The sequence below is a fragment of the Undibacterium sp. KW1 genome (assembly GCF_009937955.1).
Lineage (GTDB): Bacteria > Pseudomonadota > Gammaproteobacteria > Burkholderiales > Burkholderiaceae_D > Undibacterium.
Map to the genome: position 1 here is coordinate 1267192 of NZ_AP018439.1, position 57671 is coordinate 1324862.

47 protein-coding genes (2 of these 47 only partly in view) are annotated in these 57671 nt (G+C 51.4%); 33 read left to right on the forward strand and 14 right to left on the reverse strand.

Annotation, left to right across the window (positions count from 1 at the left end):
- Nucleotides 1-1077, reverse strand: partial view of a TonB-dependent siderophore receptor gene (locus UNDKW_RS05680; protein ID WP_162057920.1) — the start only. The gene continues 1524 nt to the left of window position 1, outside the view; 1077 of the gene's 2601 nt are visible here — the first part of the coding sequence; the start codon lies at nucleotides 1075-1077; the stop codon falls past the left edge of the window.
- Nucleotides 1078-1659: 582 nt separating this feature from the next.
- Here UNDKW_RS05680 and ybaK point away from each other — a divergent pair.
- From ybaK to UNDKW_RS05695, 3 genes are all read left to right on the forward strand, one after another.
- Nucleotides 1660-2151, forward strand: coding sequence for a Cys-tRNA(Pro) deacylase (gene ybaK, locus UNDKW_RS05685; protein ID WP_162057921.1), 492 nt, complete (start codon nucleotides 1660-1662; stop codon nucleotides 2149-2151).
- An 87-nt stretch (nucleotides 2152-2238) separates the two neighbouring features.
- On the forward strand, nucleotides 2239-2892 hold the full coding sequence (plsY, locus tag UNDKW_RS05690; protein WP_162057922.1) for a glycerol-3-phosphate 1-O-acyltransferase PlsY: 654 nt from the start codon (nucleotides 2239-2241) through the stop codon (nucleotides 2890-2892).
- 96 nt (nucleotides 2893-2988) lie between these two features.
- Complete coding sequence (locus tag UNDKW_RS05695) at nucleotides 2989-3450, forward strand: cache domain-containing protein (RefSeq protein ID WP_232063255.1); 462 nt, start codon at nucleotides 2989-2991, stop codon at nucleotides 3448-3450.
- A gap of 17 nt (nucleotides 3451-3467) precedes the next feature.
- Here the strand turns inward: UNDKW_RS05695 and tsaD are convergent, their stop codons facing one another.
- Entirely contained in the window at nucleotides 3468-4496 is a 1029-nt protein-coding gene (gene tsaD / locus UNDKW_RS05700) for a tRNA (adenosine(37)-N6)-threonylcarbamoyltransferase complex transferase subunit TsaD (RefSeq protein WP_162057923.1), read from the reverse strand.
- 144 nt (nucleotides 4497-4640) lie between these two features.
- On the opposite strand from tsaD, the gene UNDKW_RS05705 reads away from it, so the two are divergent.
- The 9 genes from UNDKW_RS05705 (at nucleotide 4641) to UNDKW_RS05745 (ending at nucleotide 17221) form a co-directional block, all read left to right on the forward strand.
- Nucleotides 4641-5309: an ANTAR domain-containing response regulator gene (locus tag UNDKW_RS05705; protein ID WP_162061780.1), complete on the forward strand. Its 669-nt coding sequence runs from the start codon at nucleotides 4641-4643 to the stop codon at nucleotides 5307-5309.
- A gap of 501 nt (nucleotides 5310-5810) precedes the next feature.
- Nucleotides 5811-7094, forward strand: a complete 1284-nt coding sequence (locus UNDKW_RS05710) for a CmpA/NrtA family ABC transporter substrate-binding protein (protein ID WP_162057924.1) — start codon at nucleotides 5811-5813, stop codon at nucleotides 7092-7094.
- Nucleotides 7095-7103: 9 nt separating this feature from the next.
- On the forward strand, nucleotides 7104-8003 hold the full coding sequence (gene ntrB / locus UNDKW_RS05715; RefSeq protein ID WP_162057925.1) for a nitrate ABC transporter permease: 900 nt from the start codon (nucleotides 7104-7106) through the stop codon (nucleotides 8001-8003).
- 2 nt (nucleotides 8004-8005) lie between these two features.
- Nucleotides 8006-8818: an ABC transporter ATP-binding protein gene (locus UNDKW_RS05720; RefSeq protein ID WP_162057926.1), complete on the forward strand. Its 813-nt coding sequence runs from the start codon at nucleotides 8006-8008 to the stop codon at nucleotides 8816-8818.
- 466 nt (nucleotides 8819-9284) lie between these two features.
- On the forward strand, nucleotides 9285-11585 hold the full coding sequence (locus UNDKW_RS05725; RefSeq protein ID WP_162057927.1) for a bifunctional diguanylate cyclase/phosphodiesterase: 2301 nt from the start codon (nucleotides 9285-9287) through the stop codon (nucleotides 11583-11585).
- Between the two features lie 431 nt (nucleotides 11586-12016).
- Nucleotides 12017-13939 (forward strand): PrkA family serine protein kinase, encoded by a 1923-nt coding sequence (locus tag UNDKW_RS05730; protein WP_162040184.1) that lies wholly within the window; start codon nucleotides 12017-12019, stop codon nucleotides 13937-13939.
- A 53-nt stretch (nucleotides 13940-13992) separates the two neighbouring features.
- A complete protein-coding gene (locus UNDKW_RS05735) occupies nucleotides 13993-15267 on the forward strand; it encodes a YeaH/YhbH family protein (protein WP_197893162.1) in 1275 nt (424 codons plus the stop codon).
- Nucleotides 15268-15275: 8 nt separating this feature from the next.
- Nucleotides 15276-16817, forward strand: coding sequence for a SpoVR family protein (locus UNDKW_RS05740; RefSeq protein ID WP_162057929.1), 1542 nt, complete (start codon nucleotides 15276-15278; stop codon nucleotides 16815-16817).
- Between the two features lie 98 nt (nucleotides 16818-16915).
- Nucleotides 16916-17221 carry a hypothetical protein gene (locus UNDKW_RS05745; protein WP_162040187.1) on the forward strand — a complete coding sequence of 102 codons (306 nt, stop codon included), beginning with the start codon at nucleotides 16916-16918 and terminating at the stop codon, nucleotides 17219-17221.
- 77 nt (nucleotides 17222-17298) lie between these two features.
- Here UNDKW_RS05745 and UNDKW_RS05750 read toward each other — a convergent pair whose 3' ends face one another.
- Complete coding sequence (locus UNDKW_RS05750; protein WP_232063256.1) at nucleotides 17299-17979, reverse strand: MarC family protein; 681 nt, start codon at nucleotides 17977-17979, stop codon at nucleotides 17299-17301.
- 171 nt (nucleotides 17980-18150) lie between these two features.
- On the opposite strand from UNDKW_RS05750, the gene UNDKW_RS05755 reads away from it, so the two are divergent.
- From UNDKW_RS05755 to UNDKW_RS05765, 3 genes are all read left to right on the forward strand, one after another.
- Complete coding sequence (locus tag UNDKW_RS05755; RefSeq protein ID WP_162057930.1) at nucleotides 18151-18576, forward strand: hypothetical protein; 426 nt, start codon at nucleotides 18151-18153, stop codon at nucleotides 18574-18576.
- A gap of 96 nt (nucleotides 18577-18672) precedes the next feature.
- A complete protein-coding gene (locus tag UNDKW_RS05760; protein ID WP_162057931.1) occupies nucleotides 18673-19158 on the forward strand; it encodes an N-acetyltransferase in 486 nt (161 codons plus the stop codon).
- Nucleotides 19159-19196: 38 nt separating this feature from the next.
- Nucleotides 19197-19556: a 5-carboxymethyl-2-hydroxymuconate Delta-isomerase gene (locus UNDKW_RS05765; RefSeq protein ID WP_162057932.1), complete on the forward strand. Its 360-nt coding sequence runs from the start codon at nucleotides 19197-19199 to the stop codon at nucleotides 19554-19556.
- Between the two features lie 31 nt (nucleotides 19557-19587).
- Here the strand turns inward: UNDKW_RS05765 and UNDKW_RS05770 are convergent, their stop codons facing one another.
- Both UNDKW_RS05770 and UNDKW_RS05775 read right to left on the reverse strand, forming a co-directional pair.
- Nucleotides 19588-21900, reverse strand: coding sequence for a TonB-dependent receptor (locus UNDKW_RS05770; protein ID WP_162057933.1), 2313 nt, complete (start codon nucleotides 21898-21900; stop codon nucleotides 19588-19590).
- Between the two features lie 94 nt (nucleotides 21901-21994).
- Nucleotides 21995-22375 carry a DUF2946 family protein gene (locus UNDKW_RS05775; RefSeq protein WP_162057934.1) on the reverse strand — a complete coding sequence of 127 codons (381 nt, stop codon included), beginning with the start codon at nucleotides 22373-22375 and terminating at the stop codon, nucleotides 21995-21997.
- Nucleotides 22376-22608: 233 nt separating this feature from the next.
- On the opposite strand from UNDKW_RS05775, the gene UNDKW_RS05780 reads away from it, so the two are divergent.
- The 3 genes from UNDKW_RS05780 to UNDKW_RS05790 all read left to right on the forward strand — a co-directional run bounded on the left by UNDKW_RS05780 (nucleotide 22609) and on the right by UNDKW_RS05790 (nucleotide 25648).
- On the forward strand, nucleotides 22609-24078 hold the full coding sequence (locus tag UNDKW_RS05780; RefSeq protein WP_162057935.1) for an APC family permease: 1470 nt from the start codon (nucleotides 22609-22611) through the stop codon (nucleotides 24076-24078).
- Nucleotides 24079-24133: 55 nt separating this feature from the next.
- Nucleotides 24134-24622, forward strand: coding sequence for a CreA family protein (locus UNDKW_RS05785; RefSeq protein ID WP_162057936.1), 489 nt, complete (start codon nucleotides 24134-24136; stop codon nucleotides 24620-24622).
- Between the two features lie 159 nt (nucleotides 24623-24781).
- Entirely contained in the window at nucleotides 24782-25648 is an 867-nt protein-coding gene (locus tag UNDKW_RS05790; RefSeq protein WP_162057937.1) for an HDOD domain-containing protein, read from the forward strand.
- A gap of 40 nt (nucleotides 25649-25688) precedes the next feature.
- Here the strand turns inward: UNDKW_RS05790 and UNDKW_RS05795 are convergent, their stop codons facing one another.
- A complete protein-coding gene (locus UNDKW_RS05795; protein ID WP_162040196.1) occupies nucleotides 25689-25883 on the reverse strand; it encodes a hypothetical protein in 195 nt (64 codons plus the stop codon).
- A 386-nt stretch (nucleotides 25884-26269) separates the two neighbouring features.
- Here UNDKW_RS05795 and UNDKW_RS05800 point away from each other — a divergent pair, with 386 nt between their 5' ends.
- From UNDKW_RS05800 to UNDKW_RS05815, 4 genes are read left to right on the forward strand one after another with little or no spacing between them, the layout of a single operon-like run.
- Nucleotides 26270-26914, forward strand: coding sequence for a TetR/AcrR family transcriptional regulator (locus UNDKW_RS05800; RefSeq protein WP_162057938.1), 645 nt, complete (start codon nucleotides 26270-26272; stop codon nucleotides 26912-26914).
- Complete coding sequence (locus UNDKW_RS05805) at nucleotides 26907-27905, forward strand: HlyD family secretion protein (RefSeq protein ID WP_162057939.1); 999 nt, start codon at nucleotides 26907-26909, stop codon at nucleotides 27903-27905. The genes UNDKW_RS05800 and UNDKW_RS05805 overlap by 8 nt, the downstream gene beginning before the upstream one ends.
- Nucleotides 27902-28903 (forward strand): ABC transporter ATP-binding protein, encoded by a 1002-nt coding sequence (locus tag UNDKW_RS05810; protein WP_197893101.1) that lies wholly within the window; start codon nucleotides 27902-27904, stop codon nucleotides 28901-28903. The genes UNDKW_RS05805 and UNDKW_RS05810 overlap by 4 nt, the downstream gene beginning before the upstream one ends.
- The gene (locus tag UNDKW_RS05815; protein WP_162057940.1) at nucleotides 28900-30033 is read left to right on the forward strand and encodes an ABC transporter permease; all 1134 of its coding nucleotides are present in this window, start codon (nucleotides 28900-28902) and stop codon (nucleotides 30031-30033) included. Before UNDKW_RS05810 ends, UNDKW_RS05815 begins: the two co-directional genes overlap by 4 nt.
- On the opposite strand, the gene UNDKW_RS05820 is transcribed toward UNDKW_RS05815, so the two are convergent.
- The 3 genes from UNDKW_RS05820 to UNDKW_RS05830 are packed head-to-tail and all read right to left on the reverse strand — an operon-like array spanning nucleotide 30030 to nucleotide 32289.
- Nucleotides 30030-30536 carry a D-alanyl-D-alanine carboxypeptidase family protein gene (locus UNDKW_RS05820; protein ID WP_162057941.1) on the reverse strand — a complete coding sequence of 169 codons (507 nt, stop codon included), beginning with the start codon at nucleotides 30534-30536 and terminating at the stop codon, nucleotides 30030-30032. The genes UNDKW_RS05815 and UNDKW_RS05820 overlap by 4 nt on opposite strands.
- Before the next feature lie 2 nt (nucleotides 30537-30538).
- Entirely contained in the window at nucleotides 30539-31348 is an 810-nt protein-coding gene (locus tag UNDKW_RS05825; protein ID WP_162057942.1) for an N-acetylmuramoyl-L-alanine amidase, read from the reverse strand.
- Nucleotides 31345-32289: an N-acetylglucosamine kinase gene (locus UNDKW_RS05830; RefSeq protein WP_162061783.1), complete on the reverse strand. Its 945-nt coding sequence runs from the start codon at nucleotides 32287-32289 to the stop codon at nucleotides 31345-31347. Before UNDKW_RS05830 ends, UNDKW_RS05825 begins: the two co-directional genes overlap by 4 nt.
- Before the next feature lie 221 nt (nucleotides 32290-32510).
- Here UNDKW_RS05830 and UNDKW_RS05835 point away from each other — a divergent pair, with 221 nt between their 5' ends.
- The 5 genes from UNDKW_RS05835 (at nucleotide 32511) to UNDKW_RS05855 (ending at nucleotide 38713) form a co-directional block, all read left to right on the forward strand.
- Nucleotides 32511-33812 carry an AmpG family muropeptide MFS transporter gene (locus UNDKW_RS05835; RefSeq protein WP_162057943.1) on the forward strand — a complete coding sequence of 434 codons (1302 nt, stop codon included), beginning with the start codon at nucleotides 32511-32513 and terminating at the stop codon, nucleotides 33810-33812.
- A 14-nt stretch (nucleotides 33813-33826) separates the two neighbouring features.
- Nucleotides 33827-34834 (forward strand): succinylglutamate desuccinylase/aspartoacylase family protein, encoded by a 1008-nt coding sequence (locus UNDKW_RS05840; RefSeq protein ID WP_162057944.1) that lies wholly within the window; start codon nucleotides 33827-33829, stop codon nucleotides 34832-34834.
- The gene (locus UNDKW_RS05845) at nucleotides 34768-36627 is read left to right on the forward strand and encodes an ABC transporter substrate-binding protein (RefSeq protein ID WP_370529090.1); all 1860 of its coding nucleotides are present in this window, start codon (nucleotides 34768-34770) and stop codon (nucleotides 36625-36627) included. The genes UNDKW_RS05840 and UNDKW_RS05845 overlap by 67 nt, the downstream gene beginning before the upstream one ends.
- A gap of 137 nt (nucleotides 36628-36764) precedes the next feature.
- A complete protein-coding gene (locus UNDKW_RS05850) occupies nucleotides 36765-37364 on the forward strand; it encodes a M15 family metallopeptidase (protein WP_162040206.1) in 600 nt (199 codons plus the stop codon).
- 2 nt (nucleotides 37365-37366) lie between these two features.
- Nucleotides 37367-38713: a serine hydrolase gene (locus UNDKW_RS05855; RefSeq protein ID WP_197893103.1), complete on the forward strand. Its 1347-nt coding sequence runs from the start codon at nucleotides 37367-37369 to the stop codon at nucleotides 38711-38713.
- Here UNDKW_RS05855 and UNDKW_RS05860 read toward each other — a convergent pair.
- Together UNDKW_RS05860 and UNDKW_RS05865 are read right to left on the reverse strand one after the other, a co-directional pair.
- On the reverse strand, nucleotides 38710-39612 hold the full coding sequence (locus tag UNDKW_RS05860) for a LysR family transcriptional regulator (RefSeq protein ID WP_162057945.1): 903 nt from the start codon (nucleotides 39610-39612) through the stop codon (nucleotides 38710-38712). The genes UNDKW_RS05855 and UNDKW_RS05860 overlap by 4 nt on opposite strands.
- 89 nt (nucleotides 39613-39701) lie before the next feature.
- The gene (locus UNDKW_RS05865) at nucleotides 39702-40589 is read right to left on the reverse strand and encodes an N-acetylmuramic acid 6-phosphate etherase (RefSeq protein WP_162057946.1); all 888 of its coding nucleotides are present in this window, start codon (nucleotides 40587-40589) and stop codon (nucleotides 39702-39704) included.
- A 165-nt stretch (nucleotides 40590-40754) separates the two neighbouring features.
- Here UNDKW_RS05865 and UNDKW_RS05870 point away from each other — a divergent pair, with 165 nt between their 5' ends.
- Both UNDKW_RS05870 and UNDKW_RS05875 read left to right on the forward strand, forming a co-directional pair.
- Nucleotides 40755-41324, forward strand: coding sequence for a L,D-transpeptidase (locus UNDKW_RS05870; protein WP_232063257.1), 570 nt, complete (start codon nucleotides 40755-40757; stop codon nucleotides 41322-41324).
- 134 nt (nucleotides 41325-41458) lie between these two features.
- Nucleotides 41459-42775: a serpin family protein gene (locus UNDKW_RS05875; RefSeq protein ID WP_162057947.1), complete on the forward strand. Its 1317-nt coding sequence runs from the start codon at nucleotides 41459-41461 to the stop codon at nucleotides 42773-42775.
- 91 nt (nucleotides 42776-42866) lie between these two features.
- On the opposite strand, the gene UNDKW_RS05880 is transcribed toward UNDKW_RS05875, so the two are convergent.
- The 3 genes from UNDKW_RS05880 to UNDKW_RS05890 all read right to left on the reverse strand — a co-directional run bounded on the left by UNDKW_RS05880 (nucleotide 42867) and on the right by UNDKW_RS05890 (nucleotide 48788).
- On the reverse strand, nucleotides 42867-45707 hold the full coding sequence (locus UNDKW_RS05880) for a TonB-dependent receptor domain-containing protein (protein WP_162057948.1): 2841 nt from the start codon (nucleotides 45705-45707) through the stop codon (nucleotides 42867-42869).
- Nucleotides 45708-46036: 329 nt separating this feature from the next.
- Complete coding sequence (locus UNDKW_RS05885; protein ID WP_370529091.1) at nucleotides 46037-47638, reverse strand: glycoside hydrolase family 10 protein; 1602 nt, start codon at nucleotides 47636-47638, stop codon at nucleotides 46037-46039.
- A gap of 94 nt (nucleotides 47639-47732) precedes the next feature.
- Complete coding sequence (locus UNDKW_RS05890) at nucleotides 47733-48788, reverse strand: acyltransferase family protein (RefSeq protein ID WP_232063258.1); 1056 nt, start codon at nucleotides 48786-48788, stop codon at nucleotides 47733-47735.
- A 501-nt stretch (nucleotides 48789-49289) separates the two neighbouring features.
- On the opposite strand from UNDKW_RS05890, the gene UNDKW_RS05895 reads away from it, so the two are divergent.
- The 4 genes from UNDKW_RS05895 to UNDKW_RS05910 form a co-directional block, all read left to right on the forward strand.
- Nucleotides 49290-49685 carry a DUF6404 family protein gene (locus tag UNDKW_RS05895; protein WP_162057949.1) on the forward strand — a complete coding sequence of 132 codons (396 nt, stop codon included), beginning with the start codon at nucleotides 49290-49292 and terminating at the stop codon, nucleotides 49683-49685.
- 14 nt (nucleotides 49686-49699) lie between these two features.
- Nucleotides 49700-50281 (forward strand): hypothetical protein, encoded by a 582-nt coding sequence (locus UNDKW_RS05900; RefSeq protein WP_162057950.1) that lies wholly within the window; start codon nucleotides 49700-49702, stop codon nucleotides 50279-50281.
- A 375-nt stretch (nucleotides 50282-50656) separates the two neighbouring features.
- A complete protein-coding gene (locus UNDKW_RS05905) occupies nucleotides 50657-52270 on the forward strand; it encodes a ShlB/FhaC/HecB family hemolysin secretion/activation protein (protein ID WP_232063259.1) in 1614 nt (537 codons plus the stop codon).
- 18 nt (nucleotides 52271-52288) lie between these two features.
- Nucleotides 52289-57671, forward strand: the 5' portion of a protein-coding gene (locus UNDKW_RS05910; protein WP_232063260.1) for a filamentous hemagglutinin N-terminal domain-containing protein. Its footprint extends 785 nt past the window's final position; the window shows 5383 of its 6168 coding nt (coding positions 1-5383); its start codon is at nucleotides 52289-52291; its stop codon lies off the right edge, out of view.

A 57671-nucleotide genomic window follows, 5' to 3' on the forward strand; every position in this document is an offset into this window, starting at 1 on the left:
GGTACGCACCAGGTAACTCTTACCGCCAGCTATCGTGAAAGTGCCAGCGTCGTCATTCGCGTAAAACTGTGGATCAAAACGCAAATTGGTTTTGATTTGCGTGACCCCAGCTTCGATGAAGAAACTGTGATTCGCGCTGAACTGATATTCGCCACGGGCGAAGAAGGAATCGTTGGAACGTTTTGGAACCGCATCAGTCCAGTCAAAACGATCCAGCAGGCAGCGGCCGTTTGGTGCCAGGTTAGCTGTAGGGCATCCTGGCAGGGCAGTAATCACGTTATTGATCAGGACATTGCCAGGTACGGAGTAAGCTGTGCGGCGATCGCCTTTGGTAATGCCAAAACCACGGTAATCCTGGCTGTTATAGGCATTGATGTCGCGCATGGACAGTGCATCAGAGTCGTGATGCTCGAAAAAGCCCATCAGATTAAACTTGTCTGCTGCAATATCGCCCATGCCATAGGAGAGATTGAAGTCTTTGGATTTTGCCTTGCCGTGAGAGGTTGTGCCACCACTGACTTTGACTTCGCTGCCAGTGTAGTCTTTTCTCAGCCAGATATTGATTACGCCTGCGATCGCTTCCGAACCATAGATTGCGGATGCGCCATCGAGCAGGACGTCGATATGATCAACGGCACCGACAGGTATCGCGTCAAGATTGGCAAATTGTGACTGGAAGCCGGTAATGCCATATTGTGCAACACGGCGGCCATTGACCAGTACCAGAGTGGCGCCGCTACCCAGACCGCGCAGGGATGCAGTTGTTGCGCCAGGAGAGAAACCGTTGTATTCAACACCGGTCAGGGCGCCGGCATTGTTTGAAGAAAGATTTTGAATAACAGATGACAGACTGGTGGCACCTGTTTTTTCCAGCTCGGCCCTGGTAATGATCTGTACCGGTGAGGCACCTTCGGTCTGTACACGTTTGATGTTTGAACCGGTAATTTCAATTTTTTGCAGTTTTGCAGGTTCTTCTGTAACGGCTTGCGCGTAACCGTTCATGGTGAGCATAGAGCCGGCCATCAGGCACAGGGCAGTACGCACCAATTGAGAAGCTTTTTTTTCTTTCAGGTACATATATTTTCACTTCCACCTTAAGTTGTTATTAATTTTATCGGCGGCAATCAAACCGTTTTGCTGTTGTATGGTCGGTTTGGTCAGCATCGATAGGGCAAACTACATGGCCTGTTATATTTTTTTAGCCATGCAGGCAAAGCCAGAATGAAGATCTGGCTTGCGCGGTATTATGTAATGGGATGTAACAGAATTGTTAATAATTGTTGCTTGCAAACTACGGAAATAAATATTATGCATTTAATAAATATGAAATTTTGTAAATCATTATTTGAGGCTTGAGAATTCGAAAATTCTCATATTTTCCTGACATTATTTTGTGCTTTTTTTATTTGTGATCTTGCATCTTGATGAAATTGAATTTTTGTAGTTCAAATATGTTTCTGGCTTGTCTGAAGTTTGTTCAGCAGCGTTTTTAATGTTTGCACTTCATTCGACGTATTCGATACCTGGGTTTGCAAGTTCATTCTTGCCAATAGCCCAAATTAAATGATGTTGAACACACACTTGCGTCCCAGCCAGACATCCTGAGGCGATATAATCTGTGCCTGTTTTTTTGCAAATCCAGTTTTTTGAGAGTGTAATTTGGCTAAGAAAGAACATGTATCAGTCACTCAGGCAACTCAGTTGCTGCGCAAGCACAAGGCTGAGTTTACCGAGCACCCGTATGCGTATGAAGAACATGGCGGCACTTCAGTGTCTGCCCGTGAACTCGGTGTGGATGAGCACCACGTTGTGAAAACCCTGGTCATGCAGGATGAAGCTGCCAAGCCCATGATCGTGCTCATGCATGGGGACAAAAAGGTTTCTACCAAAAACCTGGCTCGGCAGATAGGCTGCAAGTCAGTCGAACCCTGCAAGCCTGAAAATGCGCAAAAGCATTCAGGTTACCTGGTTGGCGGCACGTCTCCCTTTGGCACTAAAAAGGCCATGCCTGTTTATGTGGAGCGCAGCATACTGGCGCTGCCAAAAATTTATATCAATGGTGGCCAGCGCGGCTATCTGATCGGCATTGCCCCCAGCTTGCTGGAAAGTCTGTTGCAGGCACGGCCAGTCGATTGTGCCATCGACGAATGAATCCAGTTTCAAGAATTTTGCGAGGCTGGCTGATTCTGCTACTGGCCTGGCTTATACTTGCGAAGCTTAAAGAAATGAAGGAATAAGATGAATACAATTCTGGCGGCAGTTGCCGCTTACCTGATCGGTTCACTGTCGTTTGCAGTGGTGGTCAGCAAGCTGTTTGGCCTGGCTGATCCGCGCACTTATGGCTCAAAAAACCCGGGCGCGACCAATGTACTGCGTAGTGGGAACAAGGCCGCAGCGGTGTTGACGCTGTTGGGTGATGCCTTCAAGGGCTGGTTGGCGGTATGGCTGGCAATCCGCTACCAGGATCAGTTTGATCTTGGTGACACGGGCGTTGCCATCGTTGCCCTGGCAGTGTTCATCGGTCATTTGTGGCCAGTATTTTTCAAGTTCGTTGGCGGCAAAGGCGTGGCAACGGCAGCCGGTATCTTAATCGGCATCGATATCTGGCTGGGTGTGGCGACACTGGTGAGCTGGCTGATGGTGGCGTTTGCCTTTCGCTATTCTTCGCTGGCAGCCCTGGTCGCGGCGATATTTGCACCGTTTTATTATGGCTTGCTGTTTGGCCCGGATGTCAAAATGCTGGCGATTGCCATCATGAGTGCCTTGCTGGTGTATCGCCATAGCCAGAATATCGCGAACCTGATTGCAGGCAAGGAAAGCCGTCTGGGTAGCAAGAAGACGGCAGTGAAAGACGACAAGAAAGAAGATAAAAAGCAGGACAAGAAAAAATAAGTCTTAAATTTTGTAAATAAATCTAGATTATTCGCTACCCCTCATTTATGCTTAAAAAGCGCCGTGCTTTTTTATTCATAAATGAGGGGGTTGCTTATGCTGACGCGATTTGTGAAACTTTGGATGGCAGGCTTGTTCACTTTGGGCTTGATGAGTTTTCCGGCCCAGGCAGCAGAGCATGGCAGTGCCAATGAGGCCAAGGCCATGGTGCAAAAAGCCATCGATGCAATGAAAAAGCATGGTGTCGAGGCGACTGTAGCCGAGATCAACAAGCGCGATGGTCAGTACCAGGACCGTGACTTATATGTCGTTGTCTATGACATGAATGGCAAAAATCTCGCTCACCTGAATCCCAAGATGGTAGGCAAGGAAATGTTTGACCTCACCGATATCGATGGCAAATTTTTTATACGCGAGCGTATAGAACTGGTCAAAGCCAAGGGTAAGGCCTGGCAGGATTATAAATTCATTAATCCCACGACCAAGCAGATCGAACCCAAGTCCATGTATGTGGAAAAATTCGAGAATGTGATCGTCGGCTGTGGTATCTATAAATAGCGCTGCCGTGGATAAAATCAGGCGGCAATCAATTCCTGCAAGGGCCAGCGCGGCTTCACATTAAAACCGTAATCCCTGGTCGCCAGGCCAGGATTGTTTTTGAGGCGCATGGCGCCGGCAAAGGCGATCATTGCGCCATTGTCGGTACAAAATTCCAGCTCAGGGTAATATACCTGGAAGCGCTTCTTTGCCGCTGCCGCATTCAGGGATGCGCGCAACTGCTGGTTGGCACCAACGCCACCAGCGATCACCAGACGCTTCAGTCCACTTTCTTTCATCGCGGTGACGCACTTGGCGGTCAGCACGGCGACGATAGCATCGACAAAGCCACGCGCAATATTTGCCTTGTCTTGCTCACAGATGTTTGCCGGGTGGTTTTTAACAACCGTCAGTACCGCTGTCTTCAAACCAGAGAAACTGAAGTTCAAGTCCTTGGAATGCAGCATGGGACGTGGGAACTGGTAAGCTGCCGGGTCACCAAACTCTGCCATGCGCGAGATAGCCGGTCCACCGGGATAAGACAGACCCAGCAATTTGGCTGACTTGTCAAAGGCTTCACCCGCAGCATCGTCCAGGGTTTCTCCCAATAGCTGGTAACGACCGATGCCATCCACCCGCATCAACTGGGTATGCCCACCGGAGACCAGCAGGGCGATAAATGGGAACTCCGGTGGCTGGCTGGCCAGCAGGGGAGACAGCAAATGGCCTTCCAGGTGATGGACACCGAGCACGGGCTTATCCAGTGCCATGCCCAGGCCACAGGCAACCGAGGCACCAACCAGCAAGGCACCCGCCAGGCCAGGTCCCTGGGTATAGGCAATCGCATTTATGGCCTGTTTTTCTGTGCCAGACTTAGTCAACACTTCGGTCAGCAGGGGCAGGGCACGGCGTATATGGTCGCGTGACGCCAGTTCGGGCACGACACCACCATATTCCTGGTGCATGGCGATTTGCGAATGCAGTGCATGGGCAAGCAGGCCGCGCTCTGTGTCATACAGGGCCAGGCCGGTTTCGTCACAGGAGGATTCAACGCCGAGAACTATCATATCTGTTTCTAAGTAAGTGAAAAGCAAACGAATGACATAGACATGGCAAGAATGCAAGCGATTGGCCGCTTGTATTCCAGCGCAGGGATTGGTGTGATTCTTGCTATGGCTGGTAAACGTAATTATATCTGGCATAGGCCATCAATGCGCGGCAAAGCAAATACTGACGAAGCGACAACACCGGTATCACCCAGTCTGCGGATTGTGGTGGTGAACACGGTCATCCAGCGCGAAGACGAATTGCAGGAGCACGCCCAGGCACAGTTGGCCCGCTCCCGTGCCTTGCGCATAGGCTTGCTGCAAGCGGGTTATAACATCATCGCGGTTATTCCTGGCGACATCTATATGAGCGAGCGCATCGCCCAGTTGCAGCCGGACATGATCATTATTGATGCCGAGTCTGATTCGCGTGATGTCCTGGAGCATATGGTCATGCTGACTCGCGATGCGCCGCGTCCCATCGTTTTGTTCACTGAAGATGGCAATCAATCCAATATGGCCGCGGCCATGGAAGCTGGCGTCTCGGCCTATGTGGTTGCCGGTTTGCAGTCTGAGCGCATCAAGCCTGTGCTGGATGTCGCCATGGCGCGCTTCAATGCAGATCAAAAGCTGCGTAGCGAATTATCTGATACCAAGGCCAAGCTGCAAGAGCGCAAAACCATAGAACGTGCCAAGGGTTTGCTGATGGAACGCCATCATCTCTCAGAAAACGAGGCCTATCAAAAAATGCGCAAGCAAGCCATGGAAAAGAACCTGAAGCTGGTCGATCTGGCGCAGCGCATGCTGGATGTGGCGGATTTGCTCGGTGGCTGAATCTGCTTTGCGCATGTAAATGGTGCATTGCGTCATTTAAGTGCGCGCCAGTTGGTGTTTTTCAGGGATATTTATTTCACTACGCCGGCCTGAGGATAAGAGTCTTTTAATTTGAGCTGGCACGGCAATTGCTATAGTTAAAGAAAGCGCCAAAGCTGGTGCTAAAGAGGTGAATGAAAAATTAAGATGGCTAGGCGTCGTCGCTGCAGACAGTACTTTAGTACGGCAAAGCGACGCAACAACGCCAGGTTAATTTTTCATTCACCTCGAAGAAAATGTGAGTCTGACTAACGGCGGTCACCTCACAAGACAAAGGTGTCTTTCCATACGGTTTATCCGTGGTGGAACGACACCTTTTTTATTATCGACGGGACTTACGCAAAATTGTCCTAGCAAGGCGTAGCGACGAAGACAGTACTTTAGTACGGCTAGGAGCTAACAACGCAGCTAGGGCGGTTTTGCGTAAGTCCTAATAGAAATTAATTTAGCTGGAGTGCAGACATGTCGAATCAGGAAACTTCTAATCATCTCATCAAGACGCAGGTAGAAAATGAACCTAATTTCAAACGTCGCAGTTTCTTGCAAACTGCCGCACTGGCAAGCGGGGCAGGCATCATGGGCTTGAGTACTGGTGGGGTATGGGCTGCGGGATCAGACAAGCCAGAAAAAGAAGAAGTGCACATAGGCTTCATCCCTCTGACGGATTGCGCTTCGGTGGTGATGGCATCGGTGCTGGGTTTTGACAAAAAGTACGGTATCAAGATTATCCCGAGCAAAGAATCTTCCTGGGCCAGCGTGCGTGACAAACTCGTCAATGGCGAACTCGATGCTGCCCATGTTTTATATGGTTTGATCTATGGTGTACAGCTTGGGGTAGGCGGGAATAAAAAAGACATGGCCGTGCTGATGACGCTGAACAATAACGGCCAGGCCATTACCTTGTCGAAGAAGCTGGCAGAGAAAGGCGCTGTAGATGGCGCGGGTCTGGCCAAGCTCATGCAAAGCGACAAGCGCGAATATACTTTCGCCCAGACTTTCCCTACCGGCACCCATGCGATGTGGTTGTATTACTGGCTGGCAGCACATGGTATCAACCCCATGAAAGATGCCAAGGTGATAACCGTGCCACCACCGCAAATGGTGGCAAATATGCGGGTCGGTAATATGGATGGTTATTGCGTAGGTGAACCCTGGAATCACAGGGCAATTGCCGACGGCATAGGCATTACGGCCACAACGACACAGGACATCTGGAAAGATCATCCAGAAAAAGTTTTGGGTACCACTTCTGAATTCGTACAGAAATATCCAAACACGGCGCGGGCAGTTGTCGCCGCTATTCTCGATGCCAGCCGCTGGATAGACGCGTCCTTGTCCAACAAGACCAAGATGGCAGAAACCATTGCCGACAAATCCTATGTAAACACCTCGGTCGATGTCATCAATCAGCGCATTCTGGGACGCTATCAAAATGGTCTGGGCAAGACCTGGGACGACCCTAACTACATGAAATTTTTTAATGACGGTGCGGTGAATTTCCCTTACCTGTCTGATGGTATGTGGTTCCTGACCCAGCACAAGCGCTGGGGTTTATTGAAGGCGGATCCCGATTACCTTGCGGTGGCAAAAGCGGTTAATCGCATCGACATCTACAAGGACGCCGCGACCATGGCCAAGGTATCCGTACCAAAAGACCCTATGCGCAGCAGCAAGTTCATGGACGGTACGGTCTGGGATGGCAAGAACCCGGCTGCCTATGCAGCTTCTTTCAAAATCAAGGCTTGAGGATTCGTCATGAATACCCTGGTACATGGTGTAATGCCCGCAACAGACGATGCCGCCAGCGCTGCAACGACAACGAAGGAAGTAAACGTGGTCAAGGAAATCAAACCTAAAAAAGAAAAAAAGCCACGTTCGTTCCGGCCTTTTTTCCTGAGTGTGTTGCCGCCTTTGTTTGGTGTCGGCATGCTGATATTGATCTGGGAAATCATCGCAATCAAGAACACGACTTTTCCTTCGCCATGGGTGACTTTGCAGGAAGCTATCAAGGTATTCTCTGACCCCTTTTATCAAAAAGGGCCAAATGACCAGGGTATAGGCTGGAATATTTTTGCTTCGCTCAAGCGGGTCGCAGTTGGCTTTGGCCTGGCTGCAGCGGCAGGTATACCGTTGGGGTTTTTAATAGGTCGTTTCAAGTTCCTGTCCGGCATGTTTAATCCCATCATCAGCCTTTTGAAACCAGTCTCGCCGCTGGCCTGGCTGCCCATAGGTTTGCTGGTATTCAAGTCGGCCCATCCGGCGGCGATCTGGTCTATTTTTATTTGTTCAATCTGGCCCATGATCATCAATACTGCAATCGGTGTGCAGCGCGTTCCACAAGATTATATGAATGTCGCCCGCGTACTGAATTTGTCTGAATGGAAAATCATCACGCGCATTCTCCTGCCCTCGGTGCTGCCCTATATGCTGACCGGCGTCAGGCTGGCGATAGGCACGGCATGGCTGGTTATCGTTGCGGCAGAAATGCTGACCGGTGGTGTAGGCATAGGCTTCTGGGTCTGGGACGAATGGAATAATCTGAACGTACCACACATCATCATTGCCATTGTCGTCATCGGCATGGTGGGGCTGATACTTGAGCAAATCCTGGTGGCGATAGCACGCGCCTTTACTTATGAAGATGTGGGGACATGATCATGAATGAAATCGACAACAAGTACATAGAGATCAATCAGGTAGAAATGGTCTTCAATACCAAAAAAGGCAGTTTTCATGCACTGCGCGATATCAATCTGAATGTCAAGAAGGGCGAGTTCATTACCCTGATTGGTCACTCTGGTTGCGGAAAATCGACGCTGCTGAATCTGATTGCTGGCCTGACTAATGCCAGCTCCGGCACCTTGCTGTGCGCACACAGGGAAATTTCTGGACCATCACCAGAACGCGGCGTGGTATTCCAGAATCATTCTTTATTACCCTGGCTGACCTGCTATGAGAATGTCTTCCTGGCGGTGGAGCGGGTATTTGGCGCAACCGAGAATGGGACGAAACTGCAAAAGCGCACCATGCAAGCCCTGTCACTGGTGGGTCTCACGCATGCCGAGAAAAAACGCCCGAATGAAATTTCCGGCGGCATGAAGCAGCGTGTAGGCATAGCCCGGGCGCTGGCGATAGAACCAAAAGTCTTGCTCATGGACGAGCCCTTCGGTGCTCTTGATGCCCTCACGCGGGCTCATCTGCAAGATGGGTTGCTAAAGATCGTCGCCAAGACGCAATCCACCGTGGTTATGGTGACGCATGATGTGGATGAGGCGGTTTTACTGTCAGACCGCATCGTCATGCTGACCAATGGCCCGGCAGCGACTATAGGTGAAATCTTGAAAGTCGATCTGGACAGGCCACGTGACCGCGTGGCACTCGCGCAAAACCCACAATATGCAGCTTACCGTACTCAAGTACTGGAGTTTTTGTATCACCGCCAATCACATCCTGTGCATGATGCTGCCTGAACTTGCCTGAATGGAGTATTTGCTGGGAGCGGTGGTTTTTAGTTTCTATAAAACGACCCGCATGCAGAAACTCCGCCATCGCCGCCATTTCATTGTTTTCTGGCAATGAAATGGCGTTTCCGTATTTTATTTGTAGTTCATGAATAAATTATCTAAATGCAATGTTTGGAATGTTTTGTCCTCTAAAGAACTGCAATATGAAATATAAGTATCCGTTCAATTCACCAAATGAAAAATAGTTTTCATTTTTAATGCGGCTAATTGTGACAATATGTGCGGAAATCAATTAAATCTATGAGAGAATGCCTAATTGTTTTGGAAACATTTTTTTACAGATTCATAGGGGTTTGTTGATGTGAATGTGGTCAGGGATACCTCAGGGCAAATAATTGTTTTGCCGCAAGAGTGCAGGTATTTTTTCCATGAATGCGCAACAGGTTCTGGCTTTTTATATTGATTGCATGACATGTTTCGCTGGCTTTTTCTTAATGAAAGTGCATTAACGCCTGCCGAGCACGCTGCATGGAAATTAAGTGCACTACGTATCATTTTGATGTCCGGCTTTTTGCTGGAGGCGGCAGTAGCGATTCACAGTTCCCTGGACGCAATCGCAGTTGGTGCTTATCAGGTGCTGTGGGTGGTTGGCTTTTTCTATGCGGTGCTGGCATTGGGCTTGTACTATTCATCCCGTCATCTGCGCGCCGGTGCCGCTATACTCATAGGCACGGTATATGCGTCTGCATTCGCCATTGTTTGTCTCGTCAATCAGTTCGAAATAGCCAAGTTTGGCTATATCTTCATCTACACCACCCCGATTATTGCCAGGCTGTTCTTTGGTACCCGGCTCGCCTTGGGTCTCATGGCATTCAATGTATTGCCTTTTCTTTTACTGTTGCTGAACCGTCCCCTGTTCAATGTGCCAGGTTTTGATGTGATGCTGCCTGCCAGCAATACCTATATACAGTCTCTGTTATTCCTGTTCTTTAATACCTGCGTACCCTTGGCGGTGTTCAGGGTTTTGCACGAACTCGACGTATCAGCATTGCGCTATCGCCAGGCTAGTGCAGCGCTGGAAGTAAGCCATGCGCAATATGAAGAAGTATTCCAGAACGCCGGCACGGCTTTGCTGTTGACTGACGCGAGTGGGCAAATCCTGCAGGCGAATCAGCTAGCCAATAATTTGCTTGGACGAGAGGCAGATGATGATGGCGACCGCGCCTTGTTTGGCTGGTTGTCGCTGGATAACAGTGTGCGCTTGAAAAGCCCGAACGCCGAAGAATCAGAAAACATGCGCATGTCGGCTTACCGCACGCGTGATGGCAAGCTGGTTGCACTGGAAAATATTTCTCAGACTTCTACCGATCACTACATCGTTGCCTTGCGCGATGTTTCTGGCCTGCATTCCATGCATCACGCATTGCAGCTCAGCCTGCAGCGTGAAGATTACCTGAGTCGTCATGATGCCCTGACCAATCTCCCCAACCGTGACATGTTGCGCAGCCACCTGCAAGGCGTGCTTGGGAATAATGATGAAACCAAAGTCACTGCCCTGGTATCTTTCCGGCTGAACAGCATACGTCATGCCAACCAGCAGTTTGGTGCTCATACTGGTGATATCCTGCTGCGCCGTTTTGCCGAAGAGTTATCACGTGCCTTGCCCAAGAATTGTTTTTGTGCACGCCTGCGCAGTATCGTGTTTTCATTCGTCGTTGAGAATTCGCGCACCCCAGGTGAAATCATCAAGCTGGTAGAAAAAGTCAGGAATAATTTACCCAAAGAGCTGGAAATCAATGGTGAGAATTTACTGATACAGTTCTCTGCCGGTATCGCCCTGGTCAGGCCAGAAGATGTTGATCCCGATGACCTGATACGCCGTAGCGAAGTGGCGCTCGATACTGCCCGCCGCTCCAGTGACCAGAGTGTCACCTTGTTCGATGAAGAAGATGCCCTGCAGATACGCCGCAGTGTCGAGATTGAAGTTGGTATCGTCAATGGTCTCAAGCAGGATGAATTCCGTCTGGTATATCAACCCAAGGTCGATAAGCATGGCAAGATCGCAGGCCTGGAAGCCTTGCTGCGCTGGGAATCACCCAGCCTGGGTAATGTCGCCCCGGCAGAATTTATTCCGATTGCCGAACGTGCCGGCCTGATACGCCTGATCAGCAACTATGTCATGAACCAGGTGTGTTGCCAGGTCAGGGACTGGCTTAACCGCTTTGCTGATTGTCCCGTGATTGCGCTGAATTTGTCAGCGACAGATATCGCCCGCAATGACTTGTTGCAACTGATAGACAGTTGTTGCAACCGCTACGATATCGCCCCTTCCTATATCGAATTTGAGATTACCGAGACCGGCTTGATCGCGAATGAAGCCCTGACCATCCACCATCTTGATGAACTCAAGGCACGCGGTTTCAATATTGCGATTGATGATTTTGGTACTGGCTATTCATCGCTGTCCAAGCTCAGCCATTTCCCGGCACAGAGTGTCAAGATTGACCGTTCCTTCGTTGCCCAGATAGGCAATAACAAGAAGAGCGAAATGATCATCAAGGCGATTATCTCACTGGCCAATATTCTGTCCTGTCACACGGTTGCCGAGGGTGTGGAAAACGAAGAGCAGGAACGATTCCTCAAAGAGATAGGCTGCGATTATTTCCAGGGATATTATTATTACAGGCCACTCGAAGTCTCGGCACTGGAATTACTGTTGACCGAAATGCCAGCAAAAGAAGCAGCGCCATCTTATAAATTCAAACTTGCCTGATATTCTTCATGTCATATTTCTCGCATATGCATCAATGATTTGCGATGGAATGCGCATAAAAATTTGTGCATCTGCAGAATTACTCATCACATAAATTAACATTCGCTGTCAACGCCATCCACGAAATTGCGTTGGATAGTGTAGATTGATGCTTTGTGTGTGCTCATGTTCAAGCGCAGGTTTAACTTAATTCGTTTAACCTAATTCGCTTTACTTAATTCATTTAACAAATTTAGCGTAACTGAATTCGTTTTGCTTATTTCCAACATTTTGCACAGAGTAACAATTTCGTCTGCACGTTTTGATAATTTCAACTACACTAAAGTTGTAGTGTGCTGGCTGGCAATTGATTTGATGTGATCAGTTTGATTTGAATTGCCACCAGACCGGTTCGGTATTTGCAAGTTTTCTGCTTATCCATGGAGGTCGGGATGAATATCTTTGACAACTACACCGCGCGGTATGAACGTACTCGTGAAGAAGAGTATTCCATGCAGGAATACCTGGATCTTTGTAAAAAGGACAGGCTGGTATATGCCAGCGCTTCAGAGCGCATGCTGGCTGCCATCGGTGAGCCTGAGCTGGTTGATACCCGGCATGACTCGCGGCTCTCACGCATCTTCTCAAATAAAGTCATCAAGATCTATCCTGCCTTCCGTGAATTTTACGGCATGGAAGAAGTCATAGAACAAGTCGTTTCCTATTTCCGCCATGCTGCGCAAGGTCTGGAAGAGCGCAAGCAAATTTTGTATCTGCTGGGTCCTGTCGGTGGCGGTAAATCGTCCATCGCCGAAAGGCTGAAATCGCTGATGGAGAAGATCCCCTTCTATTGCATCAAGGGCTCACCCGTCAATGAATCACCTCTCGGTTTGTTCAACGAAGATGAAGACGGGATTTTGCTCGAAGAAGATTTTGGTATTCCTCGCCGTTACCTGAAAAATATACCCAGCCCATGGGCGGTCAAGCGCCTGCATGAGTTCAATGGTGATATCAACCAGTTCCGTGTGGTCAAACGCTACCCCTCGGTATTGAAGCAGATTGCAGTTTCCAAAACTGAACCAGGTGACGAAAACAATCAGGATATTTCTTCTCTTGTAGGCAAGGTCGATATCCGCAAGCTCGAAGAATATGCACAGGATGATCCTGATGCCTACAGTTATTCAGGTGGTCTGTGCCTGGCGAATCAGGGCTTGATGGAATTCGTGGAAATGTTCAAGGCGCCTATCAAGGTCTTGCATCCCTTACTGACTGCTACCCAAGAAGGTAATTTCAAGGGTACAGAGGGCTTTGGTGCAATACCGTTTGAAGGCATCATTCTGGCTCACTCAAATGAGTCAGAATGGAAAACCTTCAAGAACAATAAGAATAATGAAGCCTTCCTTGACCGTATTTACATCGTCAAAGTACCGTATTGCCTGCGCGTCAATGATGAAATAAAAATTTACGAAAAACTGGTGCGCACTTCTTCACTGGCAGCCGCACCATGTGCTCCTGGCACACTGAAAATGATGGCGCAATTTGCCGTGCTGTCACGACTGAAGGAACCTGAGAATTCCAGCATCTTCAGCAAGATGCAGGTCTATGACGGTGAGAACCTCAAGGATACTGATCCCAAGGCCAAGTCACGGCAGGAATATGCTGATTATGCCGGTGTCGATGAGGGCATGAATGGTCTGTCAACACGCTTCGCCTTCAAGATTCTGTCCAAGGTGTTTAACTTCGATAATACCGAAGTGGCGGCCAACCCCGTGCATCTGCTATATGTGCTGGAGCAGCAAATAGAACGCGAGCAATTTGCGCCAGAGATTGAGCAAAAATATGTATCGTACATCAAGGAATATCTGGCGCAACGTTATGCGGAATTCATAGGCAAGGAAATTCAGACGGCCTATCTGGAAAGTTATTCCGAATATGGCCAGAACATCTTTGACCGCTATGTGACCTTTGCCGATTTCTGGATACAGGATCAGGAATTCCGCGATCCCGATACCGGTGAGAGTTTTGACCGCGATGCTCTGAACAATGAACTGGAAAAAATAGAAAAACCGGCAGGTATTTCCAACCCTAAAGACTTCCGCAACGAGATCGTCAATTTCGTGTTGAGGGCGAGGGCGCAGAATGCAGGTAAAAATCCAGCCTGGACCAGTTATGAAAAACTGCGTACGGTCATCGAGAAAAAAATGTTCTCGAATACAGAAGAATTATTGCCTGTTATTTCCTTCAACGCCAAAGCCAGTGCCGACGATTCGAACAAGCACCAGGAATTTGTTGAACGCATGGTCGCCAAAGGCTACACCGCCAAGCAGGTGCGCCTGTTATGCGAATGGTATCTGCGGGTAAGGAAATCTTCTTGATCGCAGCATAGATAGAAGAGTGAAACAGGAAATTTCAGGGCAAACGGGAGAGCATTTTGGTTCATCTGATTGACCGACGTGTCCAGGGCAAAAACAAGTCTGCCCCGAATCGCGAACGTTTTTTGCGTCGCTATAAAGGGCAGATCAAGGATGCTGTCGCCCGAGCAGTTAAAGGTCGCTCTATCACTGATATAGAGAGTGGTGAACGCATTTCCATCCCCGTCAAGGATGTCAGTGAACCAACTTTTGGTCATGCCCATGGTGGTGTCTGGGAAGGCGTGCAGCCAGGTAATGAGCAATACCAGCGCGGTGACCAGGTAGCCAGGCCCAAAGGTGGTAGTGGTGGTTCCGGCAAAGGACAGGGTGGCAATAGTGAAGACCCCAGCGAAGATGATTTTGTTTTTCAGTTGTCGCGCGAAGAGTTCATGAATTACTTCTTCGAAGATCTGGAATTGCCAAATATGGTCAAGACCCAGCTGACTTCGACGACCGATTTCAAGAGCCAGCGTGCAGGTTATAAAACTTCAGGTACGGCGTCCAGCCTGCATGTGCTGCGCTCTTTGCGCGGTGCCATGGGAAGGCGCATAGCGGTGGGTGGCAAGTCTGCCCGCAGACTCAAAGATGCAGAGCAAGAAATGACAGTCTTGCTGGAAGTGGGTGTGGACCCAAAAGATCCGCACTTCGTCGCACTCAAGCAGGAGATACATCATCTGCGTACCCGTTTGCTGGCCATCCCTTTTCTTGATCCATTTGACCTGCGCTACAGCAACCGCGTCAAGGTACCCAAACCAGCCAGCCAGTGCGTGATGTTTTGCCTGCTGGATGTATCCGGCTCCATGGATGAGCAAAAAAAAGATACGGCAAAACGCTTCTTTATTTTGCTGTACCTGTTCCTGACACGTGCCTATGAAAAAATAGAAGTCGTCTTCATACGTCATCACACAACGGCGCTGGAAGTGGATGAAGATGCTTTTTTCCATTCGCGTGAATCGGGTGGTACCATCGTTTCTTCAGCCCTGAACCTGCTCTCGCAAATTGTGCGTGAACGTTATGCCGCATCTGACTGGAATGTGTATGTGGCCCAGGCCTCGGATGGTGATAACTGGGACAATGATTCTGCCACCTGCAAGCAATTGCTCCTCAATAGCATCATGCCCCTGGTGCAATATTACGCTTATGTAGAAATTACCGATGGTCAGCCGCAAAATCTGTGGCTGGAATATGAAAAAGTGGCCGAGCAAAGTGCACACTTTGCGATGCAAAAAATAGAAACACCGGCGGATATTTATCCGGTTTTTCGGGAACTGTTCAAGAAGCAGCCGAAATGAGGTAATCCATGGAAAACGACCATGTCAGCCCCAGGAAAAAACACCCGCGCGCCTTGCCAGAGCAATCAGAATGGACTTTCGACCTGATAGAGCAGGCGCATGAAGAAATACGTCGTGTGGCCGAACAATTTGGCCTTGATACTTACCCGAATCAGCTGGAAGTCATTACTGCTGAGCAGATGATGGACGCCTATGCTTCGGTGGGCATGCCAGTCTCCTATAATCACTGGTCTTTCGGCAAGCATTTCCTGTCTACCGAAAAAAGTTATAAGCGCGGGCAAATGGGGCTGGCCTATGAGATAGTCATCAATTCCAACCCCTGCATTTCCTATCTCATGGAAGAGAATAGTCTGACCATGCAGGCTTTGGTGATCGCGCATGCGGCCTATGGGCATAATTCCTTTTTCAAGGGGAATTACCTGTTCCGTACCTGGACGGATGCCGAGGCGATTATTGATTACATGCTGTTCGCCAAGAATTACGTTGCCGACTGCGAACAGCGTTATGGCATGGAAGCGGTGGAACTCATCATCGATTCCTGCCATGCCTTGCAGAATTATGGGGTAGATCGATATAAACGCCCGGCCCGCATCTCCCTGGCTGAAGAACGGGAACGTCAGGAAGAGCGCGAGAAGTACATGCAGTCTCAGGTCAATGATTTGTGGCGCACGATACCGAGGCGCAATGAAGCACCTGAGAGTATGGTCAAACAGCGTTTCCCGGCAGAGCCGCAAGAAAATCTCTTGTATTTCATTGAGAAATATTCTCCGCTGCTGGAACCCTGGCAACGTGAGATCGTGCGCATCATACGCAAGGTGTCGCAGTACTTTTATCCGCAGCGTCAGACCCAGGTCATGAACGAGGGCTGGGCCACCTTCTGGCATTACACCATATTGCAACAACTTTATGAAGAAGGCGTCGTTGGTGATGGCTTCATGATGGAGTTCTTGCAGAGCCATACTAATGTGGTGTATCAACCGCCGGTAGGCAGCCGCTACTTTAACGGCATCAACCCATATGCTTTGGGCTTTGCCATGATGCGCGATATACGCCGCATCTGTGAAGACCCAACGCCGGAAGACCGGGAATGGTTCCCAGACTTTGCCGGTTCTGACTGGCAAAAGACTTTGCAATTTGCGATGCGCAATTTCAAGGATGAAAGCTTTATTGCCCAGTTCCTGTCACCGAAGCTGATGCGTGACTTTCATTTCTTTTCCATTCTTGATGATGACGCCAAGGATAAATTGCTGATTTCTGCCATTCATGATGAGCATGGCTACCGTTATCTGCGCGAGCAACTGGCTGGGCAATATAATCTCGGCAATCGCGAACCCAATATCCAGGTCTGGTCAGTCGATATGCAGGGGGACAGGGCCCTGACCCTGCGCCATACCCAATACCTGCGCCGCCCATTGAACCCGCAAACAGGCGAAATGCTCAAGCACGTGGCCAGATTATGGGGTTTTGATGTGTATCTGGAAACGGTTGATCCTGAGTCCAAAGTCCTGGCCAGGCAGGAGTGCAAATGGGAAAAACGCAACAGACCCTGAGTTTTTCAGGCTGGCAGAGGGGGAGTTTAAATCCCGGTAGCGACTGTGCCGTCTATCAGTTAGAATGAAAAACGATTATCAGAAGACGGAGATGCACCATGTATCTGGACCACCCAAAAATTTCTGCCACTAATAGCGAAACCGAACCAGACCGTATAGAGCGCCTGAGCCGTGTCTATGGTTATGCGATGGGGCTGGCAGATATTGATGGCAATACCGTGTGTATTACCAAGCTGGCCAAGATACATGATCACAAAGGCACGCTGATGGTGATCTGGTACGATGCACCTACGCAGGCAGAAAAGAATTATTTTGTACGTGCCTGGAATAGCCGAATTGGCGACGAAACCGAGATAGTCGAGCATGCCCTGATGCTCAATGAGCCGGTCTCCAACGCGGAATAAGTAAGTCCCGCCCGCTGTTCAAAGGAAAGTCAATAGCACATGACTGGCTTGATGCCTGTCATGTGCTCTGTTACTGCTCAGCGCTTCAAATCCCCCAGCAAATCAGACACACCAGCCCAGCCAATTTCTATGCCGATGCAGAGCAAAATAAAGGCAGACAGGCGCAGCAATACGATAGCGCCCACATCGCCGAGTATTCTCTCCATATTGCGGGCAAAGCGATAACACAGGTAAATGACCAGACTGGTCAGCAAGACGCCTATCAGTGAGGCGATGCCGGTAATGATCCAATCCACAGGCTTGTGCGGCATCTGCGTACCCAGCGTGACTGAAGCGGCGATGGTGCCCGGCCCCACGGTCAAGGGGAAGCTGAAAGGATAAAAACTGCGGCGGCGCAATTCTTCCCGGGTCCAGCTGCCGCCATGGGATGCGGCGACAGAATTGCGCAAATTATCCTGGCCCTGATCGTTCAGCAGTTTCCAGCCCGCCATGGCAACCACGATGCCACCGGCGACCCTGACGATGGGCAGGGAGATGCCAAAAAAATCCAGTACGTAAGAGCCGATGAAGATGGCGCCCATGAGCAGGAAAAAACAATTCAGGGCTATGCGTTTTGCCAGCCGGTTAGCCAGTGGTGGCTCTATCGGTCCTGTCATGGACAAGAAGATAGGTGCAATGGCAATGGGGTTCAGGATGGGCAGCAAGGTGATTGGTACTACGATCAGGGCCTTGAAAAATATGATCATCGTGATGCTCATGAATACTCCTAGTCATTGGGCTAGTGATTATGCATCAGAAATCCGGCTACCGCGACTGTCAGACCAGGCTTTGAAGTACAAATTGATACTTTTTGTTCATGGCTGGCGATGGCAGCATGGCCTACAATGTTCTTACACTGTAATTTACAGCAATTCCGTGGCAGAAAATAGATGAACTCCTTATGTAAATTTGCCGCTGTAGCAGTCCTGACTTTGCTTGCAGCCTGTGAGACAACGGCTCCTCTTTCTTATCTGAGCGGCAAACCTGACCGCCCTTTGATTGATCATGAATACTCGGTTCGTATTGTGGCTGTCGATCAGACTTATTACTTCCAGGGGCCGGTGTCGGTGACACCCGGCAAGCATCTGGTGACGCTGGAGCTTCGCCATTCCAGTTCACGTGTGCCGACCCAGAAGACACTGGCTCTCGATGTGCAGCCATGCACCCGCTACTACCTCACAGCCAAGAAAATATCCCTGATGGAAAGTAAATGGGAACCGCGTATCTTCGATACTGAGCAGGTAGGGGGATGTAACCCTGAAGAAGAATTGAAGAAAGCCAGCGCTTCTGCCGGGCTTGCGGTATCTCGTTCATAAAATTTGCAGGCACGGCATCGACTTAAGTGCAAGAAGCTGGGTATTTGCTTAAAATAGAAAGTCATAGGCAATCTTTAGCCCAGGCCCGGCAAACTCATGAGCATCAGTTTCTCTCCCTTACTTCCTGAACATCAGGACTTGCTTTGGAATTTTCTGCACGTCGCTTTGTGGGACCCGCCGCCCGCGGGTTTGCGCCCGCTGGAAACCCTGCAACTGCCCCATGTACGCATCTATGCAGAAGGCTGGGGGCGTGCCAGCGATATAGGCGTCATCGCCAACATTGAGGGCGAAGATGCTCCCATAGGCGCCTGCTGGATGCGCCTCGTGCCAGATCGCATGGGGCTGGCGTATATCAATGAACATACACCGCAGCTTGGCATTGCACTTTTACCCGACTGGCAGCACAAGGGCTATGGCAAATTAATGCTGCTGGCAGCATTGGATGCGGCACGCCAGCGTGACATAGAACAGGTTTCTCTTACGGTGCATCCACAAAACCCGGCGGCTGGCATGTACGGCGCTTGCGGTTTTGTGCAGGCCGGTATCAGGAATTCTTATCTGCTCATGCAGGTCACGCTATAAAATTCAGCCACATTTTCTCCTATCAACAGAAAGAAAACATGCCTCATCTGACCGTAGAATATTCCAGTAATCTGCCCTTGCAAGTCAGGGAATTACTGTTGCAAATCAATACTTCATTAGCAGAGACAGGGCATTTCAAGGAGATCGATATCAAGAGCCGGGCAATCCGCTTTGATGAGGTGGTCATTGGCACCGCGCCTGCTGCGCGGGCTTTCTTGCATGCCAAGCTGGCGATATTGAAAGGGCGCAGCACCGAAGTTAAACGTGAATTGTCAGATCGTGTGCTGGCCGTCATCCAGGCTGCACAAGCCTGGCCGCATGGGCTGGATGTGCAGCTTTGTGTTGAGGTACTGGAGATTGATAAGGAAACTTATGCAAAGGCGCATTTGGTCAATTGAGAAGACCATAGCGCCTTTTGTTTAATTCGGTTTAAAAATCAAACTTCAATTCACCGACTACACTGCGTTGCGTATAGGGGTGAAAGGCCCAGTATTTTTTATTATTCAAATTATCTATGCCAACCGAGGCCACCCATTGCCTGGCCAATTGATAGCGCACGCGCACATCAGCGACCACAAAACTGGAAAAGCCCTGATAAGTAAAGGCATTGCTGTCGCTGTTATCGAGTGAGCCGTATTGCTTGCCGCTGTAGCGCAAACCCAGAGTGGTGCTGAGCTTGTCATCAGGGCGGTAGCTGATGACAAAATTGGCGCGCCAGGCTGGCACGCGCGGCTGCCATTTGCCAACGCTGGCGGGGAATTTGTCATTACGCGTTATTTCAGAATTGGCATACGTCAGGCTGGCTACCAAATCTAGCCCACGGGTGAATACATCACTGGCCTGATAAGCGAGCTCCAACCCTGTCGTATGGATTTCATCAACGTTCTGGATATTTGTTACATTCGGCGTGACCAGGGTGTTCACTTGTGAATACAGCGCATCCCTGGTTCTTTCATGGAATAGGGTGGTACGTAGAAAACCCTTGCCATCATTCAACGTCCGCTCTGCCGTCCATTCCGTAGTCCAGGATTTTTCTGGTTTCAGCTTGGGGTCATTATTGACGATGGCGGTGGTGGAAATGCTGCCTTGATACAGCTCAGAGACCGTAGGCATGCGCACCGCACGACCTGCCGATGCCTTCAGGGTCCAGTCGTCATTGGCTTTGAAGGCAATAGCTGCCTTGGGTGAGAAATAATTTTCCTTGCGTTCAGCAAAGGGCAGGGTGCTGGTCGCAGATGAAATGGCTCCACGATCTGCCTGCCATTGCTCAAAGCGGCCACCAACAATGGCTTTCCATTGCGGATTGATACGCCAGGCATCTTGTGCATACAGGCTTTGCAATTGGGTATTACCCTGGAAGGCAGAGAAGCGTTTGAGTGCGCCGCCATTGATCCAGTCATCCGTATCAGACACCAGGGTGCGCATTTGATAGGCCTCGCGCTGGTAACCAAATTCGGCAGTGTGTTCTGCTGTCGGTCGCCAGATACCTTTCAAGGCCAGGGTGTTCCAGCCTGTACCTGCGCCATCGGTAATCCGGCCATTGCCACCGCCGTTGGCTTGCGGGATTGCCACTGTAGGCGCACGGACGATATCCTTGCTGTAGTCATACAAGCTGGCGGCCACTTCCCAATCAAACTCGCCTTTGGTGTTGCTCCTGAGGTTCAGACCATGGGTGATATGCTCAAGCTGGTTTTTGCTGTTCGACATATCGGTAGGGGTCAGGGTATATTTTTTACCTGCGATATTGACGTCGCCGCTATATACCGCATTGCCTGCAGCATCGCGCAAATAGCTTTCTACGCCACTGTTCATATTATTGCGCCAGTAGCCAAAGGTGTAGCTCGCCCGTAAAGTGGGGCTAAAGTCGTATGCCAGTTTGATCTTGGCATGGTCTTGCGTGGTATGGTATTGACCCGTCGCACCGAGTATCCACCAGTCCAGGCCTTGTGGATTTTTGTCGGCAATGGCACCCGTCACGGCTGTGCCTGCGTTGCTGCTGACGCCAGTTGAAGCCAGTTTGTTGGCAAAGGCGATAGGGTGGCCATCGCTATCAAGCTGGTTCACATTCAGCCACCAGGAAAATGCCCCCTGCTTATTGCCAAGGCTGGCGCTGAGCTGCTTGCCGCTATAGCTCTTGTCGGTGCCATATTGCTGGAAGTTTTCGCTAAAACCAACCAGCTTGGCATGGGCTTCAAACTGCTTGGGCATACGCGTCACATAATCGACTACAGCACCGGCAGAGTTACCGGCATAGGTAGCAGAGAAGGGGCCGTACAGCACATCCACGCGCTCAATTTCTTCCGGTGTCACCAGACCCCAGCGTGGCGTGAATGCTGCACCATTGCCCAGCAGGTTAGACAGCAAGATGCCATCGGCATACACCATGGAGCGTGCGCTATTGCCTGTGCCGGATGCCCGTGTCGCCAGCACTGCATGGTTGTAGTCGCCAACATAGCGCTTGCGCACCAGCAGGCTGGGCAGGTATTTCAGGGCATCTTCTGCATCGATGGCATTGATGGTCTGCTCCATGGTTTTGGCATTGATGCCCTCTATGGTGGTAGGGATTTCCTTGGGCAGTGAGGATGGGCGGTCACCATTGATGATGACACGTTCGGCCTGGGTGGCATTTTCTATTGCTTCAATTGCGGAGGCAGTAGCTGGTAATAAAGATAAAGACAAAGGGAAGGCGGCAGTCAGTGCAGCTGTCAATGCGCGCAAGCGCAAAGGGCGTAAAGGAGACATATATGAATAATCTAAAAATTGGAACGCGCATGCAAATGCGCAAAGCAAACTTGCCAGTGCAGGTGGCATGGCCGGTTTGAACTAATTCAATTTTTTAGATAGCAGGCGGCCCGCGTGCAGGTAAAGGTGCGGCAACAATCGATGCCAGGCGTGCAGCGGGTATGGAGCGGGTAGTGTAGGAAAGAGCGTGGGGTGCCGCAAAAACCGTGGTTTGCGGGAAGCTGGCAGGCAAACTGGCTGCCAGACACATGGAGCAATCAAGCATGTGCGTCATGCTCTTGCCAGTCTCTTTGACACCACTGCCGTCCGCTTTGATGAATTTATAACCGGTACTGGTACAGATCAGATTCATGCCCTGTTCGCCGGATTTCACCACAGAAGATGCCATCGCGATACCCAGCGTCAGTACATACATCAGCAGTACAGCGCGCACCAGGTGGCGAAAACACGACAGGGAAATATGTTGGGCGGACATGGGGCGGAATTGTACCACCCTTCTGTTCTGCTATAAATCAGCTGTTGGAAGTCAGAAAAAATAAGCAGACTGACATCAAAGCAGACAAATTTGGGGCTATCATGGCGATTTTCGGGGCAAGCCTGGCCTGGGCCGCACAATGGCAAACAGCTGAACCTTGACCTTGTTCTGGGTATAGCCAGGCATCAGCCCCTTTACTCAACAGGTATTTGGCATCAGCAGAAGGATAGATCTTGAGACAAGTTAGCCTGGGTCAGCAACTGACCCGCACCAAGCCCATAGACCATAGCGAACAAGTGACGGACGATCAGGGCCATAGCCTGCATCGCTCACTGGGCTTGTTTTCCCTGACCATGATAGGCGTGGGTTCTACCATAGGTACCGGTATTTTCTTTACCATGGTAGAGGCCGTGCCCAAGGCTGGGCCTTCGGTCATTTTGTCTTTCATCATTGCAGCGATTACGGCTGGTTTGACAGCGCTGTGCTATTCCGAGTTGTCTTCCCGTATCCCGGCATCCGGTTCTTCGTATTCTTATGCTTATGCAACAGTCGGTGAATTTGGCGCCTTCATTGTTGCCGCCTGTTTATTGCTGGAATATGGTCTGGCTGCCAGTGCCACGGCGATAGGCTGGTCTGCCTATCTGAATAATTTCCTGACCAATGCCCTTGGCTGGCAGATACCTGAAATGCTGCGTTCACCCATGATTGTTGCGGGTGCCAATGGCGTCGAGTTTCATGCAGGACAATTTAATCTGCCACCGATGGTGCTGGTGGCGATTTGCTGCGTACTTTTGCTACGCGGTGCCAAGGAATCTGCGACGGTAAATGCCGTCATGGTCATGATCAAGCTGGTGATTCTGACTTTCTTTGCCATCGTGGCATTCTCCGGTTTTAATGCCGAGCATTTCACACCTTTCTTTAATACTGACAACAGCAAGGGTCTGGCCGGTATGGCTGGCGTAACGGCTGCTGCCGGTACGGTATTCTTTTCCTTTATCGGTCTTGATACGGTGGCAACTGCTGGTGCTGAGGTCAAGAACCCCAAGCGTAATGTTCCGCTCGGTATCATGGCGGCGCTGGTCGTCGTGACGGTATTTTATTTGCTGGTGGCAGTCGCCGCGGTTGGTGCCCAACCTGCCAAAATGTTTGAAGGCCAGGAAGCTGGTCTGGCAGTGATCTTGCAAAACGTCACGGGCAGAGCCTGGCCTGCATTGATATTGTCTGCTGGTGCTGTGATCTCGGTATTCAGCGTGACCCTGGTGACTATTTATGGCCAGAGCCGGATTTTGTTTGCGATCAGTAAAGATGGCTTGATCCCAAGCTCCTTCCAGCGTGTGCATGCGCGTACCCGTACACCTGTCAGCAATACCATCATCGTCTGCCTGCTGGTAGGTATCGTCGCAGGCCTGGTTGATTCGACCTTCCTGTGGGATATGGTCAGTATGGGTACCCTGGTCGCCTTCATGGTGGTTTCGGTTGCCGTGCCTGTGATACGCAGGCAGAAGCTGGGTGACGAAGCGGGTGGTTTCCGCGTGCCTTTCGGTCCTTATCTGATACCGGGCATGAGCATACTGGCTTGCCTGTATATCCTCAAGGATTTGTCGGCAACGACTTACCATGTGTTCTTTATCTGGATGGCAATCACTATCGTGATTTATTTCCTGTACAGCAGAGCCCATTCACACTTGAATAAACAGCAATAAGCCTGATATTCGTGAAGCGCCCGGTTTGTGGCGTCTTCAGGAAAAGAGCGAGATCATGAAACTGCCATCATTATGTTTTGCCGCTTTAGCTATCTTCACCGCCTTCTCTGTATACAGCACAGTTACCCTGGCTGAAAACGTCGGCAGTGTTGATACTGCCTTCAAACTCATAGGCCCGGACCACAAGGTCGTCGTGGAAGCTTATGATGATCCTAAGGTCAATGGCGTCACCTGTTATGTGTCGCGTGCCAAGACTGGCGGCATCTCAGGTGGCCTGGGCCTGGCAGAAGACAAGTCTGAAGCCTCGATTGCCTGTCGCCAGGTTGGCCCCATCAGTTTTAATGGTCAGCTTAAACAGCAGGATGAAGTTTTTAATCAAAGTCTGTCTATACTGTTCAAAAAGCTGCGCATAGTCCGCATGGTCGATCAAAAGCGCAATGCGCTGGTGTATCTGACTTATTCCGACAAACTGATAGATGGCTCACCGAAGAATAGTGTGACGGCTGTTCCAGTAGATCGCAGTACGCCCATCCCTGTCAAATAGTTCTGGAGCCCGGGAGTCCGGGAGTCTGGGAAGTATGCTTGGAAAGAAGGCGGCGCTTTATATGTAAAAAATGTTTGGGTTTTTCTATCCAGCAATGATTTACGCTTACAATAGCAGCCTGTAGGCCTTATCTCTTCCTGGTGTATCAACCGTACTATTATGACAAGCTCTGCTGCGGCCCCCCGGCTGACCACTGAACAATCCGTTGATGCGCTCGTCAAGACGATACGCATACCACCACGTCCCAGTCTGCTGGCAGACGTGCAGGCAGAGCTTGCCGCCAATGATCCTGATCCCCGTAAATTGACTGGCATCATTGCCAATGATGTGGCGATGTCTGCATCATTATTGAAATTGGCCAACTCTTCTTTCTTCGGTTTGCGCCTCAAAGCCAAATCAGTGGAGCACGCTGTCAATCTGTTAGGAATTACCCAGTGCGGTAATCTGATGACGGGCATTATTGCCCGGCAAAGCATACAGGTTGAGAAAATCTCCCTCGTCAAATTCTGGGATTTTTCTACCAAACGTGCCCAGGCCATGACACAACTGGCCAGACGCATGCGTGTTTGTCCGCCTGATCAGGCCCATACCTTTGGTTTGTTTTGCGACATAGGCATACCCTTGTTGCTGGAACGTTTTCCTGATTACAACGAGACTCTGGATCTGGCAAATCAGGAAACACGCGAAGCCTTTACTGCCGTCGAAGAACAGCGTCATACCACCTCGCATACAGCCATAGGTTCTCTGATGGCGCGTACCTGGGGTTTGCCTGAGAGCGTATCTTTGGCGATACTTTTGCATCATGACTATAGTGTTTTGAATGACGCCAATACCGAAGATTCAGTCAAAAGCCTGATCGCCCTGGCCCTGCTTGCCGAATATGGAATACAAAAATACCATGGGCAAGAATTTTCTTGTGAGTGGGAAAAAGGTGGTGCAGCTGCCTGTGAATTTTTGGGCTTGTCTGCCGATGAAGTTGAAGACAGGTTTGAAGAATTGCACGAACTATTCAATCATGCGCATTAGCATTGATAGGTTGTTCATTTACCAGCTAAAAGCCGTCCTCTCATGGGCGGCTTTTTAACAGGTTGGCGGGCAACATAAAGATCGCCCGCAATAATTCAAATACACCATTCACTGCAATGCCCAGCACACGGAAGGGCAGCAACAGCAGCCACACCAGTGGATAGATCACCAGGGCCAGTATGGCTAATGGCCAGCAGAGTACAAACAAGATAATCCAGATCAAAAAGCCTAGCATTATTTTTCCTTAAGCGATGATGGCGCGCAACAGGCTGCTCAGGATAACCAGAGCGATAGTGGCGATGACAACGCCGTCCATGTTTGCTGTGATGTTCATGATATTTCCTTTCAATTCGGGTGGGAGTGATTGCACTTTAGGCCGTCGCCATATTGGCCGCCAGTAGCAGGCGACGAAGTGCAATTTTCTAGTATCGGAATGCGTTTGCAGGCGACGAATTGAGGGTGATGTTTAGCGCCGCAGATCGTGCCACCCAGACTCGCCACTTCTTGATAATTTAAAAATAATTATTTGCCAGCGATCCAAAAAAAGCTTGACTTGGCGCTCGTGTGTTCGCAAACTTCAATTATTAGTCGGTTGCATAATAATTATTGACGAAAAGAAATATGGCACGTCCTTCACAACAACTTGACGAAGTTTTATTGCAAAGCGGGCGCGCCCTGTTTGCCCGGCATGGCTGTGGCGGCTTGTCCCTGCGCATGCTGGCGGAACATGCAGGCGTGAACGTAGGCATGTTCCATTATCACTTCAAGAATAAAGATAATTTCCTGACGCAGTTACTGCAAACCATGTACGACGAAGTGTTCGTGCAACTGCAGGCTGAAGTGAATCATGAAGGTTCGCCCGTACAGCGTCTGCGTGAGGCTTTGTATTTGCTCGGTCGTTTATTGCGCGAACATGGCGGCTGGATAGGCCGGGTCTGGGCCGATGCTGCCATGGGTGAAAAAGTAGCCAGGCAGTTTCTCGAAAAAAATGGCTCGCGTCACGTAATGCTGATCACCGGTTTGTTGATGCAGGCCATGCAGGCTGGCGAGATTGCCATGGCGCCACCCACCCATGCTCTGGCGTTCTTGATGGCCAGCGTTGCCGCTCCCATGGTGATCGTGCCGCGTGCACTGGATATGGGCTTTGTACCAGCCATGTTGCAAGAACCTTTAAGCCAGGTATTGAGCGATGCCGCTATTGCCGACCGTGTCAACCGTGCCTTGTATGCCCTGGCTGCAACGAATGAGGAGTTACACCGTGTATAAACAATTCAAACCAGCAGCAGTATTGCCATTGACACTTGCAGTGTTATTCATGCTGGCAGGCTGCAATGAAAAGACCTCCACTGCCTGGTCAGGTTATGCAGAAGGTGATTACGTCTATATCTCTGCACCGCTGGGCGGCAAACTCGACAGTATCAAAGTGCAGGCAGGCCAGCAAGTCAGCAAGGATAGCCCGCTGTTTGCCCTTGATGCCGAAGCTGAAAATGCTGCCCATGACGAAGCCAGTGCCCGACTTACGAGCGCACAGGCACAGGCCAGCAATACAGAAAAAGGCAGGCGCACAGAAGAGATCGCCGTCACCCAGGCGCAACTGACAAGTGCTCAGGCACAGGCCGCCCTGGCAAGACAGGAATTGGCGCGTCAACAGCAACTGGTCGGGCAGGGCTTTGTGTCCAAGTCCCGCATCGACGATGCACAAACCAATGTCAAACTCGCGGAAGCACGCGTGGCAGAACTGAACGCCGCATTGAGTGTCGCAAAGCTGCCAGCACGCGTAGATGAACGTGCCGCTGCCCAGGCCAGTGCCGATGCCGCAAAAGAAGCCTTGCGCCAGACGATATGGCGCTCAGGCCAAAAATCACAAAACGCACCCGCGAATGCGTTAGTGGCAGAAGTGTTTTTCCGTCAGGGCGAATATGTACAAGCGGGCCAGCCGGTATTGTCGCTGCTACCGCCAGAAAACCGTAAAGCCCGGTTCTTTGTGCCGGAAGCTGAGTTGGGCAAGATCGCTGTTGGTCAGGCAGTCAGCCTGCATTGCGATGGTTGCGCAGCATCTATACCTGCCCACATCTCCCGTATCGCCAGCCAGGCTGAATACACACCACCCGTGATTTATTCAAATGCGCAAAGAGCCAAGCTGGTGTTCATGGTCGAGGCCAAACCTGATCAGCCCGGCAAACTCTTGCTGCATCCTGGTCAGCCTCTGGATGTGTCGCTTTTGTCTGCGGTAACAGGCGCAGGAAAAGCGCAGTGAATAACGTAACGAACACCAGCATTGATACAGGAAACCTGGCCATCAATGTGCATGGCCTGAGTAAATCCTATGGTGGTCGTGCGGTGGTCGATAAGGTCGAACTGCAAGTCGCCAAGGGCCGTATCTGTGGTTTTCTGGGGCCAAATGGCAGCGGCAAGACCACCACCATACGCATGCTCTGTGGCTTGCTGACGCCCGATGCTGGTGCGGGTTCCTGCCTGGGTCTGGATATCATCAAACAGGCAGAACAGATCAAGCGCCAGGTCGGTTATATGACGCAAAAGTTTGGCCTCTATGATGATCTGTCGATACGCCAGAACCTCGATTTCGTGGCGCGCCTGTTTGAGCTGCCCAACAGAAAAAATGCAGTCGATCTTTCTCTCGAAAGACTGGGCCTGACAGCCCGGCAGCAGCAACTGGCAGGATCATTGTCTGGTGGCTGGAAACAGCGCCTCGCACTGGCGGCCTGCCTCATCCATGAACCGCGCCTGCTGTTGCTGGATGAACCAACGGCTGGCGTCGATCCCAAGGCGCGTCGCGATTTTTGGGACCAGATTCATTTGCTGGCTGACCAGGGTATCACAGTGCTGGTGTCCACCCATTACATGGATGAAGCAGAACGCTGCCATGAACTTTGCTATATCGCCTACGGCAAGATACTGGCGCGTGGCACGGAGTCAGAAATCATACACGACTCCAAGCTCAAGGTCTGGACTCTGCAAGGTGAGCAACTGGGTTCTGTGCTTGAGCCCCTGAAGTCGGCACCAGGGGTATTAAGTGTCGCCGCATTCGGCAATGCCATCCACGTCGCGGGACTGGACGAGGCCCTGGTCTTGCAGGCACTCGATACCATCAGACATCAGACCAATATACAAATCACGCCGAGTGCAGCGAATCTGGAAGATGTCTTCATCAGCCTGATCGCCAGCGCACCTGATAATTTTTCCAAAGACGATATTCAACAAATACAGAAAATACGTCAAAAGGTGAAGGCATGAAGCGCTTTTCGCTGGCACGCATGTTCGCCATCTTTATCAAGGAATTCCAGCAAATGATGCGTGACCGCCTGACCTTTGCCATGGCGGTCGGCATCCCCATCCTGCAACTCATCCTGTTCGGCTATGCCATCAATACAGACCCCAAAGGCTTGCCAACTGCCGTAGTCAACACCGACAATAGTGCCATGGCACGCAGCTTTGTCGTTGCCATGCAAAACACAGGCTACTTCCGTATCGACTCGGTAGGCCAGAGTGAGCAAGAGGCAGAAGCCTTGCTGGAAAAAGGCAAAATACAATTCATGCTGGTGATACCGCCACAATTCACCCAGCAACTGGTGCGCGGTGAAAAACCAGCCTTGCTGATCTCCGTTGATGCGACTGATCCTTCAGCATCAGGTAACGCCATCGCCGCACTGAATGTCATCGCCACCCAGGCCTTGCATCACGATCTCAAAGGCCCTTTGCAATACCTGCAAACCGCCACGCCAGCTTATGAGGTTCGCGTGCACCGCCGCTATAATCCTGAGGGCCTGTCACGCTATAACATCGTGCCTGGCCTGATAGGCACCATACTCACCATGACCATGGTCATGCTGACCTCGCTCGCCATGACAAGAGAACGTGAGCGCGGCACCATGGAAAACCTGCTGGCAACTCCGGTGCGCCCGGCAGAAGTCATGGTCGGCAAAATCCTGCCCTATGTGCTGATCGGTTACATCCAACTCGGCGTCATCATTAGCGCCGCCTTCCTGTTATTTGAAGTGCCCATGATGGGCAGCTTCAGCCTTCTCATGAGCATGATAGGTGTTTTCATCCTCGCCAATCTTGCAGTGGGCTTCACCTTTTCGACGATCGCAAAGAACCAGTTGCAAGCGATGCAGATGACTTTCTTTTTCTTCCTGCCATCGATGCTGCTGTCCGGTTTCATGTTCCCTTTTCGCGCCATGCCGGAATGGGCACAAGCGATAGGCGAAGCACTGCCATTGACGCACTTCCTGCGCATCGTGCGGGGGATTTTATTGAAGGGAAATACCGCAGACCAGCTAGCACCAGAGCTATGGCCCATGCTGGTGTTTCTGCTGGTGGCGGGGTTTGTGGCTTTGAAGAGGTATAGGCAGACTTTGGATTAAGACTGAAAACACCAATGCCACGGCTCATATTGAAACCCGCTGGTATTTCCTGGCGGGTAAGACATGTGAAAACCAAAGCGCCCTGCATTATTTTGCAGCCACGCAAAGGCAGCCGTGGTGTCAAAAGAAATTTCCAGCTCAGGGTCTTCTGGCGTGGCGATGTCTATCGCTCGGCCAGTGTGATGTTCGCTGTAGCCGGGTGGGGCGCAGACTAGTAATATGTCTTGCAGTTGCTGACCCTCAGCCAGTTTGTCGCTGATGATCTCGGTTTGTCTGGCGATGCTGCGGAAGGCGGAGATCATCAGCAGGGCAATGCCATCCTCGCTGGCGGCAGCCTTCATGGCTTGCCAGGCGAGCTTGGTGGCAGGTGTCAGCAGGTATTGCCTGCCATCTTCGCCGGTTTCTGCCAGTACCAGTTCTGTGGCTTCTTGCTGCGGTAGCAGGCCACGCTGTTCCAGTAGTTGCGGCGGGATGATGAAGTTTGCAGCCTGGCTGATGACCATGTTTATTTCGCCTTCAGATTAGCAAGCAGGGTGTCGAGTATGGCGGCGGTTTCTGCATCTGGCATGCCGTCAAACTTTGCTGGCCTGTACTTGGTCTGGAAGGCGACCAGCACACTGCGGGTGGTTTCATCGAGCAGACCGGTCTGTGGAATGCCATAGCCGTATTGTGCAAGTTTTTGCTGGAACCATTTGATGTCCGGTAGCTGCAGCTCATAAGCTGTCATGCGTTGTGCAACTTCTTCCGCCTTGGGCCAGGGGATCAGGCCAGCATCGGCCAGTTGCTTCCATGGGAAGAGCGGGCCAGGGTCTGACTTGCGCAACGGGGCGATGTCGGAATGGCCGAGTATGTATTCAGGGCGTATCTGGTAGCGTGCCGAGATATCCTTGACGAGGGCAATCACGCGGTCTATCTGGGCTTGCGGGAAGGGGAAGTAAATCCTGCCTTCTGGCGTATCCTTGAAACCGAGATTGACGATTTCTATGCCTATGGAACTGGCATTCAGTCGGCTATAGCCCTTCCATTCACTGAGACCAGCGTGATACGCCATGTGATTTTCCGGTACCAGTTGCCAGACTCTGATGGGGGCTTGATCACCAACCAGGTAATTGGCGCTGACGGCTTGCTGGCTGAGTACGCGCAAGGAGGTGGGTTCATCCAGAGCGGTGTAGTGCAGGATGATGAATTGCACGCGTTCTTCCTGGCTCTTGGCAGAAATGGTGGTATCAAGTTTGCCCATGGGGCCTACGGTGGCACAGCCACTGATGAAGAGGCTGACAGCAGTAAACAAACTATATAGCGTGATTTTTTTCATGGTAGGTTTTTGAGGTGTCGGGCAGCGAGCCGTGCTGCAGAAAAATGTGCCTGGCAAGTACTTTGGCGTAGGGATATCTCGGGTGATAAATTCTGGCGCAGGGATTCAACGATAGCCGGATGCAATTCCTGTACGCGTCCACTCAGTGCAATCGGTTTGCTGCCAAAGCGGGCGCACATGGCCATGCCCAGGCGCGCCAGTTCCTTACCTGCATTCTGCAAGATGGACATGGCGACTGGGTCACTGTAGGCAGCAGAGGCGACGGCCAGGGCGAGTTTGCCAATTTCGCCACGGCTGCGATGATAGATAAAGTCGCGCGATATATTCCAGTCATTGCCACCGATGAGCTTGAAAATACGGATCGCCATTTCTGAATTTTTCCACTGGCCGGGATTTTCATCTTCCGCCCGCCAGAGCTTGCTGATGGCTTCGCGTGCTATCCAGAAGCCACCCCCGGCATCATCAAGCAGATAACCACGGCCACCTGCCCGGTGAAATTCCCCATCGGCATCAATATAGGCAGCGATAGAGCCGGTACCTGCATAGATCAGATAACCAGTGCCGGGTTTGAAAATATCGAGATAGGCAATTTCTATGTCATTGCTGACCAGGATATGTTGCTTTTTTAAGTTAAAGCACTCAGCCAGCATATCTGGCAGGGTCTGTGAATCGCCGCCAAAGCCGGTGATGCCTGCGCGTATGCTGCCTACCTGGCCATGGCTGCCAGTGGCAGCTGCCAGGCTGGCAAATATCTGGTGCACGGCTTCTCTTCCTTCCGGTTTGTCAATTTGCAGCGCGGTCAGGCCTGCGGCCGTGCCGTTGGCAAGGATTTGTTCATCTTTGTTTGCCAGAGCCCAGCGTGTCTGTGTGCCGCCTGCATCTATGCCCAGCGCAATGTCTGCGGTTTGTTGTGCCAGGCTTGCTTGCTGATCAGGTGACATGAATACAGGTTTCTGTTGATTTTGTTGAAACATCGTCGTGCTGAATTGCAATAACTGGCAGTTGTTCGTTTATCATAGGGCGCTTCTGGCGCTGGCAGCGAATGAAAAGATGCATCCGGCTTATAACTTTTTGCTATGAAGCAGCAGCAAAATTTCAATCGTAATCCCGGTATTTTACTGGGAAGATGATCCAGGCCTTACCATTCAAGAAAAAGATAAAAATGACAAGCGAGACAGTTACTGCAGTCAAAAAACCTGAAGTTCCTGCGGGCGGGGTCTGGCGCTGGATACCCTCATTGTATTTCAGCCAGGGGATTCCTTACGTCGTGGTAATGACACTTTCCGTCATTATGTACAAAAACCTGGATATTTCCAATTCGGATATTGCATTATATACAAGCTGGTTATACCTGCCTTTTGTGATCAAGCCGTTCTGGTCGCCGTTCGTCGATATGTTCAAGACCAAACGCTTCTGGATCATTACGCTGGAACTGATCATAGGTGCGATGTTCGGGCTGGTGGCCCTGACCATACCCATGCCAGGTTTTTTCCAGGCGACGCTGCTGGTGTTCTGGTTGCTGGCGTTCAGTGCGGCCACCCATGACATCAGCTCGGATGGTTTTTACATGCTGGCGCTGGAACAGTATCAGCAGGCGGCTTTTGTTGGTGTACGCAGCATGTTTTTCAGAATATCCATGCTGACCGGGCAGGGCGCCCTGGTTTATCTGGCTGGCACGTTGCGCGACATGACAGGCGATGCCAGGTTTGGCTGGGTCGTGGTTTTTTGTGTGCTGGCGGTGATGTTCATCAGTCTGTCTGCCTACCATAAATGGGCCTTGCCACGTCCTGCCAGTGATACGGCGCATGGGGACCCGAATCAGGTAGTGGCCACTTTCTTTACGATCTTTGGCAAGTTCATCAAAAAGAAAAACATACTGCTGACGATAGCCTTTCTTTTGTTGTATCGCTTTGGTGAAGCGCAACTGGTCAAGATGGCACCACCGTTCTTGCTCGACAGTATCGATAAAGGTGGCCTTGGTCTTTCTACCCAGGCGGTTGGTATCGTGTATGGCACCATGGGCATGATAGCGCTGACCATAGGTGGCCTTGCCGGTGGTGCGCTGATCTCGCGTTTTGGTTTGAAACGCATGTTGTGGCCGATGGCACTGGCGATCAATGTGCCGCATCTGGTGTATGTCTATCTGGCCTTTGTGCAGCCAGGCAATATCTATCTGATTGGTGCTGCTGTCGCCATAGAACAAATGGGTTATGGTTTTGGCTTTACAGCCTATGTGCTGTATATGATCATGATTGCTGATGGCGAACACAAGACCGCGCATTATGCGATTTGTACGGGTTTCATGGCGCTGAGCATGATGTTGCCAGGGATGTTCAGTGGCCGCTTGCAAGAGAATTTGGGCTATGCCCATTTCTTTGTCTGGATATGTATCGCTGCCGTTCCTACCTTCGTTGTGACCGCCCTTATTAAAGTAGATCCGGCCTTTGGAAAAAAAACTGAATAGAGGCTGAATAAAATATGAACAAAACCGCTTACCCCTATCATTTTCAAAGCAACAGCTACAGCTCACCACAGCCTGGCAGCAGTGTCATTATCACTGGTGCCGTGCATGGCAATGAAACCTGCGGCACTCAGGCAATCCGCCGCGTCATTGCAGAACTCGAAGAGGGCAGCCTGCAATTGCTGGCTGGCCGTCTGACGCTGGTACCGGTATGCAATCCGCTGGCCTACAAACTGGGGCAAAGAGAAGGCGAACGCAACCTGAACCGCCGCCTGATACCAACGACTGATGTGCAGGAATTTGAAGATCATGTGGCAAACTGGTTATGCCCGTTGATGGCCCAGCATGATGTCTTGCTGGATCTGCATTCTTTCCGTAGTCAGGGCGAGCCTTTTGTCCTTATAGGGCCAGAAAATAATCGTGGCCCCATAGAATCATTCAGCCATGAAAAACAGGAACTGGCCATGGCCATGCGCCTCGGTGTGCACAGGCTGGTGGATGGCTGGCTCAGCACTTATGCGCGTGGCGTGCAATGCCGCCAGGAGCGGCTGGCACATGATGCCGATGCCAAAACTGTGGCAAATGCAAATACACAGTTTGGCGTAGGTACCACAGAATACATGCGTTCAGTCGGTGGTTATGCGATGACGCTGGAATGCGGCCAGCATCTCGACCCGCAAGCGCCAGCGGTGGCTTATACCGCCATCGTCAACAGCCTGCGTCACCTGGGTGTGATCGCCGGTGCAGCGCCAGAACCTGTGGCACAGGTGGAAGCACTGCGCATCTATGATGTCATCGATAAACTGCATGATGGCGATCGTTTCGTGCGCGAATGGCGCAGCTTTGATGAATTGAAACAAGGCGAGCTGATAGGCAAGCGCGCCGATGGTACTGAAGTCAGGGCAGATCAGGATGGCCGCATCATCTTCCCTGACGCTGGTGCCAGTGCTGGTGAAGAATGGTTTTACCTGACCAAACCCAACCCCCGACTGGCCCTGGCCGGGTCTGGAAAGTCGATAGCATGAGTTTGCGTTTCCTTTGTGCTGCATTGCTGGGTGTGTCTGCCCTGGTCAGCGTGATGCCTGTACATGCTGCAGCCAGCAATGAAAAAGTCTTGCGCGTGCTGGTGACGACACCAGAGAGCAGCCTCGACCCGGCAGTGGCATCTGACGTACCCTCCGTCAGTATCAACGAAAATATTTTTGAACCCATGCTGCGCTATGACTACCTGGCGCGACCTGTCAAACTCAAGCCAAATACCCTGAAAAGCATGCCAGAGATACTGGATCAGGGTAAAACCTATGTCCTGCATCTGCAACCCGGCATCCTGTTTACACCTGATCCTGCATTCAAGGGCAAGCCCAGGGAATTGACGGCAGAAGATTACATCTACAGCATCAAGCGCATCTATGACCCTGCGGTCAAGTCGCCGTGGCTGTTCATGTTTGAAGGCAAGTTGCTCGGTGATGAAAAACTCAAGCCCGCCAAAGATGGCAAGGGCCAGGACTTCAATCTGCAAACCAGCATCCCCGGTTTGCAGGCGTTGGATAAATACACCTTGCGCGTGCGCCTGAACGCACCTGACAGCAATTTCCTGTTCATCCTGGCGACTACTGCTACTGGGGCCGTAGCCAGGGAAGTGGTTGAGGCTTATGGCAACCAGGTCGGCAATCACCCCATAGGAACCGGCCCTTTCATACTCGGGCAATGGCAACGCAGTTTTCGTATAGAGTTACTGGCGAATCCGCAATACCGCAAAGTGGTGTTCAATGACCAGGGTACCGATGATGTTACCAGGAAAATCGCTGCCAGCCTGGCAGGGCAGACCTTGCCGCGTGTCAGCAAGGTAGAAATCAAGATCATGGAAGAGCAGCAGTCGCGTGTGCTGGGTTTTCTGAACCATGAGTTTGACTATCTGGAACAAGTGCCGCCGCCACTGTCGAATATGGTGCTGGATGATGGCAAGCTCAAGCCAGCATTACAACAGCAGGGCGTGCGTCTGTCGCTGTTCACTCCACTTCAAACTTCTTATATGTGGATGAATATGGAAGACCCGGTGATAGGCGGCTATACCCCGGAGAAAATCGCCCTGCGCCGCGCCATTGCCCTCAGTTATGACAGCAAGGAAGACATCGCCTTGATGGAAAAAGGCCTGGCGATACAGGCGCAATCTCCTTTGCCACCGAATGTGCTGGGTTACGATGCCAGCTATAAAACTCCGGTGCAATATGACCTAAAGCTGGCCAATGCCTTGCTCGACAAATTTGGCTATAAACGCGCGGCAGATGGTTACCGCAATCTGCCTGATGGGCAGGCATTGTATTTGCAAATGCATAGTCTGGCCAGCACGACCGGCCGCTTGCGCGACGAAGTCTGGCGCAAGAACCTGGATGCTATCGGCATTCACGTCAGCTTCAAGACTGACAAGCATTCTGAAATCTTGCGTGCTGCCCGCCTGGGCAAGGTGCAGATGACCGAGGCCAACTGGATTGCTGATTTTCCCGATGCCGAGAATTTTTACCAGCTTCTGTATGGCCCGAATGCCGGTCGTGCCAATTATTCGCGCTTCAACTTGCCTGCCTTTAACAAGCTGTATGAAGAAGCCATGCGTCTGAGCGACAGCCCGGAGAGAACGGCTATTTACCGGCAAATGGCACAGCTCATGCATGGCTATAGCCCCTGGGTGCCGCGTATACACCCTGTGACGGCAGATTTATCCCAGCCCTGGCTACAAAACTTCTACAGACATCCGGTGGATTTTACAAGCTGGCGCTATGTTGATGTGGATGTTGCAGCCCGTAATAAAGTATTAAAATAATTTGTATTGATAGCCTGATGGAAGTTCAAAGCCTGATCATTCCATCTGGTTATATGTCATCGGTAAGTTTTCATTGGCAGGTGCAGGTGACTCACCCTATGCTGCGATTATGAAAAACTCTGTTGTGTGGAGAATGTGTGCGTTGTGAATTGATTGCGGATCATCCTGATTTTTGCCGGCTCGACACCGTCAGCGGCATAGTTATCGATTTACGTTATGTCGGTGCCGACAATTTTGTCGGCCGTGAGTTATATGGTGATCTGGACTGCAGTTGGTTGCACCGCGAAGCGGTTGCTGCCCTGCAGGCTGCAGTCAACTGGTTGCATGAACATCACCCTGACTTGCGCATCCTGGTACTCGACGCCCTGCGCCCGCACCGCGTGCAGGAAATGCTGTGGCAGCACCTGGATGGCACACCCTTGCGCATGTACGTCGCCGACCCGGCACGTGGTTCCATCCATTCCTTTGGCATGGCGGTGGATGTCACGCTCATCGATGCCGCTGGCAAGGAACTGGACATGGGCAGCGGCTTTGATGCCCTCGAAGAAAAATCCCATCCTGCACTTGAGCAAAGAATGCTGGCGGAAGGGCAGCTCACCCAGCACCAGCTGGACCAGCGTGGCATATTGCGGGCAGCAATGGCGCATGGCGGATTCAGGGGCATCAATAGCGAATGGTGGCATTTCAATTGTGGCGACCCGGTGGTCGTGCGCGAAACTTATTTGCGCATAGACTGAGGATGAAGTCTTATCCTGCCCGTTACTTGCTATTGCTTTTATCCTTGATGGCAAGCACGGCCATGGCGCAAGTCAATCCGACCGCTGAACAGCTGGTGACGCAGCAATTGGCTACGATTGCCGCACAGTCTGATAAAGCGCTTTCCAGCCTGTCCGTACTTGCGATCAAGTCTGGTAAAGTCGTTTATCAGCAACAGTTCGGTCAGCGCTATATAGATCTTCAAAACCCCGCCAATAGCCTGCCTGCTGACAGCCAAACCCTGTTTCGCGTTGCATCGGTCTCCAAGATGGTGGCTGCCATAGGTGCCATGTGTCTGGTAGAGCAGGGCAAGCTTGACCTGGATGCCGATATCAGCAACTACCTGGGTTTCAAACTCAGGAACCCGCATTATCCAGACAAAGTGATCACTACCCGCATGCTGCTCAGTCATACCTCATCCCTGCGGGATGATGGTGGCTATAATTTCACTGCAGATGTCACTATGCAGAGTTTCCTGCAGCCTGGTGGCAAAAACTTTGCGCAAGGTGAGCAATGGGCTGATCCGGCGACAGCCAAGCCGGGAGAGAACTTTGCACCTGGCCGCTATTTCCATTATGTGAATCTGAACTGGGGCGTGCTGGGCACCGTCATGGAAGCCGTCAGTGGCCAGCGCTTTGATCTGCTCATGCAAAATCTGGTCTTGCAACCCTTGCAGATAGAAGGTGCATATCACCCTGAACTTTTATCGGCAGATGCCTTGTCGCGGTTGTCTGTCTTGTACCGCAAGCAGGCGAATGAAGTGTGGAATGCGCAAGGCCCGTGGGTGGCGCAGACAGATGATTTTCGCAATAAACCTCTGCTTAAAAGACAACTGGAAAACTACCGGCCAGGTACAAATGCTACCTTGTCCAGCCCGCAAGGCGGTTTGCGCATCAGCGTACAAGGTTTGAGCCGCATCATGCAGATGCTGATGAACGAAGGTGAGCTTGATGGCGTGCGTTTGCTAAAACCTGCCAGCGTCAAGGCTTTGACTGCAGAGCAATGGCGTTACGATGCAAAGACCCACAATGGGGATGATTACCATGGCCTGTTTTTATCCTGGGGGCTGGGTTTTCAGCGTTTCACTGATACCAGCGCTGCGCATTCTGGCGACAGGCTGGTACAGGCCCGGCCTGCCTTCAAACCGGTTGGTCATCTGGGCTTTGCCTATGGTTTGCAATCCGCTTTCCTGTTTGACCCGGCAACACGGAATGGCATTATCTATGTCATAGGCGGTGTTGCGGCTGATCCGGAAAAAAATCCCGGTGTCTATTCCAGCCTTAGTATCTGGGAAGAGCAGATACAGGCATCACTTTACACCCTGTTTTAGCTGGTACGGGCAATAAACTCAGCCCCGGCTTCCTTGATGCATTCGACGAAAGCGCGCGCAGAGCGTGACAGTGGCGTTGATTTTACTGTCAGCAGATACAAATCCACAGGCACATTTGGCGACAAGGGGCGGCATTGCACTTTGCTATGGTCAGATGTGGCGGCAGTAAAGGGGTCGATGACGGCTGCGCCAGCACCCAGCTCCACCAGCGTCCTGGCCAGCAAATAGGTCTGCACCACGGTGTAGGAAGTAAAGCTCAAACCCTGTTCTTCACAGGCATCCATGACGCGGCTGACAAGATGGTCATCGAGATCCAGCGCAATCAGGTTCTTGGGCAGGTCGGCAACGGGCAGGGCAGTATTGTCCAGGTTCTTTGCCCAGCTACCCAGCGGTGCGATGGCTGTCATGCTGCCACGTATCAAGGGTTCAGACGCGATATTCGGGTGGCAGGGGTCATACAATGACAGTGCAAAATCCACGTCACCGAGCAACAGGGCATTGACAATTTCGCTGGTATGATGGGTCGCCAGTGTGCAATGCACATTAGCAAATTTCTTGCGCCAGGCAGCCAGTGCAGTGGGCACGACGGTAATCGACAGGGTCGGTGTTGATGCCAACCTGACTGCTTCGTCAGGATGATTTTTCAAATTGCTGGCCAGCCTGCGTACTGATTGCAAATCACGGTTCAGTTTATCGACTTCAGCAAACAGTTTGTGCGCTTCTGGCGTGGGATGCAGCTTGCCCTTGATGCGCTCGAACAGTTTCAGGCCCAGCTGTATTTCACAATGCTGCAAGACCTTGGTCGCTGCAGGCTGTGAAATATTCAACAATTGCGCAGCACCACTGATCGTGCCTGCCTGCATGATGGCATGAAAAACTTCGATATGACGCAAACGCATGGTGAAAGTCCATTCAGCAAAAAAACGAGTTTGATTGTAACGCCTGGCGGGATTTATTGCCGTACTGATTGACGCTCAGCTGTTGTAGTTCAAACCGTAGTACGCAGGGCAAGACGCAGGTCATCACCGCAGGCCAGCAATTTGGCATGTGCGGCTGTCACGCTGATGTTGTTGAGGATAGCCAGTATCGCTGTTTTGACATGGAAGTCACATTCTTCAAGGATGCGGCGGCAATATGCTTCGTCGCGCCCGGTTGCATGCATAGTCAAGGCAACGGTGCGCCGCAGCAGTTTGACATTGGTTGGTTTGACATCGACCATGAGGTTGCCATAGACCTTGTGCAGCCTGACCATCAGGGCGCTGGAAAAGCTGTTCAGGGCGACTTTTTGTGAGGTGCCTGCTTTCAGTCGGGTACTGCCAGAAATCACTTCACTACCGGTATCCAGGGTGATACCTATCTCGGCCTGCAAAGTCACAGGTGCGCCAGGATTATTGGCAAAGCCTATGGTCAAGGCACCTGTCTGGCGTGCTGCCTGCAAGGCACCCAGTACATAAGGCGTGGCACCGGATGCGGCAATCAGCATCACTACGTCATTGGCTGTCAAACCCAGTTGCTGGATTTCTTTGGCGCCTTGGCCAGCATCATCTTCTGCACCTTCGACTGCAACAAACATGGCTTGTTTGCCACCTGCCAGCAGGGACAAAGCGCGCTCGTTTGGCCATGAGAAGGTTGGCAATAATTCCACCCCATCAAGTACACCCAGGCGGCCAGAAGTGCCGGCACCCACATACACCAGGCGGCCACCTGCGAGTATGCGAGGTGCGGCGGCATCCACAGCCGCCGCGATTTGTGCCCCAGCCAGGCTGACTGCACGTATGGCATTGAACTGATCATCAATGAAGGCATCAACCAGTTGCGTGGTCGGGTATAAATCCAGTCCTGTGTGGTTAACGCTAGGTGCTTCTGTATTCAGCATGGCTTGATTCCTTTTCTCTCATTACCTTATGTCCTCTGAAGACAGAGCACAAATGAAAGCTGATACCCGGCCCATAACTTCAGGTAATGCATGCGGCTGCATGAATTATTTGCAGATGCTCTTTGATCAGCTTATGCTGGCTTATCCTTAAAGCACAGATAAACAATGCAAATTCTTCGCCGTCACTTGATATTGATGCTGGCTGCCAGCCTGCTGCTATCGGCTTGCCAGTGGGGCTGGCTGCAAGGTGGTGATACCCGCCATCAATTACTCATCTCAGTCCCTGAACAAAAAATGGTGTTGCTGGAAGATGGCAAGCCGGTCGCGACCTATGTCATTTCTACCGCCAAACGCGGCATAGGTGATATGCCAGACAGCTATATGACGCCGGGTGGCCGCATGCAGATCGCCGAGAAAATCGGCGCTGGCGTACCACTCGGCTCAGTCTTCAAAGACCGCAAGCCTACTGGCGAGATTGTGGCTGCAGACGCACCTGGGCGTGACCCCGTGGTAACGCGTATACTGTGGCTGCGGGGCACCGAAGTGCGCAACCGCAATGCTTATCCACGCTTTATCTATATCCACGGTACGCCGCAGGAAAGCCTGCTCGGCACGCCTGCCAGCTATGGCTGCATACGTATGCGCTCGGTAGATATTGCCGAGTTGTTTGAGCGGGTGGGTGTTGGTGCGGTGGTGGATGTGCTTGAACAGCCGACAGCTAGCGCAACATCTTGATTGTTTATTTGAAAATATCTTTCGGTATTTACAATTTGATGACAATTTGAGTACATTTTTGAGCTGATTCAGAATAAGGCCGGGCGTATCATGGTCAGGTGTTTTTATTATGACAGCTCAATTGAAAGCTCAACATGCGCCCTACACTCCTATGCTCAAGCTTGCTACTTGCTCTGGTTTCTGCCTGCGGCGGGGCAGGTACTTCAGCCACCACTCCTGACGCCAGCAAGCCCCAGGCTGTCAGCACAGCCAAATCCACGCTGGCACGCAATGTCGCGCCTCAGGCCAGCGATACCGATCTGGCAGCGGCAGTGGTCGGGAATACTGAATTTGCTCTCAAAATCCTGCCTTTGCTGGATGCTCAGGGCGATAGCAATCTGGTGTATTCCCCGTACAGCCTGACACTGGCGCTGGAGATGGCAGCAGCCGGTGCCAAGGGCGATACCCTTAGTGGCATGGAAAAGGCCCTGGCTTTCCAACTGCAGCAAAGCCGTTTGCAACCAGCCCTGAATCGTCTTGATTTATTGCTGGCAGATAAAACCTCGACCGCAGCCAAACCAAATGCGCAATTGCCTAATTTGAATATCGCCAATGCCTTGTGGGCACAGCAGGGGTACAGTCTGCAAAGCAGCTACCTTGATGCACTCAGCGTGAATTTTGGTGCTGCTGTGAACTTGCAGGATTTTGTTGGCGCTGCTGAGCCTTCACGTCTGACAATCAATAACTGGGTGGCCGACCAGACACAGCAAAAAATCAAGGATCTGATACCTGCCGGTGGCATCTCACCACAGACCCGCGTGGTGCTGACAAATGCGATCTGGTTCAAGTCAGACTGGGCGCAGCCATTTACCAAAGAGGCGACACAAAACCAGGATTTTACTGACCGTAAAGGTAGTGTGAAAAATCTGCCCTTCATGAATCTGACCAGTAATTTCCAGTATGTGCAGGGCAAGGGGTATCAGGCGGTGGAGCTGCCTTATATCGATAACAAACTGGCCATGCTGGTCGTCGTGCCTGATGCGGGCAAGTTTGACAGTTTTATCCAGGGCCTGAGCAGTACAACCATCAGCGACATCACGGCAGGTTTGAAAGACAATTACATTGCCTTGAGCATGCCCAAGTTTAACTTCAGTGCCAGCCCGGCGATGAACTCCAGTCTGAGTACTCTGGGCATGGGCGCTGCCTTTGATGCAAGCAAGGCAGATTTTTCCGGGATAAGCGGTAACCGCGAATTGTCGATTTCTGGTGTCGTACACAAGGCCTTCATCAATGTTGATGAGAAGGGCACTGAAGCTGCTGCGGCTACGGGTGTGTTGATCGGTGTCACAAGCATTAATCTGACCCAACCCTTGAAGTTGACGCTGGACCGTCCTTTCCTGTTCATGATCAGGGACAGGCAGACTGGTCTCATCATCTTCATGGGTAAGCTCATGAATCCTGCTGCAAACTAATCGATAGATGCTTTAGTTGTAGCGCATAAAAAACCCCCTTGGCATTGATTGATGCCAAGGGGGTTTTGTTTTAGTTTGCTACTTATTCGTTTTACTTGAACTTGTAATTCGCCAGCAAAGTAAATGCACGTCCGCGTGGATCAGCTACACGTGGTTCCCAGGAGCTGCCTGCACCGGTATTGCTGTCATAAGTGATGGCAAATGGCGGGTCGGTATTGAAGATGTTTTTCAAACCGGCAGTCAGCGTCAGGTTCTTGATGCCGCTATAAGTGACACTCATGTTGTAGATGATGTAGGCTTTGACGTTAGGATTGTAGTTCGATGGCATGACCAGGCCATTCTGTACGCCAGGCAAGACCTGATCTTTGTAGCCAGCGCGGTAAATCTGCGTCAGTGTACCTGTCCAGTCACCCTGGGTGTAGTTGACAAAAGCAGTGTGCTTCCATCTCAGACCCAGGTCACCAGTGAAGGTGAAGCGGCCAACTTCGCTTACGCCATAAGGTGCGTTAGCCATGGGGCGGGATTTTTTCTCCAGCAGATAAGAACCATCCAGACCGGCAGCCCATTTGCCATTGAAAACTGCACCATTGGCTTTGGCTCCAACTTCTACACCACGGGTGATGCTGGAACCGGCATTCACCCAGCGTTGATCAATGAAAGCCAATGCGCCCGTACTGTCACGCAAGAACTGGCCCCTGAACAGATCATAGTTTTGCAGCATGGTGGTCAGGTCTATAGACATGATGGAATTCTCCTTGCGGATTTCCCAGATGTCAGCATTGGCACTGAAATTGCTGCTTGGTGCCCAGACCACGCCTACTGTACCTTGCTTGGCTTTTTCAGGGCCCAGCGTGGTTTTACCGCCCGTCAGGATGTTCGGCGTGATGGCTGCACAACCAGGTTTGCTGCTATCGACCTTCAAAGTCGGGCAAGTCGCTGGATCGGCCAGGTCTTTACCAGCATAAGGTGAGTCGGTAATGCCGTTAAACAACTGGTTGAACGAAGGCGCACGGAAGCCTGTGTTGTATGAACCACGGAACAGCAGTGTATCTGTCGGTGTATAACGGAAGCTTACTTTGGGATTGAAAGTGCTGCCAAAACCAGAGTAATGATCCTGGCGGCCTGCAACGGTAACTTCCAGTGATTTCAAGACCGGTACCAGTACCTCGGCATACACGGCGCGGATATCACGGCTGACCTTGGGCAAGGCATTGCTGTCATCAAAAGGCGCATTCAGGATGGCAGGCCGTACGCTGGCTGCCCTGGCATCACCATTGAAGGTATATTCTTCCTTGCGCAAGTCAGCACCTACTGCAGCCATGACGGGGCCTGCTGGCAATTGCCAGATTTCGCCAGACAGGGCAGCATCAGCCTGGGTCAGCGTGGTCTTGCCACCATACAATGTGACGCCTGCTGCTGAAGTGCTATTGATCAGGTCAAGCGCAGCTTGCGATTGCTTTTCACCAGGCTTGAGAAAAGGGTTGATGATGCCGGTACCCAGGGCATTTGCCAGCGCAACGGTATAGTTATAACCCGTGCCCAGTTTGGATTCAGACTGGCTGTACGCGCGCGACAGGCCAACGCGGTAATCCCATTTGCCGATCTGGCCATCTGCACCGAGTTGCAAGCGGGCGGCTTCTGTCTTGGTGGTGATTTCACGGTTGCCACATTCCATACAGCGCCAGCGGTAGGCGATAGGCGCACCACGGTTCGCTTCTATGCTTGGGAATACCGCAACGATGGCATTGAAGACATCGTTATAGGCTGAACCTGTGCTTGGATAAAATGAAGACGCAGGGAAGTTGGTGCCCGGCGACACCTGGTTGGGTGAAAAGCGTTTGGATACTTCAACCTGAGAGCCAACTGCTTCGGCAAACAACTGGTGTGTGCCTATCTTGAACGTGGCACGGGCGACAAAGTTATCGTTCTTGACTGGTTGCTGCAATACGGCAGCGCGGCCTGTGTCCCAGGCGCAGGCATATTTGGATGATGCTACATCCCACAGCTTGGCATCATAAGCTGCCATGCCATCTACCGCGCCGCAACCCGCACCGCCCGGCAGGTTCAGCACATTGATGGCATTCATGACCTGGGTAGTACCTGGGAATACCGGGCCACTATTGCTCTTGTTGCTGAGTATGGTGTTTGCCAGTGATGTGGCAAATACGGTCGCATTCGGTGTACCACGGGTATCTACCGACAATCCACGGTTGGGCTGGAAGGTATTGACAAAATCACGCTGGTCACCACGCAATGCATCGTTCTCGCTATGGGTGGCCGTCAGCAGGACATTGTAGTGATCATTTTCCAGATCACCAAAGCCTCCAACCACAGACACGCGCTTGATATTGCCACCACCTTGCTGGGAGATATCGGTGAAGGCCTGGGCTTCCAGACCATTATAATTCTTGCGCAGGATGAAGTTGATGACACCACCAATCGCATCTGTACCATAGATGGCTGAGGCGCCATCTTTCAAGACTTCGATTCTCTCCACTGCAGCCATGGGGATGGAATTCAGATCGACTGCCGAGCCCTTCATGCCATGGGTGGCAACGCGACGGCCATTCAATAACACCAGCGTGCTGTCAGCACCCTGGCCACGCAGGTTGGCGGAAGATGCACCGTTATTACCGCGCTGGGCACCGGAGGTAACGTCAGCATTACTGGCCAGGTTGTCAGAGCCATTGCCATTGATATTCAGGTTGGCAATAAATTGTTCGGCAGTGACGATGCCCGCAGCTTCGAGTTGCTTGCGGGTAATGACTTCTATCGGCAAAGCACCTTCGGAGGCAATACGCTTGATGCTACTACCGGTAATTTCTACCCTTTGCGGTGCTGGAGCAGGCTGTTCCTGCGCCTGTACCCATCCGCTGGTACCGGCAGAAATGCCTATCAGGGCGATGCACCTGGCTATGGTCTTTAACTTCACTGGTCTCTCCTTTGGTCGTACGACATTGATATTGTGAGCTCGGTATTTGTTTATGCTCAATTCTGGTCGCTGCTTTGAATTGATATAAATTTTATGTGTATGTTTATATGTTCCAGACTAGGGTTTTGTCACAATACGTGACAAATGAAAATATCATGACGGGCGATAACCAAAAGATATGGGGTTTACCATGACCAGCCCGTCTGCCAGTGCGGATGCTGATTTCAGAGGAAAAACAGCGCATACGCCAAAGAAAAATACGTATGTACAAGGCTGTTCATACGTATCTAAAAACCACACTTGCTGCTTGAATTTATGTCAACCTGACTTCAGGGCAGACTATAACTTGCGCGCACGCCCTCTACACCGGTACGGCTGATGGCTGACACCGTGACTTGCCTGATTGCCCCTAGCTGAGGATCATCGCTGATGTCTATGCTCATGTTCTGGGCAGGCACCACGGAGAACAGCCATTGCTGGTCTGTGCGCTTCCAGATCGCCAGCAGGCGGGTATTGCTGGTATAGCTCAGTTGCACGCGTAATGATTTCTTGTCGGTACTGGCTTCCAGCACAGCGCTGGCAGGTGGGCTGCTGTCCAGCCAGGGGCTGGCGGGGACCAGCGACTGGGACGTGTATTTCTCGCTCCCCAGGCGTTTGCGTATGTCTTTGCGGTTCTGGTTCAGTGCTGCCATGCTGAAATGTACGTGGCCGTTCCCGGCTTTTTCACGCAAGGCATCGACCTGGTTCAGGATTTCATCAGCAGGCCAGGACTTGTCCGTATTGTCTATGCGGCTGGTATAGAGACCAGGCCAGATATGCTTGCCAGTGGGGTTCTGGGCCAGCCAGTAATCATGCAAGACCTTGAAAGCTTGCGGCCCCTGATTGATCGGCCAGTAAAGCTGGGGAGCGAGGTAATCGAGCCAGCCTTTGGCCAGCCACAGTTCTACATCGGCATACAGCTTGTCATATTGACTGAAACCGGCAATGCCAGGCGGCAAGCGGTCTGGCCTGCCTATGCCAAAGGGGCTGATACCAAATTTCACCCAGGGTTTTTCCAGATGTACGCGCTGGTTGACTGCTTCTACCAGGCGGTTGACATTGTCACGGCGCCAGTCTGCACGCGCCAGTTTGCCGCCAGACTGCAGATAAGCAACCCAGGATGGGTCATCTGGGAAATCCTGCTCTGCACCATTGCTGCCCTTGACCGGGTAAGGGTAGAAATAATCGTCGATATGGATGCCATCGACATCATAACGGCGCACAACATCGCTGATGACATTCAGGGTTTGCTGCATTGCCAGCGGTTCACCCGGGTCCATCCATTGCAGGTCGCCATAATTCTTCACGACTTGCGGTGCCAGCTTGCTGATGTGGTTGGTCGCCAGTGCCATTTTGGATTGCGCGGTGCGGGAACGGTAGGGGTTGAACCACGCATGCAATTCCAGTCCGCGTGCGTGAGCTTGCTCCACCCAGAATTGCAGAGGGTCGTAATAAGGTGACGGTGGCCGTCCTTGCTCACCAGTCAAGAACTCTGACCATGGTTCTAACATGGACGGATAGATCGCATCCGCCGCTGGCCGTACCTGCAAGACGATGGCATTGAGTTTCAACTGCACCGCATTGTCGAGTATCGTGAGGACTTCGTTCTTTTGTTTTTCTGTACTGAGGTCACGGCGCGAGGGCCAGTCTATATTCGCTACTGTTGATACCCAGGCAGCGCGGAATTCACGCGGCAAGGGCGGCGCATCTTTGACTTGCACAGGGTAATTAACCAGGGCATTTTGCGGGATGATGGTCAGATCGACTGCGACAGGTTTAGGCTGGGGCTTTACTGGCGGCGTTGCGGTGGAGCAGGCAAGCATCAGTGCACACGCAGATGTGACCAGTGCAGGCAGCTTGAAACCTTGAAGAGCAATTTTCAAATTAGACAAAGTAAAAGCAGGTCGTGACGAGGGTGGTAACGAAAACATGGATAAGCCGGACTAATAATGCAATAAAGAGCGAAAGACCTGAGATGCTACTGCATTACACTTTGACAAACCAGCGTTTCTTCCACATTGCCCAGGCGATCAGCAACATCAGCAGATTAAACAGTATTGCATACAGCAGGGAGGCATTGACTGCATTCATGGGCAGGGCCTTGATCGGCGCATAGATAAGTGCCTGCAGACTGGGCTTAGTGCCATCAGCCTGATCTACATGGATAAATCCCAGCATTTTGGCAATCAGGCCAGACAGGGTGAACAGGAACAGGGCATTCATGCCATACATGACAAAGGGATGGCAGAGCTTTGCCATGGATTTTTTTAGCAGGGCGGAGGGATTGCCATCCAGCAGCCAGTAAAAACAGGCTAAACTGATCAGTGCCCAGCCTGTCATGAAGATGCTGTACGACGGTGTCCACAAGCTTTTATTGATGGGCATGAACAAGCTATCCAGCACCAGGCCAATTGCCAGGCAAGCCAGGCCTGCGACAAAGAACCAGGCAGTTTTGGTAGCCGCATCCTGCTTGCTGCTGAGCCAGCGTCCGGTCCATGCACCAAAGATTACACTGCTGACGGCAGGCAGGCTACTCAGCACGCCCTCTGGGTCCCAGGTTTTTGCGCGTTTCCATAAATGCCCGTCGAGCAAGAGCCTGTCCAGCCAGGCTCCGGCATCGCGCCCCGGTTCCAGTACACCCCTTGCCCAGATACCGTCAACATCGGGTACAGATACGGCTAACATGAGTATGGAATACACAGTGAAGAGTATGCCAGCCCAGATTGCCTGCCATTTCCAGTCACAATAAATCAGTATTGGCGCTGCCAGCAGAGTGCACAGGGCGATGCGCTGTAAGACGCCAGGGATGCGAACTGACTGAAAATCAAAGTTGGAGACGAGGTTAAGTGTGAGGCCTATCAGGAATATCCATAAGGCCCGCTTGGCGGTTTGCCTGAGCAACTGCCCCTGGGCATAGCCAGCCATGAGTTTTTGATGCAGGGATATATGTAGCGATACACCAACGATGAACAGGAAAAAAGGGAAAATACAGTCAGTAAAAGTCCAGCCTGACCACGTCGCATGCTCAAGTGGCGGGTACAAGTGCCCCAGTCACCCGGATTATTCACCAGGAACATGCTGGCAATAGTGAAGCCACGAAATGCATCGAGTGACAATAATCTGGATTTATTCATCGTGCTGACAGTATGGGCTGAAAAAAAGGGCGCTTGCGCGCCCTTGAGGTCTCGTTCGTCTTGGGGGAGTCATGAGAGTAATCCAACGAGGAAAGAAGGATTACATACATCATAGACACTAATACCAGTTAACTGCGATTGACTTTTTATTCATCAGATATAAGCCTGGGTTATTCGCTGCCTTTACTGGTTTTGGTTTTCTTTCTGTAAATCAATATTTTCAACAGCCTTCCTGATAGTGAGGCTTAAAAGTAATTTATTCTTTTGTCGTTTATCTACTCGGGAAAAGTTCCAGGCCAGGTTTAAGTTGCATATAATCAAATATTACAGTGCGGCTTTCTTGTAGGCGTTTTTATAAATCAAACACGTCAGTAACGCATTTGTATCGTTTTCCTTGATAAGCAGACAGATGAATACCACTGAATCAGATAATCGTGAAAACAGTAGAGAGCTTAAGCGCCAGGCAGCCTTAAAGTTACTGGAAAAGACGGGCATCATGCGCAGCAATTATGCGCCGCCTTACTTGCACCTGTTGTGGCGCATGGGTTTTGATGTTCCGCCGCCACACTTTGCCAAATTCTGGCAAAACGCACTGTTTTCTGGCTGCTTTTATGCAATCGCCTGGGGGACACTGATGTACTTTTTTGTCTGGTCCAAAACAGCCATGTCTGCCACCGCCATGCTGAATTCTGCCGGGATTGCCGGTATTCTGTTTGGCCTGGCCCTGGCCAGTTATTTTGCGCATGGCAAACGCAAGCATGGACTGCCATCCTGGCAAGAGTTCAAACCTGACAGCGTTGCTTGATGATTGATGATGGCATGAAGTATTTTCTTTCCGCTTCGCTGTGCAGCTTCACGCTGCTTGTCTGCACAACTGTTCAGGCTGCCTCAACGCCAGTTCGTGCGGCGGCGGTGGCGTCATCAGCGCAACAGGCAGCAATGCAGCTTGAGCTCGACAGGCTGATCGCACAGTTTAGCGATGGCATTGCAGAAACTTACAGCGAAAATCCTGCCCGTATCGTCTATGGAAATTTGTTTGGCGACCATCAACATGACGCCGTTGTCCTGTTCAATCTCGAAGGATATGGTGGCGGCAACCATCATGCAGAATTCATCGCCTTTTTTACCGAACAGGAACAATTTGACGTGGCTGGCAAACATACACGGCCCTATCTGCTGGTCGCAGTTACCAAGTTGGGTGAGCGTGGCTGGCGTTCTTTTGATTTTAACAGCCCGAGTATCAAGCAGGGTGCTGTCACCCTGAAGGGCAAGGAAATGACTTCAGGTGACGCCATGTGTTGCCCGTCTCTGACGATCACCCGCAGTTTCAGTGTCGACGAATTTGATCACATTCTCGAAAGCAAAGACGCAAAAGTGAAACGCCGTGTTACTCGTCCATGAATTTGATGTTTAACTTCACGAAGTTCAAATTTCACACATTCCAGTTTCTGAGGTTCAAACCTCTCACATTCAAATTTCTGCGTTGTAAACAAGCCTTAAACTCATCAGTTTTAAATTTCCCGAATGCAAAATAAGACAGCATGTTTGAATTAACAACATAGTGCTTGTAGTGCGTATTGGATTGCAGGATACTTGTAAGCAGACATTTCAGCCGCAGTTTTTTGCGCGCATCTTCAGCACAGAATTCGATATAAAAATAGAAGTCGACAAGCAATATCAGCACATTTAGCATAGATCAGTACATCGCGGAGGCTGGCAAGGCTCCGCACACCAAAAACTTGGTATAGCACGACTCAGTAACTGGGAAATCTTAGTATGAGACCGTTGAAGAACAAGCACGTCAAATTCCGTTTTAGCCTCAGCCTGCTATTCGTCATGGCATTGGGGCTTAGCCAGCCACTGGCAGCGCAGGACACCGATAGCGTCATAGGGCGTTTTGATATCAGCCGTTACGATGTCAAAGGCAATAATTTGCTGAGTGCTGCTGCACTCGATAGCCTGTTGGCACCGTATACCGGCAAAGGCCGCAGTTTTGCCGATGTGCAAAGGGCGCTCGAAGCACTGGAAAAAGCCTATCGTCAGAAAGGTTATAGTCTGGTGCAGGTAGTCTTGCCTGAGCAGGAATTGAACCAGGGCGTTGTTAAATTCATCGTCGTGCAGGCGCGCATTGCCAATGTCAGTATCAAGGGCAACCGTCATTTCGACAGTGACAATATCAAACGCAGCCTGCCCCAGTTGCGCGCAGGTGATACGCCCAATATTAAAAAACTGTCTGAGAGCCTGAAGACGGCAAATGAAAATCCCGCCAAAAAAACCAGTTTGCAATTCGAGACATCAAATCAGGAAGGTGAAGTCAATGCAGTCCTGAATGTCACCGACAGCAAGCCCTGGACAGTTGGGGCAACTGTGGATAATGCCGGTGACAGTAATACCGGCAAGTCACATCTGGGCTTGTTGTTCCAGCATGCCAATGTCAGCGGGCATGATGATGTACTCAGCCTGCAATATACGACCACCCTGCAAAAACCGAGTAAGTACGCGGTGTTTGGTGTTGGTTACCATTTGCCACTTTATGAGCGTGGTGACAGTGTGGATTTGTACGCGAGTTATTCGAATGTCGATTCAGGCTCGGTCTCGGCTGGTATCTTTGACCTCAATGTCAGTGGCCGTGGTTTTGTCGTAGGCGGGCGTTATAACTTCAACCTGGGCCGCAGTGAAGATTTTGATTCTCGGCTGAGCTTTGGCTGGGACTATAAGGCATTCAAGAACAACGTGGCCCTGCAAGGCATACAACTGGGTAATGATGTCACTGTCCATCCCATCAGTATCAGCTATGCGGCCAGTCTGAATTCCACGGCAGGTGAGACAAATGCCTATGTGACAGCAGTGCACAACCTGCCCGGCGGTGAAAAGGGCAAGACCGAAGATTTCCAGCGAGTGCGCAGTGGCGCGACTGCTGGCTACAGCATCCTGCGCTATGGCTTTGGTTATAGCAAAGTCTTGCCAGCGGCCTGGCAATTGAAGCTCTTGCTCAGTGGTCAATATACGAGGGACAGCCTGGTTCCAGGTGAGCAGTTCGGTGCCGGTGGTGCCAGCAGTGTGCGGGGCTTTACTGAACGGGCGCTGGCCAATGACTATGGCACTCTGATCAGCGTAGAAATTTATACACCTAATCTGTGTGCCGGTTTCAGTGCCAGTTTTACCCAGTGCCAGCTACTTGGTTTTTATGACGCTGCCCATCTGTCGCGTAACAAGGCGCTGCCTGGGGAGCAGAGTTCGGCTTCCCTTTCCAGTGTAGGCATAGGTGTCAGGCTGGCCATGTCGCGCATGATGTCGCTGCAGATGGACTATGGCAAGTCGCTGCATGCGCCGGATGAATTGAGCAAAGATGACAGGCGTTTGCATGTCAGGCTGGGCATCAACTATTAATGATGGATGAGGAAGAGCATGAGAAAAGAAATTGATATGTTCGCTCAATCTGTATCAGTATTGCGATCGGACTTGAAGCAGGTCTCGTTACCGAGATTGCTCCCCCGGCTTATGCCGGTTTTGCTGGCAGCATGTTTTGGTACGGGTTTCATTACCAGCCTGGCTCATGCAAATCCCGTAGGGCCGCAGATCATCAACGGCAAGGTCATCTTCAATCAGGATGGCAAGGTCTATACCATCACCAATACGCCAGGTGCAATCATCAACTGGCAGGATTTTTTCATCAATGCCGGTGAGACTACCCGCTTCATACAAGAGAGTGCCAACAGCACGGTCTTGAACCGCATCATAGGCCAGAATCCCACCCAAATACTGGGTACTTTGCAGTCAAATGGGCGGGTGTTTTTGATTAACCCGAATGGCATCCTGTTTGGTAAGGGGGCGCAGGTTGATGTCAATGGCCTGACAGTTTCCAGTCTGGGCATGAGTGATGCCGATTTCAAGGCTGGCAAACTGAATTTCAACGCCGGTACCGTAGCAGGTAAGGTCAGTAACCAGGGCGCGATCACAACACCGTCTGGTGGTCAGGTTTACCTGATCGCACCGGATGTAGAAAACAGCGGCATCATCACCTCACCCAAGGGTGAGGTCTTGCTGGCAGCAGGGCGTTCGGTGAAACTGGTCGATTCAGCCAACCCGGACGTACACGTGGTAGTCAGCGCCAATGCTGATCAGGCAGTCAACCTGGGGCAAGTCATTGCCCAGGGTGGCAAGGTCGGGATTTATGGCGGCCTGATCAGCCAGCGTGGCCTGGTCAGTGCCAACAGTGCCGTTGTAGGTGAAAACGGCAGGATTTATTTCAAGGCCAGTGGAGATACCATACTTGATGCTGGCAGCACAACCACGTCAACCGGCAAAGGCAAGGGCGGTGATATACAGGTGCTCGGCCAACGCGTGGCGCTGGCCGGCAATGCCCAGGTTGATGCCAGCGGCGACACAGGTGGTGGCCAGGTTTTGGTTGGTGGTGATTACCATGGCGATAATCCCTCTGTCACGAATGCCAAACGTGCCTTTGTCTCCAGCGATGCCAAAATCAGTGCAGATGCGGTCAAGAATGGTGACGGTGGTAAAGTCATTGTCTGGTCAGATGAAGTCACCAGGGTCAATGGCAGTATCTCTGCCCAGGGCGGGGCTTTGGGTGGGAATGGCGGTTTTGTAGAAACCTCGGGCAAGCAAAACCTGGACTTTCATGCCAAGGTCAATGTAGGTGCGGCACGCGGCAAGGCGGGTACCCTGTTGCTGGACCCGTCTTCGATTACGATAGCCGGTGGCACTGGCGACGGTGCAACTGACGGTAGCAGCACTTTCCAGGGCTCGGCGATAGGCACAATCAATTTTGCAGATGGTAGTCCGACTACTGTCTATCAATCAGAATTGCAGGGCTTGACACCAGGCACCAATATCGTGCTTGAGGCGACAAATTTTATTAATACCAGTGGTACTTTTTTCGGTGGTTTGATATCCTTGCCCACTAATTCCAATATTACGCTCAGAACCCGCAATGCATCTACCGATGTCAGCGCTACCCGCGGCATTAACCTGACGGGTGCAGACCCCAATCTGGAAATCAAGACCAATGGTACAGGCACCATTACCTTGCAAACAGGTACTGGCGCTTCACCGCAAACTGCCGATATCGTGGTCGCCAGGCTGACCAGCAACAGCAGCCAGATCAGTGCCAGTGCCAGTGGTAACACCATATTCAAAACAATGCGAACAACTCCGGGTACAGTTGGCGTTGGTGGCGATATCCTGATCAACAGTACGGGCTATGTGAATGTTGGTACAGGCGGGATTGATGCCCGCGGCAATTCTTCAACCAATGGCAATGTCACGGTGACTACCGGTGCCGATATCACGCAGCAAAACGGCAGCATCATCTATGCCAAAGATTTGAAGCTGAGCGCGGTGACTGGCTTGCACGGTAATACCTCGACTGACAACATGGGCGTGCAGGCTGCCAAACTGAATGCGCTTAATACTGGCAGTGGTGACATCCGCATCGCCAGCAATGGCGCCAACCTGGTCATCAATGATGTTGGTGGAACTGGTTATGGCGTTAAACAGCAAACTTCAGGTGGCGCAATTTACCTGAGTTCTCCTACCGGCTTTACTACGCAAATCAACGCACCTGTACTGACCAATAATGGCTTGCTTAATGTGAGCGGCCAGGGCGGTATCAATCTGAATGCTGGAGGCACTATTAATAGCGGTGGCGGCGCCATCACTTTGCAGGCAACTGACGCTGATGCCATGACCAGTACTGCGTCTGGCACACAGATCAATAGCTCTGGCGCTGCTGTCTCTGTCAAATCCGATAAGATGGATTTGCTGGGCACAGTCAACGCTGGTAGCGGTAGTGTAGCGCTCGATATGAATGGCGGCGGCACTATTCATCTTGCAACTGTTGCTACCAATCTGAATTCGGGTACGCTGGAACTATCCGCTGCTGAGTTGAATAATATTACCGCGGCTCGCCTTAAAGTCGGCAACATGTCTGGTGCCAGTATTGATATCAAAGGTGCCATGGGCTCAGGCGCTGGTGGTGCTTTGCAGAACGTCAGCACCTCGCTGACTTTGAATTCTGGCAATACCATTTCGCAGCAACCTGGCGCTACTATCAATGGTGCCAGTTCGGTGCAGGCGCGTGGTTATAGCGTCAGCCTGACCGAGGCCAATACGATAGGTGTTATTTCAGGTTCTTCCAGTACCGGCAGTTTCTTGTATCGCTCGGTCAATCCCATCAATGTGACTACGGTAGATACCTATAATGGTATCAATGCGCCATCCAGTGTTGTTCTGACTTCTGATGCCGGTATCACACAGGCAGCAGGCAGCGCGATCACAACTTCTGGTCTGGCGGTACAAGCTAAAGGCTCGGTTAATCTGAGTAATGCAAGTAACAGCTTCAGCTCGATTGCAGCTGACCTCAATCAGAGCGGCCTCGGTAGCGGTAGTTTAACAGCTGTTACTTCCGGTAATTTGACTGTGAGCACGGTTTCTTCCACCGTCGGTATTACGACCAATAACCAGGCGGTCACCTTGAATACTGGTGCAGGTTTATTGTCGCTGTCGAATAATGTCAGTGCAGGTACCGGCAAAGTCGGTTTCATCGCCGATCAACTTTCCCTCTCCGGCCCTGGCGGCGTCACTGCCGGTGATTTTGGTGTACGTCCATTTACTACCGGGCGTGCCATTACCATTGGCTCTGGTACATGTGCCGTAGCTCCTTGTCTGAGCGTGACCAATTTGTATAAAGTCACTGCCCCCACTATTTCGATTGGCAGTGCTGATGCTGGCAATGCATCAGGTTCTATTGCTGTTGTTGGCATCACCGATACCAACACCAGTGCTGCTACCGATATCAAGCATCTGACAACAACGCGCATAGGCTTGCTGACCGGTAGCGATATTACACAGTCTAATTCGATTACGGTACAAGACCTTGGCCTGGTCGCTGGTAACAGCATCACCCTGAACGTTCCGAATGTCATTAGCAATCTGGCGGCCAAGAGCAATACCAGCATGAGCTTTGTGAATACCCAGGGTATTAATGTCAGCTCATTAAGCGGCGCCAATGGCTCAGGCTCATATAGTCTGGATGGTATCGCTACAACCGGTAACTTGTATTTGACTGCCAATGCTGGCAACATCGCGCTCGGTGCCAACGTGAACAGTGGTAGCGGCACTGCCACTCTGGCCGCTCCTACAGGGGCAATTACTCAGGTGGCTGGCAATACCATCACTGGTGGTGCGCTGGACGCCACTGCCAATGGGGGGATAGGAAATAGCACCGGCTTGAAAACCAGTGTGCCTGTTCTGCTGGCGAATAATACGGGTGCCAACACTGATATCAACATCAAAAATACCGGTGCCCTGAATCTCCGCAATGTGCAGCAAAGTGGCACTGGCAGTACTGGCAATATCCTCATCGACAATATCGGGGCGATCACGCTGGACAGCACGGATGCGGTACGCAGCAAGGCGGGCAATATCAGCCTGGTGGCACATAGTCCATTAACAGTCAATGGCACTGTTGCCAGTTCAAATGGCGGTAACATTACCCTTGAAGCGGGTGCCAGCGGCAGCACTACCGATAAACTCACGGTAGGCAGCACTGGTTCAGTTACAACCAGCGGTAGTATTTTGCTCAAGGCAGGCGACGCGATCCTGATTTCAGGCAATGTCAGTGGTGGTAGCGTGACGCAGCAAGCTTTCCTGAACGGGGGCTCGCTGCCTGCATTGTCCCAGTGTATTGCCAACCCTTCTACGCCAGGGTGCAGCTCTGTGCTGCCTAGCTTGGCCGCCTGTGTCAGCAATCCATCTTTGCCGGGTTGCAGCGTGGTCTTGCCCAGTGTGGCAGCCTGCCAGGCCAACCCTACGCTGGCAGGTTGCAGTGTAGTCTTGCCCAGCCTGAGTTCATGCATTGCCAATCCTTCTCTGTTTGGTTGCTCGAATGTACTGCCCAGCCTCAGTAGCTGCCTGGCCAACCCGAATATCGCTGGCTGTAGTGCTGTATTGCCCAGCTTGTCTTCATGTCTGGCAAACCCATCCATCTCTGGCTGCAGCTCTATTTTGCCTAGTCTGAGTTCATGCATCAGCAATTCCAGCCAGCCGGGTTGCAGTGCAGTCTTGCCCAGCCTGACACAATGTACTGCCAACCCTAGTATCCAGGGTTGCAGCGTGGTCTTGCCTGCACTGGCAGCCTGCCTGGTATCGCCTAACATCGCTGGCTGCTCGGCTGTCTTGCCATCGGTTGCGGCATGTACTGCCAGCCCGACTTTGCCTGGCTGTTCTGCGGTCCTGCCCAGCTTGTCCGCCTGCATCGCCAACAGCAGTCTGGTTGGTTGCAGTGCTGTATTGCCGACGCTGGCTTCCTGTATCGCCACACCGACGCTGGCAGGTTGCAGCACTGTCTTGCCAACCTTGACAGCATGTGTGGCCAACCCGTCTCTGGCTGGTTGTGCTGCTGTTTTGCCTACGCTGGCAGCATGTGCCGCCAGCCCCAGCCTGCCAGGGTGCAGCGCTGTCTTGCCCAGCCTTAGTGCCTGTATTGCCACACCAACGCTGGCAGGTTGCAGCAATGTGTTGCCGACGCTGACAGCATGCCTTGCTAACCCATCGCTGTCAGGTTGTAGCGTAGTCTTGCCTACGCTGGCAGCTTGTACAGCCAACCCGGCTCTGGCTGGTTGCTCGTCTATCTTGCCTAGCTTGACAGCTTGTATCGCCAACCCTGGTTTGGCAGGCTGTTCATCTGTGCTGCCATCGGTTGCGGCATGTGCTGCTACTCCAAGTCTGCCTGGCTGCAGTGTAGTCTTGCCTAGCCTGAGCGCCTGCATTG

What these genes read in the sequence shown, in the direction of transcription:
- plsY (WP_162057922.1), top strand. Translation starts at nt 2,239, where the DNA reads ATGAATACAATTCTGGCGGCAGTTGCCGCTTACCTGATCGGTTCACTG.
- UNDKW_RS05695 (WP_232063255.1), top strand. Translation starts at nt 2,989, where the DNA reads ATGCTGACGCGATTTGTGAAACTTTGGATGGCAGGCTTGTTCACTTTG.
- tsaD (WP_162057923.1), bottom strand. Translation starts at nt 4,496, where the DNA reads ATGATAGTTCTCGGCGTTGAATCCTCCTGTGACGAAACCGGCCTGGCC.
- UNDKW_RS05705 (WP_162061780.1), top strand. Translation starts at nt 4,641, where the DNA reads ATGCGCGGCAAAGCAAATACTGACGAAGCGACAACACCGGTATCACCC.
- UNDKW_RS05710 (WP_162057924.1), top strand. Translation starts at nt 5,811, where the DNA reads ATGTCGAATCAGGAAACTTCTAATCATCTCATCAAGACGCAGGTAGAA.
- ntrB (WP_162057925.1), top strand. Translation starts at nt 7,104, where the DNA reads ATGAATACCCTGGTACATGGTGTAATGCCCGCAACAGACGATGCCGCC.
- UNDKW_RS05720 (WP_162057926.1), top strand. Translation starts at nt 8,006, where the DNA reads ATGAATGAAATCGACAACAAGTACATAGAGATCAATCAGGTAGAAATG.
- UNDKW_RS05725 (WP_162057927.1), top strand. Translation starts at nt 9,285, where the DNA reads ATGTTTCGCTGGCTTTTTCTTAATGAAAGTGCATTAACGCCTGCCGAG.
- UNDKW_RS05730 (WP_162040184.1), top strand. Translation starts at nt 12,017, where the DNA reads ATGAATATCTTTGACAACTACACCGCGCGGTATGAACGTACTCGTGAA.
- UNDKW_RS05740 (WP_162057929.1), top strand. Translation starts at nt 15,276, where the DNA reads ATGGAAAACGACCATGTCAGCCCCAGGAAAAAACACCCGCGCGCCTTG.
- UNDKW_RS05745 (WP_162040187.1), top strand. Translation starts at nt 16,916, where the DNA reads ATGTATCTGGACCACCCAAAAATTTCTGCCACTAATAGCGAAACCGAA.
- UNDKW_RS05750 (WP_232063256.1), bottom strand. Translation starts at nt 17,979, where the DNA reads ATGAGCATCACGATGATCATATTTTTCAAGGCCCTGATCGTAGTACCA.
- UNDKW_RS05755 (WP_162057930.1), top strand. Translation starts at nt 18,151, where the DNA reads ATGAACTCCTTATGTAAATTTGCCGCTGTAGCAGTCCTGACTTTGCTT.
- UNDKW_RS05760 (WP_162057931.1), top strand. Translation starts at nt 18,673, where the DNA reads ATGAGCATCAGTTTCTCTCCCTTACTTCCTGAACATCAGGACTTGCTT.
- UNDKW_RS05765 (WP_162057932.1), top strand. Translation starts at nt 19,197, where the DNA reads ATGCCTCATCTGACCGTAGAATATTCCAGTAATCTGCCCTTGCAAGTC.
- UNDKW_RS05770 (WP_162057933.1), bottom strand. Translation starts at nt 21,900, where the DNA reads ATGTCTCCTTTACGCCCTTTGCGCTTGCGCGCATTGACAGCTGCACTG.
- UNDKW_RS05775 (WP_162057934.1), bottom strand. Translation starts at nt 22,375, where the DNA reads ATGTCCGCCCAACATATTTCCCTGTCGTGTTTTCGCCACCTGGTGCGC.
- UNDKW_RS05785 (WP_162057936.1), top strand. Translation starts at nt 24,134, where the DNA reads ATGAAACTGCCATCATTATGTTTTGCCGCTTTAGCTATCTTCACCGCC.
- UNDKW_RS05790 (WP_162057937.1), top strand. Translation starts at nt 24,782, where the DNA reads ATGACAAGCTCTGCTGCGGCCCCCCGGCTGACCACTGAACAATCCGTT.
- UNDKW_RS05795 (WP_162040196.1), bottom strand. Translation starts at nt 25,883, where the DNA reads ATGCTAGGCTTTTTGATCTGGATTATCTTGTTTGTACTCTGCTGGCCA.
- UNDKW_RS05800 (WP_162057938.1), top strand. Translation starts at nt 26,270, where the DNA reads ATGGCACGTCCTTCACAACAACTTGACGAAGTTTTATTGCAAAGCGGG.
- UNDKW_RS05815 (WP_162057940.1), top strand. Translation starts at nt 28,900, where the DNA reads ATGAAGCGCTTTTCGCTGGCACGCATGTTCGCCATCTTTATCAAGGAA.
- UNDKW_RS05820 (WP_162057941.1), bottom strand. Translation starts at nt 30,536, where the DNA reads ATGGTCATCAGCCAGGCTGCAAACTTCATCATCCCGCCGCAACTACTG.
- UNDKW_RS05825 (WP_162057942.1), bottom strand. Translation starts at nt 31,348, where the DNA reads ATGAAAAAAATCACGCTATATAGTTTGTTTACTGCTGTCAGCCTCTTC.
- UNDKW_RS05830 (WP_162061783.1), bottom strand. Translation starts at nt 32,289, where the DNA reads ATGTCACCTGATCAGCAAGCAAGCCTGGCACAACAAACCGCAGACATT.
- UNDKW_RS05835 (WP_162057943.1), top strand. Translation starts at nt 32,511, where the DNA reads ATGACAAGCGAGACAGTTACTGCAGTCAAAAAACCTGAAGTTCCTGCG.
- UNDKW_RS05840 (WP_162057944.1), top strand. Translation starts at nt 33,827, where the DNA reads ATGAACAAAACCGCTTACCCCTATCATTTTCAAAGCAACAGCTACAGC.
- UNDKW_RS05845 (WP_370529090.1), top strand. Translation starts at nt 34,768, where the DNA reads ATGGTTTTACCTGACCAAACCCAACCCCCGACTGGCCCTGGCCGGGTC.
- UNDKW_RS05855 (WP_197893103.1), top strand. Translation starts at nt 37,367, where the DNA reads ATGAAGTCTTATCCTGCCCGTTACTTGCTATTGCTTTTATCCTTGATG.
- UNDKW_RS05860 (WP_162057945.1), bottom strand. Translation starts at nt 39,612, where the DNA reads ATGCGTTTGCGTCATATCGAAGTTTTTCATGCCATCATGCAGGCAGGC.
- UNDKW_RS05865 (WP_162057946.1), bottom strand. Translation starts at nt 40,589, where the DNA reads ATGCTGAATACAGAAGCACCTAGCGTTAACCACACAGGACTGGATTTA.
- UNDKW_RS05870 (WP_232063257.1), top strand. Translation starts at nt 40,755, where the DNA reads ATGCAAATTCTTCGCCGTCACTTGATATTGATGCTGGCTGCCAGCCTG.
- UNDKW_RS05875 (WP_162057947.1), top strand. Translation starts at nt 41,459, where the DNA reads ATGCGCCCTACACTCCTATGCTCAAGCTTGCTACTTGCTCTGGTTTCT.
- UNDKW_RS05895 (WP_162057949.1), top strand. Translation starts at nt 49,290, where the DNA reads ATGAATACCACTGAATCAGATAATCGTGAAAACAGTAGAGAGCTTAAG.
- UNDKW_RS05900 (WP_162057950.1), top strand. Translation starts at nt 49,700, where the DNA reads ATGAAGTATTTTCTTTCCGCTTCGCTGTGCAGCTTCACGCTGCTTGTC.
- UNDKW_RS05905 (WP_232063259.1), top strand. Translation starts at nt 50,657, where the DNA reads ATGAGACCGTTGAAGAACAAGCACGTCAAATTCCGTTTTAGCCTCAGC.